Raw genomic sequence first — 55218 nt, 5'->3', positions numbered from 1 at the left:
CATAACTTAGTATATTATGTTCCCAAGCTAAAACTTGGGAACCAATGAAAAATTAAATTGATGCATCAAATAATTATGCAGAACTACCACTAGTAGCAAAGCTCACACCTTGTTCGTCCGCAAGCCCAACTAACTTAGCGCTCAGTTCCCATAATTTTTGAGCTTTATCATCATCAAGTGCTTCGTTAGAAACTTCTTGAACAAAGGACTTACGACCTTCTTTTTGGCGATTTCCCCAGCTCCAGTAGACACCAGATTTGTTGTATTCAGGATCGGCTACAACCATTGCAACTCTTTCGCCTGCTAATTCTTCAGATACATATCCACCAGTGATATTTTTCTGGAATAAGGGGAAGATGGTTCGGAACAGGGAATAGTGATTGCGGAATAAAGCAGTTTCTGCAACACAACCAGGATACAAAGAACTAAAAACAATCTTTGTTGAATTACTATAGCGTCGATGTAGTTCCCGCATTGTTAACACATTGCAGAGTTTACTATCTTTATAAGCTTTACCCGATTTAAATTTCTTACCATTAATCATGGAAATCGGTGCTTTGAATCCTTGCTCAAAACCTTGCAAGTCTCCTAAATCTGGAGGTGCTGGAATAGGAATCTTTCCTCCCAACTCTTTGGGATTAGCTGTCACAGTTCCCAAAATTACCAATCTTGGTTCAGAAGACGACGATTTCTTCAGATCTTCTAACATTAGATTGCATAAAAGAAAATGTCCGAGATGATTGGTCGCAACACTTAACTCATATCCATCTTCACTGCGCAATGGCTCTTTTAACAAAGGCATATATACCGCAGCATTGCATACCAAAGCATCTAAGGATCTACCAGTTTTCCTGAAGTCCTCAACAAACTGGCGCACGCTCTTCAATGACGCTAAATCGAGATGAATAATTGTATAGCTGTCACTCGACATCCCCACTTCTCTGGCGACTCTTTGAGTCTTCTCAAGATTACGACATGCCATAATCACATGCCATCCTTTTTTCGCCAGCGCCTTAGCTGCGTATAAACCTACCCCTGAAGAGGCACCCGTAATTACCACCGTTGACTTCTGATTTTGTGTCATTGTGTTAATATTTCATTACATTTTCCACATAACTCCATAAAGTTTAAGCTAACCTTACATATCTTCTGAAAGCAGCTTCAAAAATATTTAGACAAACTTGTACTTCACTTTTATTTAGTTGGGGAAAAAGTATAGTAATTGCAAACAAATGACCCTGAAGGAAGGTGACTATATCTTAGTTTTGTGCATGTCTCAGATAAGTTATTCCATTGTTCCGACCTAAATAACTTTGGCGTATAACACTTGATCTATGAACTTCCCTTCCTTAAAAACTCCTTTTTTGAAGTGACCTTCCTTATGGAAACCATTTTTTTCTAATGCTCTGATGGATCCAATATTTGTACTAAATACTTTTGCATAGACTCTAATTAATCCCAATGTGCTGAATGCATATTTAGTTAATGCATTAATCGCATTCGTTCCTATACCTTGACCCCAAAATTCTCTTCCAATCCAATAACTCAATACCCCAGAATGACACCTAATATCGTTATGAATTAATAAACTAATTACACCTACTGCTTCTTGTTCATTTGCAATTGCAACGACCAAAGTATTGGCTTCTTCTCTTGCTCGAGTAATTAAGATTTCTGCATCTGTACTTGTAAAAGGATATGGAAATTCGTTTCTCATATTGAGCCAAATTTCCTTATCATTCCCATTTTTTGCTAGTGACTCTGTATCATTTATCTGCAAATGTCTAATCGAATACCCGTCTTTTTGCAAACTAATTGGAAAATCGATATTATTTTTATTTTCCAACGATTTTGAGGACATAATTAGTAAAATATAGTAAATTCACTAATATTATCTTTTATTTTTATACTTTGCATTAGAATTCCTAACGAATAATAAAGAATGCGATCGCAATAAATATAATCATAATAATTACAACCAGGAGTAATATCCGATCTAACCTGAATTTACTACCTTGACTGCGAGCAAGCAGATCTTGAGTTCGAGAATTAAGTGCTATACGCTGTCTCAATAAATCCAACCTTTCAACAGATAAATCTTTGACCTCTGCATAAATTTTCTCTGCTCGTTCAAAATACTGTGTCGGAACACCAAGAACAATATTTCGATCTCTTTTTGTTGGTTGAGATGGAGTAAGGTGGAAGGTAATTTCTTCTTGTTCTAATTTCGCACAGAGAATTACAAAGTATGGATCCATTCGATCTGTAAATGTCTCTAAAACAGTATAATCCATAACTCTGTATTTCCTTTCAGGGAACTATGGCAAACAATCCTAGACGTATTTCCCATTTTTTTCTTAGTTATTTTTACATGAGTAAAATTTTGCCCAGGATGCTATTTTACAGACTTAGTATATTTATTCATCTATCTGTATATAGATTTTAAGTTTTTAGATTTGAATATAAAATTAGATTACGCCCAAGTTTTTTTATAGTGAAGTTCAACAATACCAGAAGGATAAGACTTCGTATCAACAAGATCGAGTTTTAGCTCTGTTACGGATTGATAAAGGGAAATACCCGATCCTAGAATTGTTGGGATGAGTGTAATAATGTATTCATTTACTAAACCTCTATTAATAAATGAGGATATAAGACTACCACCACCCATCAACCATATTCGCTTGTAATCTTTCTCTTTAACATTCTTGAGAACTTCTTCTACACCACCTTTGATGAACAATACATCAGTAGGTTTAGTGGATAGATTTCGATTCGTTACGACATAGGATATTTTACCTGGGTACGGCCAATCTCCAAATCCTAAAACTTGTTTGTAAGTTGTTGCACCCATGATCAAAGCATCGATAGAATCATAGAATTTGTTGTACCCAAAGTCTTCTTCATTGTCTTCGGGTGATGGTAACCAATCAATACTCCCATCTGAACGGGCAATATATCCATCAATACTCGTTGCAATATAAATAATAAACTCTACCATGCTTATAAATTATAGGTATCCAGTATTTATTTGAATAACCAAATAACAATTAAATTAAATAATGACATAAAAATTAATATTGTTTTGGCAATTTGTTAGTCAGTATAATGCTCTTCCATCACTCTGGAGAAGTAAAAATCTCAGACAATTTTTTAATCTCAAACAGGTACTGGGTTTGGAGCTTTATTTTCTAACACTATCAATAAAATAATCGCTTTTGGCTAATAGTCTTATACAGTAAGGATTTCATTTTTTACTCTGATGAGAGTGATGGAAGAGCGCTAGGCTGCTCTGCCTAGGCTGTTAACTAAATTAATGACAGATAACTAACCCGCTATGGTAGCATCGACTGGAATACAAGCATTTACCAGAGGTAAAAAGGGTCCAAGTTGGTCTTGTCCGTTTACAGCTAGATCGCTATGACACAAGTAAATTTTTTCCGAAACGCGAGCCAGTAAATCTCCTAAGATCATTTGTAGTCTGTTTTCTTCTGCTTCAGTTTCATCTAAAGCTGTCCAAGGCTGTCCCAATCGATGTTGTAGAAATAAGGGTGCGCCAAATAAGGTTGCAGAACCTCCCTTTGACCACAGAGGAGAACCTGCATCAAGCCAAAAATGCCAGCGATGAAAACTTCTACTTGCACGATATTGATAAATTGTTGCTAAGGTTACAGCATTAGCTGCAGGTCCCACGGGACGAACAGGAAAAGAATTTGCGGCGATCGTACCGCGTCGTAGCAGTTGAATAAATTGGGCGATATTATCTATTTCTAAATTACCTCGGTTAATGGTGGGCGAATTATTCTGATTCTGGGAAGCTTCTATTTGTTTAATACGGGTATTAATTTCCCAGTAATGTTGAGCGGTTTCTAGTAATTCCCGCAAAGCTGCTAATTGTTCGTAAGCAGTGTGTGCAATGTTAGAGAGAAATCTCTCAATGGTACTGTATAAAAGAGATACCGGACTGGGAATTAAATGTTGTTGGTAATTAGAGCGCTGTTGTTCCAACCATTGTAATATTTCATCATAAGCTTTGGTCGATCCATATCCCAGACGATCCCATCTGTTGTATGCATTAACTGGTAATAATTGAGGAACTTCAGGATGAGGTCTAAAACAGTAATCTGCAATTAAGCCAGCACGCACAGGATCTATTTCAGTGGTTAAGCCGGTATTTTCATTGTTAGCAAAAGAAGATGGGACATTTCCCTGTTTGCGACTTAAAACTACCAGCATTTGTGCGATATCATTTTTGTCTACTAAACGTCCTAGACCTGGATAAACTAAAGCTAAAATTGTCAGTAAAGAACGAACTAACGGCGAACTAATTAAAGGACGCTGATACTTGAGGGAATTAACACAGATTCCTTGCTTGTGAAGAATTTCAATTAAAGTATAACGAGCGATCGCATCTAACCCTGGAGCGATTATAGCAATATCCTGGGGTTGAACAGACCCTGAGTCAATGGCTTTAATTATAGTTTCAGCAGTTTTTCGTAATAATTGAGCCCGGGAAGTAGTTTCGATGGATTGGACTGTCTGGGGTAAGCTTGATAAGGTCATGGGTTCAAAGACCAAATCCAGCATTGGTTTAGTTAAACTGGGAGCTAATGAGGAAAAAAATTCTTGCTCTAAGGTTTCAACTTTGCAGCGTCTTGCTAATTGAGCCATATATTCGGGATCGGCTCCCAAACCCAAACGTACTAAACCTTCAGGATTATAACTGAAAGCTCCCACAGCCCCATTATCCAAAAGAAATTCAAATAAATTCCCCATACAAGCAGGATAATCTTGTATATCGTCTGCTAAAACAGCTTGATAACGCCTAAGTAACTGCTGTTGATAGATAGGATCGGATAATAAATACTGGTTGTACAGTTCAGTTATGATTCCATAAGTTAAAAAACCTCGTTCCAAACACCATTCACGCCAGTTTAATAATAATTCTGATGTCAGGTTTGGTTCCAATTGGATAGTATTTTCATCAGTTGCAGTAGATTTGCTGGTAATTTCTTCTATTTCGTTACAGGGTACTTGACTGTAAGCAGCTAATTGTAACAAGTCCAAAATTCGTCTCACTAAACGATATTCATTGAGACCTAATCTACGCAAAGTTGTATCATCTAAGTGGGGACGCCAAAGTTTTGTCGCAAATTCCTGTTCTGTCTCAGGACGTAATCTGACTGGGAACTGGGCTTTTAAATTCAATGTTTGAGTTAACAAAGGCCAAAATAAAATTACCTCATCTTGAAAGAAACCTAAGGGTGTTTTAATTCGTAATGGATATTTTCCTTGAGTCCTGTTCAGGATTTTATCTGTTAATTGCTGGCGATTATCATTATTTGCAGAAAATACTAAAATTCCCGGTTCTAACTGACCAATATCTAGCTCTGTTTCTTTGTTGTAATTACTTTTTGTCAATTTTTGACTTGCATCAAATGATCTATTGTAAATTGAATTGTATTGTAGCCAACTATAAAATTCTTCCACTAAGCGAGTGCTTTTTCCACTACGACTGGAGCCAAGTACCCAAAGAGAGTTAAAAGTCACAAATTATCTCCTTGTGAATTTGTTACTATACCTCGTACGTTAGTACGTAAAAAAATAGCGAGCAATGCTCTTCTAATTTACCTAAGATGAAAAATTCTGATTGGGGACGAGAAATTTACTCTTTTCTTTTGTCAGCTTACAAAAGGTACTTAACAACTCCAGAGCGTTCTCTGGAAGAAGCTTACAAAGCAGCTTTACAAATCAAGAATATCGAAGATAATTATTTTAATGGTAAAAGAATTGCCCTCGAATCCACACAGTATAGCCGCAGTATAGTTGATTTATTTGAGTCAGATTTAAGGAAATATCTCAAAACAGTAAAGATGCGGCTGACAGAATTTAAGGCTAGTCGCTTTTTTTTGAATGAATTTAGTCAAAATGCTTTGAAAAAACAAGAAATCAAAATTCTCGAACCTAATTTCATTTTAGAAAGGTTGAGATTTATTGATGAAGTTGTTGGCAAATACAATACTATTGACGATGATACCAGCCATGAGGATCTATTAAGACAATCTACACTCAATCAATCTAAACGCAAGCAATCTAAACTAGTCAAATTTGACTCCGCGACCGCCAAACAAAATGAACTTTCGGATTTAATAGAGCCGGAATCATCTAAAGTTGCAAGTAAAGCTGATGCGACAGGAATTTTACCCCGTTCTATTTTAAGTACGATTAATCGCTTGCAAGTGGAGTTAAATCCCAATTCTGAGCAAGATGTTGTCAAAGATTTTCGCAGATCTCAAAGAAGAACTTTGGTATCTGTCAGATTTTTATTATTACTAATTATTATTCCCCTCCTAACTCATCAGTTGTCAAAAGCTATTATTGTTGGACCAATTGTAGATGAATTTAGACCTTCAGAAAAAACTGAAGTTTTTCTCAATTATGAGATGGAGGAAAAAGCTTTAGTAGAATTGGGAGCTTATAGAGAAAAAATTATATTTGAGAATTTTATTAGAGATGAACCAATTTTATCTGTTGATGAAGTAAATGAAATAGTCAAAGGAAAAGCAAGAGAAATTGCTGAGGAGTATAAGAGCCAAAGTGGTAGCGCAATCAAAAATGTCTTTGCAGATATGTTTTCAGTTGCTGCTTTTGTTATATTCCTAGTCTTTAGTAAACCTTCAATTGCAGTACTAAAAGATTTCTTTGACCACATAGTTTACGGTCTGAGTGATAGTGCAAAGGCGTTTATTATCATTTTGTTTACAGATATCTTTGTTGGTTTTCACTCACCCCATGGATGGGAAGTAGTATTAGAAGGAATTTCTCGTCATTGGGGATTACCTGCTAGTCATGATTTTATATATCTGTTTATTGCAACTTTTCCAGTAATTTTGGATACCATATTTAAGTATTGGATCTTTCGTTATTTAAATCGAATTTCACCTTCTGCAGTTGCAACTTATCACAATATGAATGAATAAAAGGGAACAGGGAATAGGGAAAATGTAGCAGAATTAAGGAGTCAGAACAGCAGCAATTCTCATTTTGGAAGGAGAATTGCTGTAACGTAGGTATTGCGTACGTCAAAGACCTAAAATATGAAGTTTGATGAACTAGATCGCAAGAAGACTTGATTTATGGAAGCAATTATTTTTATTGGAATCCAAGGTGCAGGGAAATCTACTTTTTATCGCGATCACTTTTTAGATACTCATATCCGCATCAATCTTGATATGCTTAAGACCAGACATCGAGAACAAATCATCTTTCAGGCTTGTTTGGAAGCTAAGCAAAGTTTGGTCATAGATAACACAAATCCAACTGTAGAAGATAGAAGTCGTTATATTATTCCTGCAAAAGCAAAAAAAATTCAGGTTATAGCTTATTATTTTCAGTCAAAGTTAGAGGACTGCAAAAAGCGTAATAGTCAACGTCTGGGGAAAAAAGCAATTCCTTTACCCGGAATATTAGCAACTTATAAAAAATTAGTTGCACCAAGTATTGAAGAGGGATTTGATATAATTTACTCAGTGAAAACTAATCCCAACTATTCATTCACTGTTGAGAAAATTTAATCAATTTTATAAATAATAATTCATAAATAAAAACAGGAGGATCTGCTTAAACTTTATAGTTACAAGCATTTCCTCCTCATTTGACTCGTTTATACAATTAGAGACTAAACAAGTCAAATTAATACTAATTAGGCTTACAAGAGCCTTCAACAATTAGTTAAGGTACTTAGTTGGGTATCCAACAATAAGGCTTAGTGAAAATATTATTAGATACTATCACTTAGAAGTAACGATAACCACGGTAGGGATAATAGTAATTATTTTCAGTCACATTTAATTTGACCTTAATCCCTGTGAAGTCTTTTCCGTTGCTCTTATAGAAAACTTCATCGTTTGTTTCAACAAGCTCATCAAAATTAAATGAAAGACCACCAGAAATAGTTGCTTGTTCTTCTGAATTTAATTCTTCAGAAATTAAATTGTCAAATTGATTTAGATTAGACATTGAACTAAATCCTCACAACACTGAAATATTATTTACTGAATGACAAGAAGCTTTTCTTGCTTCCTGTCAACAATCAATAATGTAAATAATTAAGGTGACAAAAATGAAATAAAAAAGTTACATTTTTGGCACTTTTTCTTTGCGAAATAAATAATATATATTTTTCTATTCTTGATGAATATAAGTTTAATGAAGTGATATAATTTGAGACTTTATATATATAGAAAATTATTAGTGATTCAAGCATCTTGCATCAACGGGATTGATGCTTACGATAACTTAATACTAAACAAAATTTATTGATTTAGCAATAGATGAAATAATAATTGACGTGATAAATTTACATGACTCTCTACAACTATTGGATGCCAACAAAAAATAGGAATGATGCAATATTTTGGTAGTGGTATTAAGTGCTGCTACTTAAGAAATAAGAATAAGTGAATCATGTCAGCAACTTGCTGCACAGGACTTATAGAGTGTGGATACAAGAACTTAATTATTACTATTGATTTATTATTGTATCGATTTTTATCATTTATTGGGTGTGAGAATATTAGTAAATCAATTAAGTTTGAGATAAGATTAAGTGTACGCTTTTACATATGAATAAAAATATTCACTTAATTCAAAAGATATTATTTGCCAAAAAAACTTGATGAATGGAATCTTATGTATGGATAATTTAAATAGATTTACTACATCACTCATCCAATAAATAGAAATTAATACTAGCTGTAAGTTATCGTTAATTTTTACAAAAAAATATGCGTCATCTCTGATTTATAACTGCAGTAGGATGACGCAAGTGTGAAGTTTATGATTTGTGCCTCAATAATTTAAAGTTAGAGGCTTAGGCTTAAAGAATTAGATTTCAAGAATTAAATTTCAAGAATTAAATTTAAACCCAAGATTCAATCTCTCAGTTTCACACCCCTAATTGCACGATCTAATAATTCCATTGGATGCATAATCTTAATATCTTTTCCTTCGGACTTTAGATGTTTGCTAATCTGCAAACTACAACCAGGATTTGCAGAAGTGATTAAATCCGCACCGGTGTTGATTAAATTCTGTGCTTTTTGTTTACCTAATTCATCTGCCACTTCAGGCTGTAACATATTATAAACTCCTGCACTACCGCAACATAAAGCAGCGTCTATGGGTTCACGTAACTTGACTCCAGGAATTTTCCGCAATAGTTGACGGGGTTGAACGCTAATTTTTTGACCATGTAATAAATGACAAGCATCTTGATAAACCATGGTTAGCGGTTCATTTGTTAATGGGGATAATTTTGCTGTGACACCAACGTCAATTAAAAATTCATTAGCATCTTTGACCTTAGCAGCAAATTTTTCGGCTTTTTCCCGGTACTCAGGGTCGTCGGCTAAGATGTGACCGTATTCTTTTAAAGTATGACCGCAACCTGCTGCATTAATAACGATAAAATCTACTTCTGTATTTTCAAAGCTATCAATCATTTGTCTAGCTAAAATCTTAGCTTGTTCGGTTTGTCCCTGATGTTCGGGAAGCGCAGCACAGCAACCTTGGGTCTTAGGAATCACCACTTCGCAACCATTAGCTGTCAACACCCTAACAGTTGCTTCATTTACAGGAGAGAAAAATAATCTTTGTACGCACCCCAAAATCACTCCGACTCGATAACGTTTCTTCCCTTGTGCGGGAACAATTGTCGGAAAATTATCTTGAAACGATTTTAGGGTAATTTGAGGCAAAATCGATTCCATTGCAGCTATACGAGGAGATATGCGCTCTAATAAACCAGTAGCGCGTACCAGCTTTTGGAATCCTAACTTTTGATAAATAAAGAGTGGAATCAGTAAAAATCTTAAAATTTTGGGGTAAGGAAACAGAGAAAAAATTAATTTGCGGAATAGTCGCTCCGGTAAACTACGGGGATAATTACGCTCAACCTGATGACGAGTTGCAGAAATTAATTTGTCATATTCTACCCCTGAAGGACAAGTACTAACACAAGCTAAACATCCCAAACAACTATCGAAATGTTCTGTAGTAGCAGTATTTAAAGCAATTTCACCTTCATTAATTGCATCCATCAGATAAATTCTTCCCCTGGGGGAATCCATCTCTTTCCCAATCACTCGGTAACTGGGACAAGTTGAAAGACAAAAACCACAATGAACGCAACTATCAATTAGTTTTGGGTCAGGTGGACGATTATTATCAAATCCTTTTAAATTTTTTATACTAGCTGTTTCACTATTTTTTAGATGATTACTAGTATTATTCGTATTGTTATCTGAAACTTGCATGACTAATTACCAACCCCCTAAATTGCCTGTCCCTGTATGATTTATTATCTATAGTTTTGCAATCTCTATGTTTTAAATAAATCTACCAGGATTGAGAATATTTTTTGGGTCAAATTGATTTTTTATACCTTGCATCAATTCTAAAGCATTACCATTATATCCCCATACGTCAATTTTACTTTTAACCGATGCAGGTGCCATTAAAACTGACAAAAAACCACTGTTGCTTTGACAAAGATTTCGCATTTTTAGTATTTCCCCTTCATGCTCGAATCGGGCTACACCCAAACCACTGCTGTTATGAATTAAAACTCTACCCACACTATTTAATATTTTCATTGCTGCAGAGGGTAATATTCCTATTTTGCAAACAATTGGGACATCTGTGTTAGTAAAATAGATTTGTTCTTGCAATCTGTTCCATAAGTTGCTTTCTTCTGACTCAGAAAATTTGGTTCCTTCTAAACCTAATTTTTCCCCAACTTCTAATAGTCTATTTGATTGCTCCCTAACACTTTCAGGTATATTTTGAAAGCGAACAATTAACCCCAAATTACTACCTAAATTTAGATCTGATATCAGTTCAGCAGAAAGTAAATCAGCTTGAGTAGGGGTTAAAGCAGAACCTCGAAGTGTTGTTGCTGCGGTAGATATTCTATCTGCATCTCCAGTTAGAATTACTGTTTCTGATGTTTGCTGTGTGGGATACACTCGAAAGGTCACTTGGGTAATAACACCCAAACTTCCATAAGAACCAGTAAATAATTTCATTAGGTCGTATCCGGCAACATTTTTTACAACTCTACCACCAGCACGAGCAATTTCTCCATCAGCGCGCACAAGACTAATACCCAATAACTGATCGCGGACGCTACCATAACGTTGTCTGAAGGAACCAGTATTAGCTGTTGCAATAATTCCCCCAATGGTCGCATCTTGGGGTGCAGCAGGATCGAGAGCAAGGAACTGATTTGCTGTTGCTAATATGGATTGCAACTCGCAAAATTTCATTCCAGCTTGGACGGTAACGGTTAAATCTCCTACAGCATGGTCAATGAGTTTATTGATGCGTTCGGTACTAACTACAATATCTACAGCTTCAACTAAATCGCCCCAGCTAATTTTACTACTACTTCCACAAACTAAAACTCGCCAATCTTGACGATAAGCCTCAGCCACGACTTTAGCTAGTTGTTCTTGAGTATGGGGGTATACCATCCAATTGGGAGGAGTGGAAGATGCAATTCCTTTCTCTATCTTCTTTTGTTGCTCAATTTCCAATTTTTTCCATGGTTTTACGGTATCTTTCTCACCTATAATCTCCATTAAGTGGGAAGACACCGAGTCCACACATTTATCACTAGACATGTTCTTATTTGTTTAAATTTTACTCCCATATCTAATTTACTTGTTAAATAGGGGCGATTTGTAGATGAAAATTCTTTTTTCTCAAGGGTGTTTCTACATCTTCTCGCTTATCAACCTTTGTCCTGTTTAAGAAAATTGTTTTTCTTTAGCTTTAAAATCTGTCGGTAAATGTCTCTTGCTTGTAAATCATACGTTACAGGACGCTAATAACAATGAACAAAAAGTATATTCTCTTGTAGACCTAGGAAACCCTTATATATTAATTTTATTTTTTATTTACAAACGCTTTCTTAGAAAACTAGAAAAAGACATAAATATTGCGATCGCATCAAAATTTATGCAATAAATATAGTATGGAAAAGTTGTTGTTTATTTGTAGTCAAAATAGATTGCGCAGCCCAACAGCAGAAGCAGTATTCTCTGAATATGAAGGTCTAGAGGTGGAGTCAGCAGGGATAGATATGATTTTATGCGCTAAAGCGCGATTACAAACCTATCAAAATTAATGTGGTCGAGTAGTAGTAGCGATCGCAAATACAATAGCGATCACATTAATTATTCTGTGATGAAGAACATTTATGATATTTAAACAGCAAAACATTTATCAAATTCCATAAATGTACCTTTATTTTTACTAGAATCTAAGACTGAAAAAATAACCTTTTTAAATCTACCCCAAAATAGACCATTAACGAGTAACAGATCTGCAAACATCCGAGCAACTAAAGAAGGTTGATTTTTAAATACCCCACATCCCCAAGCACCTAAAATCAGAGCATCGCAATTATATTGAGCAGCTAAACTCAATAATTTTGTCGCTCGACCATAAAAAACTTCTGGAATTTTGTCTAAGTCCGTGGGTTTATTCCTCAAAATTGCTCCAGCATTGGGCGCGGGACTAGTAATAAAATCTACTAGATAAGGTTCTTCTAAAAGAGTTCCATCATCTGTTTTGAAAACTGGACAATCTGGGGAATAAATCATGCGATCGCTATATAACCGGGATCCATTACGACGATGAAATTCATAGTACTCGGGACACAATAAAAGGCTTTTATAAAGTGCGGAACTGCGTACTAAACTCTCTTCCTGGGCTTGTGCTCCTTTAAGAAAACCACCACCAGGATTTTTTGCAGAAGCAAAGTTGAGAACGCAGATTTTTTCAAATTCTTGGCTTGCACTAATTCTCTGGGCTCCCGTCAAACTAGTTTCATTTTTAACTTCAAAATTGGTACTCTCATACTGAGGTTCACGACCAAGAATCTTCTGTTGAATTTCGAGGAGCTTTTCAGGTTCGTAATGTTCAGTTGTACCTAAGCAGCAGCGTAAACTCTGACCCACGTTAACTTCCTTACCCGTAGGAGAAATGTAGCTACCAATGTCAAGAATTTTGACTGTATCTTGTGCAATCGAAATTCTCCTCATTTTCTTTACTCCTCATCAACCAACCAATTACAAGTTTGATAGTGTTTACAGAATATTGTCTGTAATATTTGGATTACATACATGCATGTTACATTTTAACTACAATGAATGCAATATTGCGTTACGGTTTTGATAATAAGAGAAAATATGAAAAATGTTATGCATGTAATGCAGGGTTGGTATTAAGGGGGTTTTGAATTGAAGAGGTTTTATTTAAAGACTACTGATATAGTAAATGTCCTAACGAGATTACGTTGTGGAATCATGAAAGTTATAGAGTGTCTCACCTTATTCAATATTCTGTCATGTTAATTATCTACATTGCCGATACCGGGATACCGATACTGTGAGTTGCTTTAAGCATGTGGTAGGTAATAAGTAACTGAGTTAAAGCCAGTGGATAACTTTGCAAAGTCTCACCTGTTGTACCAGCTACTTTACCCAATTCAGGATTGCTTTCGCGATCGCACACACTCTTAAGATTTGGCATATCTGAACAAATAATTTGCTCTAATTTATTCACTTGTCCTAAGTTTGCATGACGGTCAACTTCCAGTACATCAACAGGTTTACTCATATCCCTATCTAAACCTAACCGAATAGAGGACATGGAAGTACCATTAGTTGATTGGATAATCTCAGTAAAATCTGGATGGGGAATGGTAGGACGTAATACCAATCGGACATTTAGTTGTCCGTTATTTTGCACGGTGTCTTCCTCTGGAGGATAGAAGCTAATAACAATATCCGACCATTGACGTTGGGGACGAATATAAGCTTCGGAATCTGGCTCTCTTTTTCTTAATTGTTCAAGTACTTCTTCAGGAGAATAACCTCGCTTTTGGGTATCCCGTTTGATTTTCCACTGAGCGCGTAAAGATTCTGGTGGTGCAAGATAAACCTTGACATCATAGCAATCGCGAGCAGCACGAGTTGAATAACCTAGCAATCCTTCAATAATCACAAATTTACTAGGTTTGATATATTCTGGGGGATCGAAACAGCCCGTTTTGTGATTATAAATTGGCTTGAGAATTGGTTGTCCTGTCCTTAATAAGGATAGGTGTTGTTGCATGATATCGAGATGATTGCAGTTAGGATGAACGGCTGTAATACCGATTTCTGCTCGTTGTTGTCGGTCATACTTATGATAATCATCCGTACAAATTACTGTTACGTTTTCCGGACCGAGTACCTGAGCAATACCTTTAGTTAAAGTTGTTTTTCCTGCAGCGCTGTCACCAACAATACCAAGAATTATCGGACGGCTCATCTTACCCCCTGAACATGCATATAGTTGATTTTCAAATTGTATGTTAATTTACTTATTTTATTATATTTTCATAAACTTCTCAATGACTATAATTATTTTTTCTAATGCTTTATGACACAAAAATCAGTGACAAAAAAAACAGGAAATGCTTATCTAAAGCAATTTAGTGTTAACTGAGGCAATAGAAATGATTCGTCAAGGTTTGCGGACAATTTTAAGTTAGAGTTGCTGTAAATTATTATTCTGAAGTGTATGTACCAAGCAAATAACCTTTGGGTTCCTTTGATTTTATTGGTTTTAATCGTATGTGCGGCAATTTTCTTTTCTTATGAATAGTTAAATCAATTAATTTTTTCAGTTTTCTTATACCCACAATAAATCTTACACGTACAATAAGGCTTAAGAATAATAAATGACATATTGTATAAACACCACACTGTAGTGAACGAACTCCAATTCTAATAGAATTACAAACTGGTTGTTAAAAAAAGCAGTAACAATGTCAATTAGAACTTTGGGCTTGGGAGAAAATCTACGGGAATACTTGCTTTCGGTATCTCTGCGAGAACCGGAGATTTTGACTTTGTTACGTCAAGAAACAAGTTTGCATCAAATGGGGATTATGCAAATTTCCCCCGAGCAAGGACAATTCATGGCTTTGCTAGTACAATTGATGGGTGCAAAAAAAACTCTAGAGGTTGGTGTATTTACTGGTTATAGTGCTTTAGTTATTGCGTTAGCCCTACCTAGTGATGGTAAAGTTATTGCCTGTGATATTAGTGAGGAGTATACATCAGTAGCTTGTCGTTATTGGCAGAAAGCCGGTGTGAGCCATAAAATCGATTTGCATGTTGCTCCAGCAGTGGAAACATTAGACAAGTTACTCAAAGCAGGGGAAGCGGAAACATTTGATTTTGTGTTTATTGATGCTGATAAGAGTAACTATGATAATTATTATGAGAGAGCTTTGAAACTCGTACGTCCTGGTGGTTTAATAGCTATAGATAATGTATTATGGTCGGGAAAAGTTGCAGATCCAGCGATCAAAGATAACAGAACAAAAAAAATTAGAGCTTTAAATCAAAAATTACATCAGGACGAAAGAGTTAATTTGAGTATGGTACCCATCGGTGATGGTTTGACTTTGGCGATGAAAAACTAAGCTGGGGGTGAATAATTGGTAATGGGTAATTGGTAATGAGGAGATTAGTATTTTTTAACTGGTGAATGTAAGATCTATGAATAGATGTTCTGCAGCTTTAGTCAGTATTCTACTACTAGGTTTCAATCTCGTTTCTTGCTCAAATATTACTGATGAAACGGTAAAAAATCAAAATTCTCAAGTAGTTAAATTTAAAAAATCTAATCAACAACAAGATTTACCACAAAGAGTTATAACACTAACACCTTTAGCTGCAAATTTAATTTACAATTTAGATGCAAGTAAATTAGTTGCAATCCCAAATAGTAAAGATACTAACAAAAAACCACAATTTACTAATTATCCAAAGGTTTCTCTTTACAGTAACGTCAATTTGGAAAAAATTATTGCACTCAAGCCCGATCTAGCGATCGGTTCTGAGGTGATGCATTCAGAAGCTTTAGCAAAACTGAAAAAATTAGGAGTAGATATTATTTCCCAAGAGATAAGAAGTTGGGAAGATTTAACAAATTTTACTCAAAAATTAGCAGTCCGGATCGGTGCTAATCCTCAACCAATTTTAGACAAGTATCAATCCTGTGTTGATAATATCCCGAAAAACGGTAAATCAGTTTTAGTTTTAACCGGTAGAATACCCACATCTTCCCCTAACAAAAATAGTTGGACGGGAGATTTATTAAACAAATTTAATTATCAAAATTTAACTGCTGATTTTCAATCAAATAGACCATTTTCAGGCTATTTAAATCTTTCACAGGAAAAAATATTGACAGCAAACCCCGATCTAATTTTTTTAGTTGAGTCTGATAATCTTAATCCAAATGTATTAAAAAAACTTCCCTTTTGGAAGAATCTAAAAGCAACACAAAAAGATCAGGTATATATTTTTCACCATGATGGTTTAATTACTCCTACTAGTCTTGAAACCATCACAGAAGTTTGTAGAAAATTACGTCAACTAGCAAGGTAACGCAAGTCATTAGCAAAGCGTGTCTGTAGGACATAAGTCAAAAGTTAAAATTAAAAAGTTAAAAGTTAGCAGCTGTATTAATTACAATTACTTTTGAGATGAAACATAATTGCAGTAGAAAGTCCATCCCAAAGCGGTGTATTGACGTTTGCTTTTCTTAATGCTCTTCCTGTCCAAGAGTTACAATTATTTAAAACTGAGTAATTACCAATTGCAGCATAAAAACCTGCATTATTTGTATGACCATTCCCAACACGGATATTTTGACCTTTTGTGTTTTGTTTAAATGTTGATAGGATAAACTGAATTAGTTGTAAATAATCTGTTTGAGTAATTTTGATACATTTAACTTGCGCGTAAGCTGGTATTGATTTATATCCTTTCACATAAATAACGGAAGGTGTAGAAATAAATAAAGCTGCAAAAGTAGTAGAAAATCTCCAATCTGCAACGGAAGGAGTTGACATATAAAAGTCGCGATCGCCCCATCCAAAACTCAAATAATTGTAATCGCGAACATTATCAATGCCGATTTTATCTACAGATAAATAGCTATGCCAATCAAATATTTTATTTCTAGTCGGTACTATGATATTGGAGTGAATTCCTGTATCAGAAATACAAACTTTAGTATTGCAAGCACTTTTTGCAGAATAATTCCATTTTCTCGGTATTAATGAAGCGATGGTCAAGAAAGTCAAAGTAGTTAATATCGTAGCGAAGAGAAAAATACTAAATTTAGATCCGAGGTAAATCAATCTCTTACTGGGTTGCATAATTCACAGGCTAGATCGAGAATTAAACAACTTGTAGATTAGCACTAATAACTTATATATAAATCACGCCAAATATATAGTAACTAAATATGCGATCGCTCAATTTAAAATCCCTCTCGATATCGGGAGGGAGTAAATTTATTTTTTTATGAAAATACGCTATTTCTGACTCTAAAACATATTCATTATGACGATAATACTGGCACTTGTAATCACTAACATTGCTCCCATAACTACAATGATGCCTAACTCGCTAGGAACTTTTGAATCGTTCATTTTATTAACATTCCAGTCTATCAGAATTATTTTTAATATAGCAATTTAAGTATATTTATCTATGAAAACAATTTAAAACTTAAACTTATTTCATATTTCTTAGTGTTTGTAGTTGTATATACTAGCAGTAAATTTACTGTTTGCAATAGCACATAGTTATGGGGATTAACATTTGAATAGAGAAAAAAATAGTATAAAAAGCAATATTAATGTTTATCTACTTATAAGTGTCAAATCTGATTAATCGTTTTATTTCGTCTTGAATAGCCTTTATAGACATAAGTCTTATATTGAAGGGTTTAATATATGACTTTAATTTGTTAAGTAATTATTTTGAATGATTAAAGTAAATAATAATTTAATATTTATAGTGATACCATGTAACAAAAATTTGATGTATACGTAAATCATCTTGCAGTTCCACACAAACAAACGTATATACAGAAATGGCACTTAATTATGGGATTTTAAATCGCTTAACTTCAGATATGCGAATATTTGGGTAGATAGAAAAATAATGCTGAAATTTAGGTTAATCAACAGCAACAGTTAATTACTAAGCACTAAAAATTATGATTAAGGTTTTACATCTGTCGGATATTCATATGGGAAGTGGTTTCACCCACGGACGTATTAATCCGGAAACGGGTTTAAATAGTAGGTTAGAAGATTTTATGGGTACCCTTGCAAGGTGTATCGATCGCGCGATCGGTAAAGAAGCAAATGGTGAACCTGTGGATCTGGTAATTTTTGGTGGTGATGCTTTCCCTGATGCGACTCCTCCACCATACGTGCAACAGGCTTTTGCAAGACAGTTCCGCCGTTTAGTTGATGCTCAAATTCCTACAGTATTATTAGTGGGCAATCACGATCAACATTCCCAAGGTCAAGGTGGAGCAAGCCTATGTATTTACCGTACTTTGGGAGTACCAGGATTTGTGGTTGGTGATACATTAACAACTCATCACCTTCAAACTCGTAACGGTCCAGTACAAGTAATTACTTTACCTTGGTTAACCCGCTCGAGTTTAATGACTCGTAAAGAAACCCATGGTTTATCTTTAGCAGAAGTCAATCAACTTTTAACGGAACGCTTGCGAGTAGTTTTAGAAGCAGAAGTTCGGCGTTTAAATCCGGATGTTCCCACAATCCTTTTAGCACATCTAATGGCGGATAATGCAACTTTGGGTGCGGAAAGATTTTTGGCTGTAGGTAAAGGTTTTACTCTACCAATGTCATTGTTAACCCGTCCTTGTTTTGATTATGTAGCTTTAGGACACGTTCACCGTCATCAAAATTTGAACAAAACTAATGACCCCCCAGTAATTTATCCCGGAAGTATTGAAAGGGTTGATTTTAGCGAAGAAAAGGAAGATAAGGGCTATGTGATCGTAGAGATGGAAAGGGGTAAGGTGGAATGGGAATTTTGTTCTTTACCGGTACGTAAGTTTTCTACCATTGAAGTGGATACATCAAAAGCAAAAGACCCCCAAGTAGCTATAATTAAAGCGATCGCAAAACAGGAAATTGAAGATGCTGTGGTAAGGTTAATCTACAAAATTCGTTCCGAACAATTGGACTTAATCGATACATCTGCGCTACATGAAGCTTTAAGTTCAGCACATACCTATACTATTCATCCAGAATTGGTCAGTCAATTAGCCCGTCCCCGTGTTCCGGAATTAAGCGCTAGTAGTAGTATTGACCCCATGGATGCGTTGAAAACTTATTTAAATAATCGCGAAGATTTGCAAGATATTGCAGATCTGATGATGGATGCAGCTCAGAGATTGCTTGGGGATGATGAGGAAGAATTAGAAGAAGAGGAAGAAACCGAACAGAAAGAAACAGTTTCTGCTAGTACTGAAAATACACAGTTACGTTTACTTTAATGGGTAATGGGTAATGGGTAATGGGTAATGGGTAATGGGTGATGGGTAATGAGTGATGGGTAATGGGTAATAAAAACCAAAAGTTATTCTACATATAGGTTTATTTTACTACCTTACCCAAATTGCTCTACCCAAGAATTATTCAAAATCTTAAGAGGAAACTGAAACAATTGGTAACTTCAGTTTAGAAGCTTTTTCCCCACCACTATAGATTTTCACCGTAATTATCTTCGCGTCTTGCAAAGTTGCAGAACTCATCGGTAAATTTGAACCTGTATTCATAACATACGCAGGAAAACATGCTGCACTCAAACTAAGTCTTAAAGCATTACCCTTAGTAATTTTTGCACATGTCGCCTGTAATTTAATATGTTTGGGATTAGATGGTTGGGAATTAGATTCACGATCACAGTGAAAATAACCCTGAGTCAAGTTATATACTTTCCCATCAGGATATACTTGGGATAATACAGCGCAAAGGTCATAACTCGTACTCTCAGCTTCACTCCAAACTTCAACAATAGCTTCACCTGCAATATCTAATGCTGAATCTAAAGGAGCAGTAGTGTAGGTTAAAACATCATTACGACAATCAATGTGCGATCGCTCAAAAGAACCTCCAGGTAAACCAGCATGACCACCTAAAGAAGGAACCGGTCGCCAAGGGTCGTGCACCAAAGCATCAACCGCATCTAGGATATAATCATCGGGATTCGTTGTCAGTTGACCAGAATCTTCACGGATGCTAGCAAGTCCCGTACTTGAGAAATGGTATGATTTATGGGTTGGATTAGGGAATTCAGAAAAAGTCTGCCAACTGTTTGCACCCATTTGAAATAAACATACGGTGGGTTCTTCAAATATTCCTGTATTAATATCTTTGAGGAATCGGTCGAACCAACGGATTTGCATTTGATCTACTGGACTTGCAGCTTTTACCCCAAAGTCAACTTCACCAGCTTGACGACCCCAGGGTAAATGGGTCCAAGGACCAATCAACAATTCTTGACGTTGACTATTTCGCGCCACCATATCTCGATATAAATTTAAAGTACCTCGCAGGTAAGCATCAAACCAACCGCCAATATGGAACATAGGTAAATCTACATCTTGAAGATATGTTTTGGGTGAAAGTTTTTCCCAGTATTCATCTGAATGTGAATGTTCTAACCAATCATGATAAAACGAATCCGGTGCAAAATTCTTCAGAACTTCCGGACGTGCAGGATTATGGTCATACAAAGGTAAATTACGAGCAGCGGTGAATAATTCTTGATAAGCTTGTGTATTCCCTTTTATCCTGGCTGTTTCTGTCGCCAATTGGATCGCCCAAGCAAGATTAGTTTGTAAACAAAATGCTCCACCTTCATAAGCCCAATCAGTATATAGATCATAGCCAATCATTGCTGGACAAATAGTTTTTAAAGCAGCTGGTTTTGCAGCAGCAGCGTATAACTGGGTCATTCCTTGGTAGGAAAAGCCATACATTCCCAGCTTTCCATTACTACCAGGTAGATTTACAGCCCAATTAACACTGTCCTCACCATCTTCAATTTCACGAGCAAATAATTTAAATTCACCCTCGGAAGTTCCTCGTCCCCGGACATCCTGAATTACTACAATATAACCTTGAGAAGCATACCAAATTGGATGGGCGTAGACTACCGTTGATGCAATTTCTCTACCATAGGGTTGACGCATTAATAATACAGGAAATTCCCCTACCGCATCAGGGCGATACACATCTGCATCCAAACGTACTCCGTCGCGGGTATGCATGTATACAGTTTCTTTAGGGCAGACTTTCAACATAATAATACAACTTAAGTTTGAACTTTTATATTTACAGTAATGACCTGAGATAATATAACGGTTTTCATTTGAATCAAATACATTTTTAAATTCCCAAATGTAGAGACGTAAAATTATGACCTTACGGTCACGCAATACCTAGAGCCTGCGGCGACGGCGTTAAACCTAACGGTATGGCTGCGCTTACACCGTTAGGTGCGCCTTTCCTCTAGCTGCGACCTACGGATCCGTTAACGCCATAGGCGCGGTCTGTTTTTAATTTTTACTTGGGCGTAGCACTATGATTACCGTTTGACTATCAGTAGCCCAGGACAATTTACTGGTGCTGCTAACTTCTTGTCTTATTGCATACATCTATTTACTTCAGTGAATCGGTAAAACTAATTTATGGCACCACGTAAATAGGTTAGGGCATAGGTAAACTATGAAACCAAACAACAAACTTTTTACTTGCGCGTAGCGCTATATGATGACACCAAAATAATTGGCACATTTCCATAAATATCACATATTTATCTCATATATACTGACATTAAAGCGGTGGGATAACGACCTCCAACAATCATAGTTCCCAGTACACAGTTTTATTCAAACACAGCACAAGTTTATAATTTACCTTTTCCCAAATTACCTACATTTTTAATTCATAGTATTAGGTTTCATATAACTAGATTTTTGAATTAGGATATTTTTTGCTATCTGTTAACTGTTTCCTATTCTCTGTTGCTAGCCGAACAAATCTAGGATTTCCTAACGTTGACTCTTAATTAAATCGGAGAATTAGTCAAAATATAACATTTTGAATATCCAAAGATTAAATTTGAGTTTGTAGTACAAATTATCCTTTATTTCTCCTCTCAAAATCTGCTATTTACTAAGAAGTAGTTTTAAAGCCCTCCAGTTTGATTGCTTCTGTTTCATCAGTTTTCTAGCATTATCATCCACAGTCAATTTAATTAGTAGAGCTTGTATTCACGAGAAAAAATATCGTTTTCTAGTTCAGCTATGAAACAGAACTAGATGTTCATAGCATTTGATATTTTACTGTTCTACTTTTCTAAGATTTCCGAGCCCGCAAACTAGCACTTCAAGAATCTCATTAATCCTGTTAATAAAACGATGAAATTCACTATTAATCCATTACTTTCCGTTAGTTTCGCTGTTTCTGCATTACTTGCAACCTCCTTATCTACTTTCGCAGGAGAGCAAAAATTAGCTCAAACTTTTAACGGTAATCAAAAAACTTCCACAAAAGGTGAAAACTATATAGGTTTGGGAACTGTTATTGGTGGAGACAGTGATTTTATAGATGCAGCAATCATCAGTAAAGTCAAACTACTAAATCTAGGTCGCTCCAAAACCTTATCTATTCGACCTTCAGCCGTTTTCAGCAATGGTGACTTGGATTTGCGTATCCCTGCAACTATAGATATAACAAAGGTCGATCGAGACTTAGGAGAATTAAACGGTAAAATCAAACCCTATGCAGGTGGAGGAATTGCGATAAACGCCTAAGAGGCGTTCCGCGAAGCGTTCGACTCAGGTGGAGATGCAGACCTGATGCTAACCGGTGGAATGGATGTTAAACTTACACCTAAATTAACCGCTACAACCGCTGCAAATGTACTATTTTTGGGTGATACAGAATTCGATCTAACTGTTGGTTTAGGATATAACTTCTAACAGGAAAAAAATTACAGCAAAATAATTCCAATTATTCTGTAACTTTTGCAACGTATTTTATTTATTTTCTTCCTATCGTTGGGTTATAAAATATCCCAACGATATAACTTGATTCATACTAAGGATTATGAATAAAATTAAAATAATCGCGATAAGATAATATTGTTGTGCTAAATAATATATTAATTAATAAAAAATAATGTTTTAAATGACTTAATGATGTTTAAAATAAAGTCTTCATCACAATAAGCCGTTTAAAAATATAAATTGCTGCCGGTCAAATATAATGCATAAATCACTTGTAAAAACAGAGAAATTGCCGGATGTATTAGCGGAAAAAACTCAAGAGAAAGAACGTATGCACGACGTTTTTTTACTCTTACAAAATTTATCGAATAGAGAAGAAGTAACAATAAAACTTATAATAGATAGTCTTTATGATATAGCTTCAGTTAATCTAATCAATAAAAAATTTAGCTATGGTCCCTTAAGAAAAATCTTAAAACCAATTAGTAGAATGTCCAAGCCCGCATTCCGTTTCTTCGCTTGGCGATGGTTTCTGAAAAATTTTCCTCCGTTAATCACCAAATGGCTCTATAAGCAGGTTTCTTTTAATACAGCTTCTAAGAAAAAAGCACAGAAACCAGTAACAACCATTCCTCAACAAAATGCACAGCTAGAAGCTGCAACAACGGCAAACCCAACATTAGAATTAGAATTAGAATTAGAATTAGCGAACCAAGAAAAAAGTCAGCAAATCAAACATCTTCGTTCTCGAATCAAGTGGTTGACAGGTGTGTTGATTGGGGTAATTACGATTTTTAGTAGTGGATTTATTTGGTTAGGTTATGAATTAGAGAAATCACATTCAAAAACAGTAGAAGAGTTGAAAATGCAGGTAAAAACCTTGGAAGCTGCAGTGAATAAATAATTGGTGCTAAGAACTCTAAACAATTTGTCCAACAATTCAAAACTAGTAGTGCATTTCATTAGTTTTCACGGGTTGTAGAGACGCGACATGTCGCGTCTATACAGGGTTTTTTGGTAAAACTAACCTTATGACTAACGCAACAATGCGCTAACAAAACTAATAGGATAGATTACTAATTTGCGATAAAGATGGTACGCTACAAGTAAAATATTAAATCAAGCAAAATATCAAGCCGACACAACTCTTTGCTTTAACTCAACTTCAAAGCGTTCTCCTGCTGATGGATCGATTACTTCAGTTGCTAAATTGTTCTTTTCTAATAGCGATCTAAAATCTGCAACGGTACCTTCAGCTTTAAGAAATTTTACTAGTAGACCTTCAAATTCTACATCGCCACCAGCTGCTGTTGGTAGCATAACTTGCGGTTGTAGCCACTGTGCAACTTCTAAAGCCTTTTGCTGACCTTTAATAAAAGGTCCGATCAAAGGTAAAGCTAGGTTAATGAGGGGTGTAATAACCACATCTATCGGTGCAGATTCTTTTAAGGAAGGTGAATGATAACCGTGGGGTTCATAGTAAAGAGTAAAACCAGTTTCCACTTCTGTCAGAATATAGCCATTTTCTACTAAAGTTGGACCAATGGGAGAACCGGGAACTGCTTTAATTTCAACTGTTCCATCTAAAACAAATGTTTCGCTATGGTCTAAAGAATTAATTTGAGTGTAACCTAATTCCTTTACAACCTTAGCTGCATTGGGAGAACCAACAACAGGAATATCATGGTCAAGTTCCTTGAGGGTTGGTGTATGGGCATGGTCTTCCAAACCCTGGGATAATAAAATTAGATCGATATTTTCTGGTATTGGACGTTCCTTGAGCTTAGAACCTTTAAAAAACCAATCAGCACCATTAAAAGTCAAGTTACCGACCAACCATGGATCGAGTAGTATTTTTTTGCTACCGATTTCAATTAACCAACTATTACTATCTAAATAAGTTAGGTGCATATGTATTTTTGTTAAGATAAACCCTACATTTATTATGTACCTGATATTGATGTTTTTGTATCGGTTGACCTAAACGCTGCACTAACGCGATCGCACAATTATTGAATGTTGGGTAAGTACTAAATCTAATATCTCCTCGTTCTTTGGGTCCTCCCGACTAAACGATTTTGAACTTCCCTTACTGCAGCATCTGCATTAATTAAACCACTTCCAAAAAAATATTTTTCTGCTGAAACCGATCTGGGTATCCTTCCCCGCTTCATTAATACTTGGTGTAATGATTTTTCTGCGTTAGAGAGTTTTAGTCCCCTGTAAGATGAAGTTCTCTTCAAAATCCTCAGAATTTCTTTTCGACTTAGGATTCGTTGCGGATCTTCTCCTTTCATCAGCGCAACTACACCCGCGACCATGGGAGAAGCAAAAGAAGTACCCTCAACCCAAATATATTTTCCTCGAGATAGTGGGAGAGTATTCCAAGAATACCTCGGTTTGTCAATTCCTTCCCATAATCCATTGACCCACTGACCACCAGTCGTCAAAATTCCACCGTTAACCCCTACCGAACGAGTTGAAACATCTCCACCAGGAGCAACCAAAGTTAATTCGTTACCAAAATTACTGTAGGAAGCGCGATTTCCTTTAAAATTGACACCTCCTACCCCAATTACATCTTCGATCGCTGCGGGAAATCCGATTCTTCCAATACCCTCATTCCCAACAGCAGCTACAAATACTAGATCGGGATTTTCTTTCTGTGCTCGAACTATGGTGTCTGTTTCATCAGCAGTTGGTAAATAAGAACCATAACTCATGTTAATAATATCTGCACCTCTGGCGATCGCATAACCAATTCCCTCAACAATTTGGGATACTTGGTACATTGTTTCAAAGCCAGAACTGGGACTATAAACTGTTTTACTAACTTTTATGGGTAAAATTTTGGCGTTAGGTGCAACTCCAACTACTCCATTTTTACCTTGGGGACGTGCAGCAATAACTCCAGAAACCCAAGTTCCATGAAATAAACTACTTACCTCTTTACGTATATGATCCCGTAAAGCTTGGGCGATTTGTGCTTTAGTAAGATGTCTAATCAGTTCTTTCCTCACTGAGGATATTTCTTGTAAAAAAGGATCGTCTGCATATTTTTCTAGTAATTCATCATCAGATAACAAAAAACTATCTTGGAAGATGGGACGAAACGTAGATAATTCGCGAGGATTAATTCGAGTATCCGGATCGTTACCAACAAAATCCCAACCGTGTTTTTCACCTCTGAGTTTATCCCGAACGTTACCTACCCGGTAAAGACTACCGATTAAATCTGGATGGTTCCATTGAATAAAGTCATCGAGTACTGCAACTACAACACCTTTACCGGCTTTTGATTTAGACCAAGCCGGAATTACGCTAATATCAGTACTAGGTTTAAGAGATCTGGAACGATTAAATAAGTTATCACTCAAACACCTATTAATAAAACTAGGAAACTGATCTAAACAGTAACTGAAAGGAGCGCTATTAAGATGCCATTGTAACGGTAGCAAACTTGTTTGAAAAGGATTTTTGATTTCTCTTTGCTCTCTAATAGTACCAAGTCTAATTCTTTGTGTGATGTTTGGTATCCCGCCAAATTTTCTTGCAAATGGGGATAAAAGGGAGCCATCAAAGGGATTTTTACTGAAAAATGGTAGAGATGGATCTATTGGTTTTACGTTTGTGGATGTTTTTAGGTTATGAGATAAATTAAAGTTAGGTGTTGCAGATTTAATTCCATCAAGGCGATACAAGCGATTAGCAACATCTAATATTTGTACTCCTGAAGCAGACAAAGATTTAACTAGATAGCGATTAGAACTAAAACGTAAGGGACGAATGATACTTAAATTGTGTCTTTGCAGAATTTTTTGTTTCTGACTGTTAGATATTTGTTCGTCAAAATGAAGAATAATTTCATTAGGGAGAATAATTTTTTCCCTATATCCACCAGTTATTTGAGGAGAAGATTTCTGTCTGGAAAACACAGGTAAAGTGTTTTCAACATAAGCCTGTTTTTTGAGAATTCTTTGGATTGTGCTAGTATCTCTGCGATTTGTTGAGGGTATTCTCATCAAAGCATAACGCTTCCCAAATGGCTTAATTCTCAGGTTTGAGTTTTCCAAGCTAAGATTTTCGTAGTTGAAATTTGTTTTCCCAGTAGAACGATTTAGATCTAGTTGTAATTTCAAATGTAGAGGTAATGAAGTTCTACTTTGAGCCTTGGGTTTAAAACTGATAGCAACTAGATCCTCTTGCAAAATCAGAGGGATTTTTTTATTGTAATAGGTATAAAATAATTTTTGATCTGCCTGAGAATCTGTTAGCAATGATGTTTGTGCTTTTAAAGGCTGAGTCTCAAATACGGGTAATAAACAAGTCAATAAAAGGATGCCAGACAAAAAACTCTTCATAGTATAGCTGCCTCGCAAATAGATTCTAAAATACAACTAGCAACAAAGATGCATAAAAAAATATACATTGATTACTTAATGTATACTCTATCTTTATAAGTTGTCTGCTTTTAGAGATACAAGCTACCCTAATTTAAATATAATTACGTAATATATTTAACTTAACTTGAAGGATTCTAGAATTTTTCCTAGTAATTACTAGGTTTAATTGGGTTTAATAATGTAATGCAAAATTTGGACTCGCAGATTTGACTCCACGTTCCCGATCCAGTTGATTTGCGATATCCAGAATCCCAGTACCCAATGTAGATTTTGACGTTACGATGTAACGATTTTTGCTAAAACGCAGTTTGCGGACAATCTTCAGTTGATATTTCCGGAGAATAGATTTTTGACTACTTTGGGAAAGTCCCTCATCAAAACTGACAATAATCTCGTTCGATAATGTTACTTTATCTTGATTTCTATAGCGGTTTGGCAATGCGGGCAAATTTTCATTGATATAGTTTTTTTGTTCCAAATACTCTTCTTCAGAGGAAGTAGCGAGTCTTCGGGGAGCAAATATATCTCCTTGCAGAGCAAGGGGGATTTTTCTACCGTAATAACTGTAAAATAGTTTACTATCGGTCTGATTTGGCAAGCTATTAGGTACTTGCGCTTTTAAAGGTTCAATATCTGCCAGCATTAAACCACTAAATATGACAATACCAGAGAATAAAAGCTTCATATGACAGATGCCTCACCGATATGTTTTAAGAAGACTTATTCTGAGATTACAAAGTTAGAGATAAATCATGAGTTAATTATACATAGTATTACGCAAGGTGGAAGTTGATTGATATACAATTACCTCGTAATGACCGCTACTGAAATATGACAAATATATCTTAGAAATTTAACTGAGTCTAAAGGACTAGGTAATGATTAATAAGTAACGCTTATAAGCTATAAAGCATGCTCAGTAAGCAATAGAGATTAGAAAACGATTGAGTTAAAACATGTTGTTTGAATTACTTCTCAATAAAATATATATTTGTTATTGAACTACTCCCAAATGTTACCACAAAAGTAACAATAACAACTAAGTGTTTTAGCGATTACTTAATATTTTTACCAATCAAACAAGTAATCATAAATCCGAGAGGCGGGTAAAATTATCCTACATTCGAGCAACATCATCTGGGAAGGTAAAAACATACCTAAATTTACTGCAGACATAAAAATTAAATTTGCCATTACCTAAAATTTTAGAGACGCACATCAAAGCGATGTCCAATAATAATAGACATCTCCAGAAATGAGATATCACCCCTGACTACATAAGGCTTTTATATTCTTTTTCGGAGATGTCTAATGCGTCTCTAGTTTATTAATTATGGTTTTAAGCAGTAAAAACTATAAACAAATTAAAGCCAATTCTGTTAGGCAAAAATAAATTGACTATGATCGTTAGTATCTAAAAGACTTGCTTCCTGGTTATTTAATATAGCCAAACTTTTATAAAACATGGAAATATTAGCAGAATATCAAGCAGAAATATTCTACGTACAATGAAGATAATGCTTATTTTACTGAAAATATATCCAGAGAATGAATGTTTATATTTTATTAGTGAATAAAACTAAGAATATCTTTCATTGCAAATAATAAAGCAGAAATATAAATCTTTTATTCCCAAGTTGCAGCATCTCGCAATACTTCAGGAATTACTTGTGATGGGGGAAATTCTAATAAAGTTTCTCTAATTCCCAAATAACCGGATTCAGCAAAAGATAATAACATTCGTCTCAGCGCTAACCACACTTCAGGTTCATATTCCCAGTCACCATAACGCCCAGCTTTACCAGCAATAGAACGCAAAGCCCAGAAATAACTATTCCTGACTGTAGAGCCACCTTTTTTATACTCTGGTACATCTTCGCGATCTAACAAAAGAATATCATTTTCAATTCTTGCTTTCATGGGGAGTTGATAGGAAATTAGAGATTGGACCGTCACTAAATTGACGGTTAGAACTTCTGCAATATATTAAAAATTTATCGCGGATTGCAAATAACTGAGGTACAGGTCAAAATTTCAAATTCAGTTATAAAGAATATTTCACTCCTGTCTCCTGACTCCTATCTCCTGTCTCCTGATTCCTATTTTCTCCTAAAATTAAAAATTCAATTATTACTTTGTTGCTTTCATTATCTGTCGGACGACAGTTAACGCAGAATAGCTTACCCCTGCTGTCCCTTCTCCTGGATGGGTCGAATCACCAACCAACCATAAATTTTTAACTGGGGTACGGTTAGCAAAACCAAAGGGACCAAAAGTTGGTATGCGTTGACCAATACCACCCACAATTCCTTGATCGCGTGCAGTATATTTGGCAAAAGTTGTCGGTGTAGCAGCTTCTACATGAATAATAGTTTCTGGTTTTAAGTAAAAGTATGTGTTGAGACGAGAAATCGCTTCTTGGGTATATTGCTGTTTCAGTTTTTGATAATCTTGGGTTTCCCACCAGGGTGTGGGGTCGACAAATGAAGAAGCAATAATAGTAGCTTGACCTGCAGGTGCGCGACCATCACCAGAGCGACTAACTGAAACAAATAAGGAATTATTCTCACCAATGGGACCATTAGCATCATACATAAATTGCAGGTGAGGAGGACATCCAGGGGGAACAGTGCTTTCGTCTACACCCAAGTAAATTACAAATGCACCAGAAGCTGGGGGTAAATTCTCAACCCGTTTTTTATAACCGTGGGGTACTTGTTCGCCCAATAACTGGACAAAATTCTGGACTGTAACATTTGCAACTATATGCTCTGCATCTTCAGTCCACACATCTCCTGTTTTTTGGTTACGAATAATTACAGCGTTAGCTTTACCGTTTTTAACCTCGATACCTTCCACTGTATGACGCATCAATAGTTTGCCACCATATTTTTCTAGGGCTTCTACAAGTCTATCGCTTAGTACCTGCATGCTACCTTCGAGGTGATATAGACCCTGTGGTTCTTGAGAGACACTCAAAGCCGTTGCAGCATAAAGTAATGCTGTTTCTTCGGCATTTACCTGGGAATAAAGTTTTAATTGTAAATCCAAAAACTGTCGGAGGCGATGGTTATTTCCCTGTCGGCAGAAACGCAAAGCATCCCCGACTGTAAATAAAGTATAGGGTACAGTAATTAAAGTACTGGGGCGTACAGCCTTAGTCAATTGCCATAAATCCCAAAGGTTACGAGGGGGTAAAACCGGATTGCGTCCTTGAAATTTCCAACTAGCATCAAATAAATTTTTGAGCAATCGCCAAAAACCTTCGCTACCAGGAAATTGTTTTTGTCGTTCCTCTTGCCATTTTTTTGGATCGCGCCAAACATTAATTGGGCTTTCTTCACCTGGTAGGAATACAGCACAAGCTGGGTCGCATGGAGTTGCTTGTGGTAATTCAATTCCTAACTCAGAAAAAATTAGGTGATGAATCCCTCCTGGCTCTAAACCTGCTACCTGGGTTGCTCCAACGTCAAAAGTAAAACCTTTGCGCTTAAAAGTTGAAGCACAGCCACCAGGTACAATTGCTTGATCTAAAATCAGGATTTCATAACCTCTACGAGCCAGTAAAGCGCCAGCTGTTAGTCCGCCAATCCCAGCGCCAATAACTATTACACGTTTTTTTTGCTTGCCAACACTTTGATGCGGCATTGATTTATTTTACTTTTCTTCATATTTCTTATTCTATTGTATACCTTTGTTGCGATCGGTTTACTATTGGGTTGTAGTTTTTATTTTTTGATTTTTAAAAAGGAAAATTGTATTTAGATATTTCCTAATTTTACTTCTCCTTGTTTTTACTATGAAATTATTAAAATAAAAGTAAATAAAAAGACTATGTGTAAATTCGATATTCAGTTTAATTTTTTAATTAAATTTGAAATACCGATTGGTGACAATTGAGAAAAGATATTCGTATTCTACATTTTTCTCTATTTATTGCTAATTTATCTATGTTTATAGCCCCAATTCTGCATTCAGGAATGCTAATCTTTTTAATCGCATAAGCTCCGAAACACTCCTAAATCTAAGCCTAACGACTCTGTATAGAATTTTTTGTCTAATAATATTGCAAAAAATATTATTGCTTTATTTTCTGGTTGTATACTTTGAGCCTATTTTCTTTCTGTAGTTGTCAGTCATTTGGTGGGTCAAAATTTCTGTTTCACTTTCACCTGTAGTTGTACGAATGGGATATTCTTTTCTGCAAAACATGTATTCTATTTAACAAAATAAGACAATAAAAGTTTAAGGATAAGCAGAAATAATTACTTTCAGTGACAGTTTTTCAAAAAACCTAAATTGACCGAATATTCTCCAATAAGCGCTTATAAGTTGAATTTTTGCTGGTGATGTATCTTGCCTCATGGGATGTAGTGGAGATAATAGTTCCGAGAATCCCTTGACATTTCTAAAAATTAGTGTAAAAAACATGGTGTATTCTACCACTTCACTTCAGCTGCGGTTAATGGCAGTAAAGATGGAGCTATTCCTCTTGCAATTAAATGTAGGTCTAATATGTTATTGGCTCAAACGATCAAACCAAGTGGTCTCCTAAATATCTCTGATGTTTCAGCTAGATGGGATCTAAGTTCACTCTCTTTAGCTGACTGGATAGCTATAGCCAGAACTATCGGAAACGAACCTATTTGGGCATATAAAATGTTTTGTTCTGAGTCTGACCCCCAAAAATATAATCTTTCTGCGGTCTCACGTACAACATGGTCAAAGATTGCTCAAGTCTTCCAACAAAGTGAAACCTGGGCTGAAATTCAGTATTTAAAATGGAGTGCTTTGAAAAATTGATTTCTTGGCTCGTATTTGTGTCTTTGCAAGTCTTCTTGCTGAAACTTTAATTTACGAGTAGAGCGTCAAACTTTTTTCTTGTTATAAACTATGTTCTAAATAAAGCATGTAAGCATTGATATACACAGGATTGAGGTTATAAATATCCCTTAAAAATAGATTGTTTGTTGCCGAGACAATCCAACATATTTGTTTCTAAAGATTGTTCTTTGTCGTTAGTCGTTGGTCACTTAGATCGAGACAGGACTAATGACTAAAGACTATCTGAAGAAGCATTATTTATTGCCGAATTTAAGATTCAGGAGACAAGGTTCAGGAATGATATACTCTTTATACTTGTCTTGTAGCTTTCTAGATGTGGCTAATTGCTGAGCGATTGTTTTGCTTAATGGCTCGACATATTTCGCTGTGGGTTTATTACTGTTTCGAGTTGCAGAATATTAAACAAAGCGTCGAGGAATGCTAAGCGGATATTAATTGTAGGTGTTAATCAAGCGTTAATCAGCCTGATTCAAAGTCTTACTTTTACCAGGATTCATTAAGCCATGGGGATCAACCATTTGTTTAAATTTTAAATGTTCGGGGTCGATCGCTCTTTTCCAACCTTCTTCTATCAAATATGAGTGGGGATTAGCAATAAAGACTCCACGCTCTTCATGGTAGCGAATGATTTCCTTGAGGCGTTCTTCAGTAGTGTAACGCACCAGTTGCAAGCCAGGAGAAGCTAATACGCCGTTAGCACGAATAAATTCTAGATGTATCATCACTTCATCCCCGAAATGACCATACATGTGTTCGATGGTTTGTAAGTTATCATTAGGAAAGATACTTTGCAAATAGGTAATAGAAGAATCCGCTGTTCGGGCGTGTAGTGTGGTGTGATTCCATGTATATTCAGCTAAGTGTAAACCTTTGGTTGCTTCCTGTGCTGATTTTTTAAAAGTAATATCTCCTTGATATTGCTTTACTAAACCGGATAATAATTCTAAACTCGGTTCGGCAATCATTAGTAAAGCAGCATGTTTACCCTCAGGGATATATTTCCGTAGGGCTGTAAAATATTGAGGAATTGGAGATGCAAAGATACCCACTTCCTTTTTAATTAAACCATCGGCAGAAGCTAAATCTTTACCAAACCTGACTGCTGACATAAAGTCTGGAAAAGTAACGATTACTTCCGCCCAAGGGTAAGCTGCTCCTAAGGGAAGCTCCACCTCCGTAATGATTCCATTAATTCCCCAAGCATGGGTAACCTTTTGAACCTCATCTCCACGTAGTTCGAGAATGCGGGGCTCTTCTTCCATAGTTACGACCTTTAAAGCCAGAAGATTACCCCTATCTCCCAACAACCCATATCGGATCGAGCCAATCCCACCGCTACCACCAGCCACAAATCCTCCAATGCTAGCCGTACGATAGGTTGAAGGTGCCATTCGCATCTCCCAACCCAGCTTCTGGGCTTGTTTATCTAAAGCTGCTAATTTCACGCCTGCTTGCACCCTTGCAACACCAGGTTTGACCCAGATAATTTCCTGCATTTTACTAGTATCTAAAACAACTCCACCATACAAAGGTACGCATTGACCATAGTTGCCCGTACCTGCACCTCTAACGGTTACAGGTATTCTGTATTTAAAGCAAGCCGCTGCAACTTTTATTACTTCTCCTTCATTTGCTGGACGAACAACAATATCTGCAACCTTATCAGCTAACTGAGCAACCAGAATCGGGCTAAATGTATGATAATCTTGCGATAATTTACGTACTAGCTCTAAATCTGTAATAACTTCTATACCTTCAATGCTATTAATTAATGCATTTAAATTAGATGATTTAATCGCTGATTCGTTCATAAGATTCAGTCGTAAATACCTTTATTTTAAAGCAACTAAATACTTGGGTGACTAAATACTTGTGTAACTTTGTTAGCAACAAAAAAACAATTAAATTTCGCACCGACTTGATATATATTATACTCTCTCACACCAAAAATATTACGGAGTATTTAAAGTGAAAATAGATCGCTTTTTAATACTCAGTAAATGAAAACGAAGTAGAATGAAATTAAACAAACTTAAGTGGCTAGTAAAGTAAATAAATCTAATTTTTCTGATTTTAATTACTCAGTCGCAAGTTACATTCTAAAATTAATTTTTGATTAGCCAGGGAGTATGGCTGAATCTCTAGAGCGCGATGAAAAGCCTTAATAGCCTCAGTATACTGACCCATGGCAGCGTAGCATAAACCCATGCCATGAAGTGCGCCAAAATGCACTGGTATCAGGCGAAGAACCATTTGACAATCAGCCAAAGAGTTTTGATAATCACCCAGACTGTAGTAAAGAAAAGCTCGTCGGTTCCAAGCCTCAGCAAAGTCTGGTTGTTGACGTATTAGCTTAGCAAGTAGAGCTTTGGCTTCACTAATTTTGCCGGAGTCAAGTAACTGCTGAGAACGCTCAATCATTTCTAAGCCATAGGTTCCTTTTTGTTGAAACCAAATCCGCCACAGTTTTTTAGTTGCTCGTTCCCTGACTTTCTCGTCAGAATTCTTTAAATCTTTAAGTAAGGAATCAATAAGTAAAGAGTCCATAAATTTGAGTTTAACGATTGCTTATTTGAATTAAATTTCGCACAAAACTCATCGTTGGGTAAGATGTTCACTGACTTTTAATTTTTCGCTTTAAATTGCGCTTTAAGGACATAATATGCTATTTCTGTAGTCAAGAATGCTATTTTCACTAATGTCATTATTCCTAGACATAAGTTATAGGTTATTTCTTCAGGAAAACTTGATGAACAAAAATAAACCGAGGATACTTGACAAAGCTGAAAAAATTAATACTTCCTAAAAGAATAATAATAAATTATCATGCCAAAGCAAAGTCCCGTTTCTAGGCATATTGTTTTAACTTCACATCCCAGTCGCTTTGGTCCCAAGCCAATATCTATCAATTGGGGAGTTTCTGACCCAATGAAGAGGGGACCAGTTATTGCCACTTTGACCAAGCAAGCACATCGTAATGTAATTGGATCTCATTCTGGTAATTACTCAGTTTACCGAGCCTTAGCTGTAGCAAGCGGTGTGCTTCAATCAGATCATCGCGCCGATTTAACCAACACATCGCCGGTAGCAAAAATAGGCCCCCATCCCAGTTGGGCCGATCCTGATAAGATAGCATCCTTAGACCCCTTCGGAGCTGTAGTTGGAGAAGTCTTTGAATCTTACTACGAACAAGGATATGATATCCGCCCTACCATCGCGATTACTCAAGCACATATCAACATGCCAGAATTGCAAGATGCGATTGCAAAGGGTCGCTTGCGTATTGATGGCACGATCGTAAAATCCGGTGGAGATTTAGTTGTTACTAAAGCTGCGATTGAGCCAGTTTGGTATTTACCTGGAATCGCCAAAAGATTTAATATTAGTGAAGAAGATTTACGCCGCGCTTTATTCGAGGAAACTGGTGGGATGTTTCCCGAGCTTGTAACTCGACATGACCTCAAGGTATTTTTGCCCCCAATCGCAGGTATCACGGTATATATTGTGGGTGATGTTTCAGCAATAACCGATCCCAATAAACCCTTAGCAGTAAGAGTTCATGATGAGTGTAATGGCTCCGATGTCTTTGGTTCTGACATTTGTACTTGCCGTCCTTATCTAGTGCATGGGATTGAAGTCTGCGTAAAAACGGCACAGGAAGGTGGTGCGGGAATAATTGTTTATTTTCGTAAAGAAGGACGTGCTTTGGGAGAAGTAACAAAGTTCTTGGTTTATAACGCTCGCAAGCGTCAAGAAGGTGGTGATCGCGCCGATGCTTATTTTACTAGAACCGAGTGTGTTGCTGGCGTGCAAGATATGCGGTTCCAAGAATTAATGCCGGATGTCTTACATTGGTTGGGAGTGACGCGAATTGACCGCATGGTATCCATGAGTAATATGAAATATGAAGCCATTACTCAAGCAGGTATCGAGATTGTAGAGCGGATAGCGATTCCAGATGAGTTAGTTCCCCCGGATGCGAAGGTAGAAATTGAAGCGAAGAAAGCTGCTGGTTACTATGCAACCACAGATGTTCTGGATGAAAATGGTTTGGCTCGGGTAAAGGGACGTTCTTTGAGCGATTGAAAACTTTTTACTGGCTGGCAAATATTGTTTGTAAATTCATATATTAATTCGTAAAAACTTATTTCGAATTATTACGGTCTATTTCGTATATATAGAAATAGACCAAGGTAACATAGATTTTGCGTTTTACTATCGTTTCAGCACATCTAGATACAGCTTTATTTTCACTTGATGATTTATGCGATGCTTGCGCTTATCGCCAATAAAATATTATCAAGAAGAAATATTATCAAGAAGAAACCCTATTAAATTTCAGTATAATTACTTACTTGTTTTTACTTTGCCTCAACTAAATATCTAACAAAGAATATATTTCTGGAGTTAAGTAGGATATTTTAGATTAAAGGTGTATTATTACACAAAACATCTGTATTTTGAGTAGATTACTTATTTTTGGCAACTGCTAAAGATTTTAATAGTGTTGTATTAGGTTTTGGTGTATAAAAACAGGGGTAACTAAGATGAATCAAGAAATTATCAGTACACCAATAACTCAAAGGAATTTGGTTAGTTACTTGCGATCGCCAATTGCGATTCGGGAACGTTGTGAAGAATTGTTTGCAATGGTACTCGAAGGTAATTCATCCTACTTTACTTGCAATTTGGATCGGTTAGGACAAGTAGCAGATTACGTCATTGATGTGATGTATGCTGAGTATCCAGATTTACATATTCCTTTTCATAGCCGTTGGCGACATTTTGAAGCTGGAGGAATAGAACGTTTAAAGGATTTCGACCGAGCGTTAGCCCATTTAGAACCTACGGAAAAAGCAGTAGCTAAACTAGATTTAGCTATTCTCAGTATTTTATTGGATGCTGGGGCTGGTAGTAGTTGGGTTTATTACGAAGAAAGTACCGAATCGAGTTTTAAACGTTCTGAGGGGTTAGCGATCGCGAGTCTGCATATGTTCTCCCAAGGGAGTTTTTCTAGCGACCGCCATCAGATATATTGTGCGGATGCAAGAAAATTACAAGCGTTGGGAGAATCAGAATTAGCAACTGGTTTTCAGGTAAGTTCAGAAAATTATTTGGTAGGATTTAGCGGACGTTTAAAACTATTACAAAAGTTAGGTAGAGTTTTACTTTCCAAACCAGAGATGTTTGGAACAACAAATCCTCGTCCGGGAAATTTGGTACATTATTTGAGTTCTAAAGTTAAAAATAATAAGTTAGCTGCAGCAAGTATTTTAGAAGCTTTATTAGAAGGTTTTAGCGACATTTGGCCGGGACGATTACAATTTGATGGGGTTAACTTGGGTGATGTTTGGTCTCACCCCGGTATTAAGGATGATGGTTTTGTACCATTTCATAAGCTTTCCCAATGGTTAACCTATTCTTTGTTGGAACCTCTACAGGAGTTAGGTTGGGAAATTACTGGTTTAGGTGATTTAACAGGACTACCAGAATATCGTAATGGTGGTTTATGTATAGATTTAGGACTGATAGAAGTTAAACGTCCTAATGTTTTACGTTCTCCCCATCCTGTCTCATCGGAAGTTATAGTTGAATGGCGCGCTCTGACGGTTATTATGTTGGATCGTATTGCTGAGAAAATCCGCGAAAAATTAGACATGACTCCTAAAGAGTTACCATTAGTTAAAATTCTTCAAGGTGGAACTTGGCTTGCTGGTCGGAAAATAGCGGCAGAATTAAGAACGGATGGAATACCTCCGATACAGATAGAAAGTGATGGTACGGTGTTTTGAGTAATGAGTAATGAGTAATGAGTAATGAGTAATGAGTAATGAGTAATAAGTAATGAGTAATAAGTAATCAGTTATGTTAACGTCTCTGACTCCTGCTCGTCCGTTAGGACGCGGTCTGTCCTGACTCCTGCTCGTCCGTTAGGACGCGGTCTGTCCTGACTTCTGACTTCTGACTTCTTACTTCTTACTTCTTACTCCCTTGCGCAACGTTGTTTATTGAGAGAATTGACTAATTAGCTGTACATAGCTTATATACTTAGATTTTATGAGCGCGGCTGAATTCCTGAGCGCTCCTTAATATTTACTTAGATATGGAACAGCAAGTAACCTTAATCAAGCATCCTTTGATTCAGCATAAGCTGACAATAATGCGTAAAGTTGAAACTAGTACAGCTAAATTTCGTTCTCTCCTTAAAGAAATAAGTCTGCTGTTAGCATATGAGGTCACTCGCGATTTACCTTTGAGAAGCGAATTGATTAAAACCCCCATGGCTTCAATGCATGCTCCCACACTAGCACCAGAAAAGAAACTAGTTATTGTTTCGATCCAAAGGGCTGGACAGGGAATATTGGATGGTATGTTAGAGTTAATACCGTCTGCGAGGGTTGGACACATCGGACTATATCGCGACCCTAACACTTTTATTCCAATTGAATATTATTTTAAAGTTCCACAGGATATTGATAAGCGTAATGTAGTGGTAGTAGATCCGATGTTAGCGACAGGTAATTCCGCAGTCGCAGCAGTTGAGCGTTTGAAATCCACAAATCCTTTATCTATCAAATTTATTTGTTTACTTGCTGCTCCAGAGGGTCTGAAACATTTTTGTGATATACATCCAGATGTTCCAATTTTTACTGCTGCTGTTGATGAAAAATTAGATGAAAATGGTTATATTATCCCCGGTTTGGGAGATGCTGGAGATAGAATGTTTGGAACACTTTAATTGGAAAACTGAAGCGATAAAATATAGCGCTGCGCTACGCTACGCGCAAGTCAAAAGTCAAAAGTCAAAATATGTCCCTTCGGACACGCTCCGCTAACACAGGGATTTCAGGCTAGTTTACATTTTGTTATGTAGTTGGGTTTATTTGTGCCGACTCACTTAATCAACAAAAGAAGCAACGGTCGAAATCAGTATCTAACCCAAGCCTCAGGGCAATAGACCTTAAGTTTATCCGATTTAGGAGACCAACTGTAATAGTTCTTTTATTATCTTTAAATACTAGGGAATTAATAAAATTATTGGCAATATCTGATGTGAGTATTTGGAAAATTAAATCTGCTTCTTTTTCCAAGTCAAAACCCAACATATAACAAGTATCATCTAAAACTATAGGCTTATTTTGAAAAAGTCCAATTTTAGTAAATTTTATATTTTTATAAAGACTGGATATGGCAATTTTCCAAGGTTTAAAAGTGTAATCACCAACTCCAAAAATTGAAAAGCGGGGAGCCTGTTTGTAAATAGAACTTTTTCTTGCATCGAGATATTTAGAATTAGCGCTTAAATAATCCCAGGTTTTCTCAGACCACTTAATAATTTTTTGTGTGTCATCTCCGATATTTGCTTGGGTAATTAACATCTTCCTAGTAGGGGGTTGTAATTCTTGTTGAGCAATATCAGAACTCTTGTACATTGGGTACAAATAATCATCAGGTAGTTCTACTATTTCTCCCAATCCATTCAGCAAACCCTGGCTTGTAACTTGAAATTCCATAATTTTTGATGCATCATGCTTCACTCCAGAACGCCATTTAAATTCGCATCCCGAATCAATATCTGACAATTTTTTATATACTTTGATATCTGAAATTAATTTTCCTTTGGATATTCCAATAGTTGTATATGGGTTTGAAGCTTTTAAAGTATGATATACAGGACAAATATATTCATTAATAACACTTGTTGTCCCTTTCGCAAAAAACAAACAAGCATCTACATTTACACCAAAGTGTTTTTTTGCATTGATTTTACGAATAAACATAGATGAAATTAATAAATTATTTTGGCAAATATTTTGATAAACTTTTCTGGCGACCGATGTTTTGACTAAAAATGCCATAGCTGAGTTAGTATGGGAAATCTGTTCGCATATTTTCGTCAGTATCCATTCTGAAATATCAAAATTACTCTTTCCCGTAATTGCAGCAAAACCAGAAAGCTTTTGAAAATTACTTTTTTCTGGAAGATTTTTACTGAGTAGTTTACCCAATTCGGAATTTGTCACCCACGGAGGATTCCCAATAAATAATACTGGGTGTTGAAGTCGATGATTAATTTTAGACCAATTAACTTGAAAAAAGTCTTGTTCCTGTACTGATATCAAAAAATCTTTGCTATTGACAGATAAATTATTTTTAGCAATCTCGACATATTTGGGATTTATTTCCCACCCAATTATATTTTTAATTGATGTTTCTATTGGATTCTTGTTTGAAAATTCTGTTTCAATTTCTGTAAAAGCTTTAATAAATGAACCCAAGCCACAAGTTGGTTCTATAATCGTTCTAATATTATCCAGTGAATTTGCTGCAACTATAGCGACTTCTTTAGCCAAAATAAAAGGAGTTTGAAAATCGCCAAATTCTACAACTTCTCTTGTTTTTCTCACAGTTTATTTGTGATGAAATTTATTTGTATAGTTGAATTTGTACTGTCTTCATTTTTGTAAATATATTTATTATGACCAAGCTTAGTGTTAATATCAACAGGGTAGCTTTACTTAGAAATTCTCGGAATATTGGTATACCCAGCGTTATAAATGCAGCCAAAATAGTTATTAATGCAGGTGCGTACGGGGTTACAGTTCATCCCCGTCCAGACCAGCGACACATCAAACCTGTAGATGTATATGAACTAGCAGAAATGCTTGCTCTACCTGAATTCAAGAATATCGAATTTAATATCGAAGGTAATCCGTTTGAATCCAACTTTATGGATATGGTTTGTGAAGTTAAACCCACACAATGTACCTTAGTACCGGATGCTCCCGATGCTTTCACATCCGATAGTGGTTGGAATTTAACTAAAGATAGCGATCGCCTCAAACCAATTGTACAAAAGTTAAAATCTTTTGGGATTCGAGTAAGTCTGTTTATGGATGCAGATGTCACTCAAATACCGTTAGCGAAAGATGTTGGTGCTGACCGAATTGAATTATATACGGAACCCTACGCGACTGCATTTCGCAATGGTGATGTAGAAACAGTTTTTCCTAAATATTTTGAAGCAGCAAAAGTCGCTTTAGAAGCAGGTTTGGGTGTTAATGCTGGACACGACCTGAATTTAGAAAATCTAGGAAAATTCTGTTCTATCCCCAACATCCTGGAAGTATCCATCGGTCATGCATTAATTGCTGAAGCGTTGGAAATGGGATTGCATAATACAGTCCAAGCTTATCTGAAAATTCTTTCTTCAACCTAGGATGTATTTTCCTTAATGATCATAGATTGTAGAGACGCGCCATGGCGCGTCTCTACGAAAATTAGGAGAGTTATTTCACATTACAAACTACCCAAAATATCCCCAATCCCCTGATAAGCCATAGATAATTCCTCATCAGTAATACAATAAGGGGGCATCAAATAAAGTACATTACCCAAAGGACGCAACAAAAAACCTTTTTCAATCGCTTTTTCTCTAATTACCAAACTAATTTTATTTAAATATCCCGATTCCTGTGAATTGACAATATCCATTGCGGCGATCGTACCAGTAACCCGCAGTTTTTCAATTTTGGGTTCAAGTTTAGGATCTTCCCTCAATTTCGTCAGATGTTGTAAATGCTTTTCCTCCATACCTTTAAAAGCAGGTTCATTTTCCACCATCAATTCCAAAGATGCTAAAGCAGCTGCGCATCCTATAGGGTTTGCGGTATAACTATGACCGTGGTACAAGGTTTTAATTGGATCGTCACTGTAAAAACTTGCATAGATATCTTCAGAACATATGCTGACAGCTAAAGGTAAAAATCCACCAGTGATTCCCTTGGAAAGACAAATAATATCAGGTGTTACTTGAGCTTTCAGACAAGCAAACCAATCCCCTGTTCGACCAAACCCGGTCATCACTTCATCAAAGATCAGCAAAGTATCAAATTGCTGAGCTAATTGATGCAATTTCTGTAAAAACTCCACCCTACACATTTGCATTCCACCTGCACCTTGCACCAGGGGTTCAATAATTATCCCTGCATATGCTTTTGGGTTTCCTTCTAATTTTTCCTGAAGTTGGTTTAAAACCTCCTGTTCGCGCTTTACTATCTCTGGATCGTCGATGTAAGTTGCTGGGTAAGGTAAGAAATCCACCTCAAACAGCATATCGGAGAAAACTTGAGTAAATATGGAACGACTACCCACAGACATCGCGCCAAAGGTATCTCCGTGATATGCTCCTTCAAAAGCGATAAATTTTTGGCGTTGCTGATTTTGATTCACCCAATGCTGATAAGCCATTTTCAAAGCGACTTCCACAGCAGTCGAACCATTATCAGAGAAGAAAACTCGATTCAAACCATTTGGAAGTCTTTCGGTTAGTTGTTCGGCTAACCTTTCTGCTGGTTCGTGGGAAAAACCGGCAAAAATCACATGTTCTAATTCTGTAGCTTGGCGAAAAATCGCTTCTGCAATCTTGGGGTGGGTGTGTCCATGGATATTTACCCACCAGCTAGAAATGCAGTCAAGGATTTTCCGTCCATCTTTTAACTCTAACCAAACTCCTCGGGCTGATTTTACTTTTAAGGGAGGAGGAGAGGTTTTTGCTTGGGTAAAGGGGTACCAAATGTGGGGATGCATTTATTTAGAGATCGGTACAGATTATGAAATGAACTTATTTATTTAATTTGTTATTTAACAACTAAATTCTAGATCCCCCTAAATCCCCCTTGGAAAGGGGGACTTTGATTAGTTCCCCCCTTTTCAAGGGGGGTTAGGGGGGATCTCGCGAGGAATCTCATAGTTTGAACACAACCCCCATAAGCAGAAAATTGTAAAGTGAATTATTTTTGTAAATTCTTAATAGACCGAAACTGAATCATCAAATATTGTAGATGATTTTATTATTATAGTGTTGGTGGAATTATCTTTCTGATTATAAATGAGAATTACAAATCATATTTTACAATGATATCCTTTGCTCAAATTTATTCACACATAGCAATTATTATTGGGTTATTGTCGCCCTGTCAGTAGTGACTTATTTAATCATTAAAAGAAATACGTAATGCCTCTATCTAATTCCGAGCATAAAAAATTTTATGAAGCTTTACTTGATGCTTTTCCAGAATATACAGATTTGGAAATCATGGTCAAGTTTGAATTAGGTGAAAACCTACGTGTAATTGTTAACGAAAACAGACTTAAGAATGTTGTTTTTAAACTAATTCAATGGTCAGAAACTTACGGAAGATTGGAAGACCTAATTACAGGTGCTTACGAACAAAACGGAGGGAATCCAAAATTAAAAGCGTTTTATCAGAGTTATCAAAAAAAGGTATCCCCTCCTATTGCTAGCGATAACAAAACCACACCAACCCTGATTTTTCCAAAAAGTAATATTCCCGGTAATACTTCTAGCAATCCAATTCAACTAAAAACTGTCAAATTCCAAACCCCAACAGTGAATCGACGCGGTGAAATCATCAAGCGAGAACCCAAAACCGCCCAATACTTTACCGAAAACCTTCCCAACAAAACCTTTTTGGATATGGTTTACATCCCTGGTGGTAAATTCATGATGGGTTCACTAGAAGGGGAAGGATATGTCAATGAAGAACCTCAACATGAAGTTACAGTTCCAGCGTTCTTCATGGGTAAATATCTAGTAACACAAGCACAATGGGAAGCCGTAGCTAATTTACCTCAAGTAGAAAAAGAGTTAAAACTCGAACCATCTAGCTTCAAAGGTGATATGCTACCAGTAGAGCATGTTTCATGGCTCGACGCAGTTGAATTCTGTAAGCGATTATCAAATCACACTGGAAGAGAATATCGTCTTCCCTGTGAAGCAGAATGGGAATATGCTTGTCGTTCCGGAACAAAAACGCCCTTTCATGTTGGCGAAACTATTACCCATAAGCTAGCCAATTACGATGCCTCTTATACCTTTGCCGATGAACAGAAAGGAGAATATAGTTCAAGTGCTACTCCGGTAGGTAAATTTCCAGATAATTCATTTTACTTATGCGATGTGCATGGAAATATTTGGGAGTGGTGTATTGATGAATACAGTGAAAATTATGAAGTTGCTCCAATAGATGGAAGCCCTTTAATATCAAATTTAAATGTAAATAATTACCGTGTGCTGCGCGGTGGTTCCTGGTACTGTGATCCTCAGGACTGTCGTTGCGCTCGCCGCAGCTACGGCGTGCCCGACGACATCGATGACAGTGTGGGTTTTCGGGTTGTTTGCGTTGTTTCCCCGAGGGCTCTTACCTAGCCCTTTGCTTTTTAGTTTTTTGACCTTTGCTGTTCTTTCTTGCCTTTGCCCTTCTATTATTATAGCGGAGCGACCAAATTTTTTTTCAAAAAATGGGTTTTTTCACAAATTCACTTCTAAGGTCTCTTAATTTATTTATATTTATACTTGTGCTATATATATTCTACGGCAAAAGAATCACAGCATAAATGGAAGAATTGCCAATTATTCAGAAAACATATATCTATATTTCCTGCTGCAGTTATCTCTTCAAAGACAGCAGATTGAACTAAAATTTCAGCAAACAGCTGTGGTATTAATTGTGATTGTTGACTCTTGAAAAGAACAATTAAAGGTGACGAATTAGTAAATATTTTGATTAGTTTTCAAACATTAAATTGCAAAAAACCACCCAGCCTGTTCACTATGGAACAATGAAAACTAGGCGGTTTTTAACACTATCGAAATTGCATTTTTACAAAAATGTAAAATAAGTATATCACAAAACAATTTTAATGTGATACACTAACTTCAGTTCATAGACAAAGAGCCCTCGTTACTTGACGGGAACGGGGGTTTTTCTTGTAATGCTACACACTCAAGAAATCTGCACTAGAAATGTGAGCACAAGGGACACAAGAAAAGTTATGAGTCATGAATCCTTAGAATCATAACTATTTTTTTCACTGCAATACAGCTTAACTTTAATGTAGCACAATCACAATATAGATCCAAATAATCTTGGGCTTAATTAAATTGTTTGGGTTCAGATTGGTCTCAAAAATCTGTCACCACAAATGAAAAATAATATTGGTAAGCCTTAACTTAAATTTAAAGCTTTCACGTTCGCATCATAACGATAATAAATTAATCTTTCATTGGCGAATTGCAAAAGCAAAAAATTATTAAAAATTCAGGTCTAATATCCTGTGTTAGCGGAGCGTGTCCGAAGGGACATATGCTTTCTCCCAAAGGGAGACGCTACGCTAACGTTTCACTAGCCCGCAGCAAAGCTGTTAGCGGAAGCGTGACGTTAGTCATACGCAATGACATATCGTGACTAATTTAGCGGACATGATATAACAAGCTATTTCCACTTCTAGGTTTTCATTCCTGACTTCTGACTCCTCAACAGACGCGACATGTCGCGTCTCTACAATTTTGACTTTTGACTTTTAACTTATGTCCTGCGGACACGCTGCGCTAATGAATTTGAAATTTAAAATTTCAAAAACCCCTTCTCCAGTAAAGAAAAGGGGCTTTGTGTAAATTAAATTAAATGTGTAATTCAATTAAGCAGGGTAAATCCTTAATCGGCGATTTGGTTCATCCCCAAAACTGTCCGATCGCAGCCGATAGTGTTCTACTAATTCGTGCTGCATTTTACGCACTTGTGGCGAACGAGGCAGTAATTCTACTGGCTGTCCCTTAGGAATCACAATTTGTTCCACCGCAAGTCTAGCTTCTTCTAAAGCATCCATCTCATCATCGCTGGCGCTATGGAGAAAAAGTTGCAACTCGCGATCGTCAGTAACTTCCGGTTCGTCGATATTTAGTAACCGACGCAAAGCACGGGTAATTTGAGGAATAGTACCAGCTTTGAGCATCTGGATCGGTAGATGGCGCGCTTTCGCCATTTGCCTCAACTTCGCATGATTTTTCACGTGCGATCGCAAAGCCAAAATAGCATCAGCACTATCCAGTTCCTTTGTCAATACCACTGGCAAATTCAAAACCCCAATGACTTGATCCAATTGATGGCGACTAACACCATAGGGATAGATATGGAGTGGTAGATCTTCACCGTTTGGTCCCGATTCCGATCTGCCATTGCGACCGAAGTTATTGCCATTACTTAAAGATTCTTTACGTAATAAGCGTTCAAACTCACTTCGCCCAGAACCATTACCGTTTTCTGGTTCAGAAGATAATGGTAGCGGAATCATTTGTCCGCTAGCACGCCAACCAGTGGATTTCCTGCCAGAACCTACAGCAGCTAAAGATTCTTCTCTGCGGCTACCCTTCTTGTGACCGTCGATGGCAGTTAACTGACGGGTAATGTTGATATTACCTTCCTCATCAACGGTTCTAACTTGGGGAGTAGGTTGATGTCCTCGCAACAAACCGTCAACAGTATCTGCGAGATCTTCATGAACAACCCAACGCTTCCGCTCTTGCATTTCAACGGCAATTTCAAAGGTTGGAGGAGCTTTTCTTTCCAGTACAGTTTTTTGAGAACCCCTTCTTCTGGCTTCATCATCCCCCAGGGTTACAGCCTGGATACCACCAACCAAATCGGATAGTGTGGGATTTTTGATCAGGTTTTCAATTTGGTTACCGTGGGCGGTACCAACTAACTGTACTCCTCTCTCAGCGATGGTACGGGCTGCTAAGGCTTCCAACTCAGTACCGATTTCATCAATGACAATCACTTCTGGCATGTGGTTTTCCACCGCCTCGATCATCACCTGATGTTGTCGGTCTGGATGGGACACTTGCATCCTTCTTGCCTTTCCAATTGCTGGGTGGGGCACATCGCCATCCCCGGCAATTTCGTTGGAAGAGTCAATAATTACCACTCGCTTATCCAATTCATCTGCGAGAGTACGAGCGATTTCCCGTAGGGCAGTAGTTTTACCTACCCCAGGACGACCCAACATCAGAATAGATTTTCCAGTTTCGACTAAATCGCGGATCATACTAATGGTACCGAAAATCGCTCGACCAACACGACAGGTCAAGCCGATAACCTTCCCACTGCGATTGCGAATAGCACTGATGCGATGCAGGGTTTGCTCTATTCCGGCTCTGTTGTCTGCGCCAAAGCTTCCCACTCGCACAATGCAATCATCTATCTGTTCCTGGGTGACTGGTACGTCGCTCAAATACTCGGCTCCGGAAGGAAATCGAGCTTCTGGGCATCGACCCAAATCCAAGACTACTTCTACTAAGCTATCTCTTTGCGGATGGTTCTCTAAATTTTGCCTCAGATCTTGGGGCAAAATTTCTAATAGTTTTTGGAGATCGTCTGTAATCGTCATGCTTTAATATGGTGACGTTTTTAGAGATAGGGAACTATGAACTAGCGCTCCTGCTGTAACTTGAGCTGGGAAACGAGAGAATGGGCAAGCTCTACAGCTTGCCAAAGCAAGTCTGGCTCTTCTTCAAGACGGACAATAGCTCGATCGCTATGGTTATTCACCTCCTTATCTTCTAATTTTTGAAGAATTGGCGACAGTAAGACCCGGGCGTAGCTACCATAAGCTACACCAGCAATATATGGGGATTTCGGAAAATTCTCAGATAATTCAAAGAAATTTGAGGAATTGTTACTTGTAAAACCTTTCCTCCCATCCCACATAGACGTACGCAGCATTCCCATTGCCTTCATTTTGGCAACTGTATAGCTGTTTGTGCCACCTGCCAATTGCACGTATCCGGGTAACTTAGCTGTCAAAACTTTTTGCCCTAATTTCACCGTTGCTAAAGTGGTGCCACTTCCTATGTCTCCGCTCATCGGACGACCATCAGTTTGCCAAATCAATGCACCCGGCAAAGGAGACATCAAATCATATATCGATTTGAGGTATTCAATGAATCCTTTGTCGTCTGGACAACTGACCGCAACTAATTTCAAGCGATTCAGCCATGGCGCAATAGCTTGCCACAATCGCTTAAATTCCTGTTCCCGTCCTACACGAGTATGAATCTCTACAGCATCCACCCCCATTGAAAGTACCAATGGCGCAACCGCTCCCGGCGTCGACACATAGGATGATGTATAAATTTTATCATACGGACAAATAGGAATGCAACGACCGCAGCCATAGCATTTTTCGGCTAAAACACCAGAGTATTTATCTTGATGCCGTTCGAAAACAATTGCTTGTGTTGGACAAACTCTTTCACATGGTCTTGAACAATTGGGAGGACATTGGGTATAATTAAATGTTGCTTTCCGGAAGTGAGGATCATCGCCATCATTTATGCTAACCATAAGTAATGGTAAACTTTCTGATGCCAAAAAACCTTTCTCCCTAGCATGCTTGACAAATAGGGAGGCAACATGTAATCCTTCTTGAGCAGCTGCGATCACAGCGGGATCGGCAGCAACATCTATACAGTCAGCACCAGCCAATGTGTAGGCAATTGTTAAACTTCTAACTGCAGGCAGATCTTGGAAGCTGGCTCCGCATATGAGCTTAAACCAGTTACCTTCCTCAAGGGATTTTAAAGGAGCGTTTTGAAGAACAGTCACATTTCTATTATGCTAATTGGTGACTGAAAAGAGTAGTAGATAACAAATTAATTTGGCTGGTTTACTGGAATCTCAATTGCGAATTCGGCACCGCGATCGGTTAAAGGAGTACAGTCAAGCATTCCTTTATGCTTTTGCACCACAATTTGATAGCTAATTGACAAACCTAAACCACTACCCTCCCCAACCGGTTTGGTGGTGAAAAAGGGGTCGAACAAACGCGAACGCACTTCTTCATCAATACCCGCACCATTATCGACGATGGAAATTCTAATTCGGTTGGTATTCAAAGATTGAGTAGATATCCGAATTTGCGGCTGTGATGGCGGCATTTTAGCCTGGGAAGTGCTTCTATTTGCTATTTGTTTTTGTTTATCTAAAGCATCAATGGCATTATTGAGCAAATGCATAAAAACCTGATTGAGTTCGCTGGCATAGCAGGTCGCTAGTGGTAAACTACCATATTCTTTGACAATATGGATTGCTGGTCGATTTTCTGTTTCTCTAAGTCGATGTTGCAACATTACCAAAGTACTTTCAATCCCCTGATGAATATCAACCTGTTTCATTTGAGCTTCATCATGTCTGGAGAAATTTTGTAGCGCTAGCACCATAGAACGAATCCGATCTACACCCCTGTACATAGCCCCCATAAGATTTTGTAAGTCATTGATGACAAAATTTAAATCTATATCTTGAATGATTTTTTGAATTTTACTTGTGGGGCGGGGATATTCTGTTTGGTAAGCCTGTATTAAGTTCACCAAATTTTGTACATATTGACGAGCGTAGTCAAGATTACCGTAGATAAAACTAATTGGATTATTTACTTCATGGGCAATACCAGCTACCATCTGTCCCAATGCTACCATTTTTTCATTTTGAATTTGTTGAACTTGAGCGGCTTTTAAATCATCTAGCGCTTGTTGCAACAATATATTTTTTTCTTGCAGTTTAATTTGTAACCAACGAAGATTAATTTGATTTTCAATTCGCAGTAATACTTCTGTGCCATTGAAAGGTTTAGTAATATAATCAACTCCACCAACATCAAAGGCTTTAACTTTATCTAGTACGTCGTCAAGAGCACTAATAAAAATTACTGGTACATCACAAGTTTTATCATCATTTTTTAGCTGGCGACACACCTCATAACCATTCATCTGAGGCATATTAATATCTAGTAAAACCACATCTGGCAGTAACATTTGGCAAGCAGTTAACGCCATTTTTCCACTTAAGGCTTTACGAACTTCATAGCCTTGAGCTGTTAACATTGCTGACAAAAGCCTCAAATTATCGGGCGTGTCGTCTACTATAAGTATATTTCCTTTACATTTTCTATTTTTATTTAAACTCATTTTTTAGTAACTTTATCGATAATTTCATTCACTATCAAATTCAAAAACGGCAGCATTTTATATTATAGGTATATATCCAATCAAGAATAATAATAAAATACAACTCTAAGATGTTATTTCCAAGTAGAAACACATACTAAAATCTTCTATTTGCTAACTAGCTATCCGGTTTTATAGGTATAAGAGCTCTAGCTATATTTTTGCAGCATTCGTGAGAACCAAATTATACATTTAGGCAGGGCATAGGGATTCATCAGGATATAGGAGTGTAGTTATAATATCCCTTAGTAATCCTAATTTTCTTGCCGATGATAAGAGGCTTCTCAAAATATTATTTACTCAGAAAATGCGATATGGCGTACAAAAATTAACACTATATCTGAATTTAGAGGAAATTGGCGAATTTTTGTTATTCTTAGATTAAATGAATTCAAATAGGATTTTGCTTTTCTGAAGTAATAAATCTACTTATATTTTTTTTAATTTGTATCGTGGAAACTTGACTATAGGAATTATCGACAGATTTTTGTTGGCGTAAGCCTGCACTTTGCACTTGAAATACGTAGGGTGGGTTAGCCCCACTGGTAACGCAATATCCTTAAAAATTTTGGTGCGTTACGACTTCCGTCTAACGCACCCTGGAATACTAAATCTACTTATATTTTTTTAATTTGTATCTTGGGAACTTGACTATAGGAATTATAAAAGTCAACAGCCTAGGCTTCTCCTCCAGTATGGATCAGAGCCAGAGCCTCGAGCAATATAACGGTTTTCGGTTGAGTGTGGTACACCTCGTAGAGACGTAAAATTTTACGTCTCTACATTTGGGAATTAGAAAATGTATTTGATTCAAATGAAAACCGCTATATGTTACCAGTGGTAGACTGGTAGCAAAAACAGATACAAAAATTTTATTAATTTAACGCAGACAGCATAAAACACTCAAGGCTAACTTGAGAAGAATTTAAATCCTGAACCCGTAAAGGTAATTTAGGTATTTTTTATGGAACTATTGTTGTCTGGTTCGCGTATACCAAAAGCTTGCTAAAGTTTATGTTGTTCAATAATTAGTCTTATTTGCTAATTCCTTATGTTCTTCCCATGGGCTGAACACCTGGAATTTTGATTGGCAAATGCTCTGTAAAGCTCAAATAATAACTTGGCATAACAGGTACTAGAGGAGAATTTTATTGATTGACATTTAAATCAACACAGTAAATAAAATTCCGAGCGCATAATCATTTGTATCGCAGAACCAGAATATTTTTTATTTGTACAAAGGATGTTCTCGATCGATAGAGCCAAACTTTTGATTCAAAGGCCAAAACCTAATTATAGCTTTACCAATGATATTTTCTTTTGGTACAACACCCCAACAACGACTGTCATAACTACTGTTACGATTATCTCCTAATACTAAATATGAATTTTCTGGAATAGTTTCTTTCCGAGCTAAAAATGGGGGATTTTGAGAAGAATGACAAACACTAATTTCTGTTTTTTGTTCTTGAGCTAAATATTGCTTTTCAGTTAATGGTTTACCATCTATATGAACTTGGCCATTTTTTAGTTCAATTTTTTCTCCTGGCAAGCCAATAACCCGCTTAATAAAAGCATCCTGATATTGCTCTTTCTGTAAGTTTTCTGTGGGTGAAAAAACTACAATATCTCCTCTTTTAGGGTCGGAAAACTTATAGCTCACTTTATCTACAATGATCTTATCTGCTTCCCATTGGTTTGGCGAACCGTGCAGAGTTGGTTCCATCGAACCAGACGGTATCCAGCGTGCCTCAGCAACAAAAGTACGAATTCCTAAAGCTAGAAGAATGCTCAGTAAAATTGTTCTAACTAGTTCTGTAATCCAGGAATTATCTGGTTGTTGACTGGAATTTTGATCGGACACTTGATTTTGCATCTTTAATTAATTAATTACAGACAACAAGGAAGTAAGTAAACTGCCCAACAGGAAGGTCATAAAGAATATATTTATTCATTCTAACGATGAGATGCCGAAAAATGGCGATTAGAAGGTTTTGAGAAAAAATAAACAGTTAAAAGTTAAATTTTGGCATAATCTGCAAATATTTATAACTTATGGTAAATCGTGCATCTCAGTTTAACCCAAAAGCACGTTACTCTGTCATGATTTATTCATCGTTTTTACCCTGCTAACTCTATGACATCTTCACATAGTTTACTGATCCGCCGTGCAAACATTATTTTAGCCAATGGAGAATTGAGTATTGGGGATGTACTCATTGACGAAGGTCAGATATCAGATGTTGCACCATCAATTGACAATGTAACTGCAGCCCGAGAAATTGACGCCCAAGGGCTAACTTTGTTGCCAGGAGTTATCGATCCCCAAGTGCATTTTCGGGAACCCGGACTAGAGCACAAGGAAGATTTATTTACTGCAAGTTGTGCCTGTGTTAAGGGGGGAGTAACTTCTTTTTTGGAAATGCCTAATACTCGTCCTCCAACAATTTCCCAAGTAGAACTGGATGATAAGTTAGAACGGGCAGCCCAAAAATGTTTGGTTAACTATGGTTTTTTCATTGGAGCAACATTAGATAATGTTGCAGACTTGCTAGCCGTAGAGCCAGTATGCGGAATTAAAATTTTTATGGGTTCCATGGGGGGCAAGCTATTAGTTGATGAAGAAGCAACATTAGATGGGATATTTTCTCAGGGCAAACGCTTGATTGCTGTTCATGCCGAGGATCAGGCTCGGATAAAGCAAAGACGAGAGCAATTTGCCGGAATTCACGATCCAGCCATTCATTCTCAAATTCAAGACAATCAAACAGCACTACTTGCAACTAAACTGGCTTTAAAATTATCTAAAAAGTACCAACGGCGCTTACATATTTTGCACATGTCAACGGCGGATGAAGCCGATTTGCTGCGGGAATCAAAACCCGATTGGGTAACTGCCGAAGTCACGCCACAACATTTGCTTTTAAATGTTAGTGCCTATGAAAAAATTGGCACTCTAGCACAGATGAATCCCCCTTTGCGGACAACCCACGATAATGAAGTTTTATGGCAAGCTTTGCGCGATGGTGTGATTGATTTTATTGCCACAGATCATGCGCCCCATCTCCTGGAAGAAAAAGCTAAGGAGTACCCCAATACGCCTTCAGGTATGCCGGGAGTTGAAACTTCTCTTCCGTTAATGTTAACCGCCGCCGTTGAGGGTAAATGCACTGTTTCTCAAGTAGCTAACTGGATGTCAGCTGCTGTAGCAAAGGCGTATGGGATTCCTAATAAAGGTGTGATCGCTCCTGGATATGATGCCGATCTAGTATTAGTAGATTTGAAAAAATATAAACCCGTATTACGGGAAGAATTACTAAGTAAATCTGGTTGGAGTCCTTTTGAAGGTTGGAATCTGACAGGATGGCCGGTAATTACTATTGTGGGCGGTCAAATCGCTTATGAACAAGGTTGCCCGAATACTGAAGTTCGGGGTCAAGCTTTAAGGTTCATCGACACACCTTCATCGAGTTAACATTTTTCTGTTTCCAAAGTTTTATTTGGGGATTCAAGAATTTATCTGTGCATGTCTTGTAATTGCATATCTTGTACTTTTAGAGACTGTAATTGTAGAGACGTTCTCATAAAATGTCTCTACATATTTTGTATGCTGAAACACCTACAGATAGTTTTTACTGTTAGAAAAATTTTATTTTATAAAAATTCTTTAAAGTTTATGATGATTGTATTTTTTTTATCTTAACCCTAAGTCTTATGCCCTCTAAAATTATCCCGGAATATAACGAATAGCTGTTGATTCTTTTTTTATTCTTCTTCCGAGGATATACTCATGCATGTCTTTTATAAAGCTGCAATACTAAATACAAACATCTTAATAAAACCATGAAAAACTAGAGATAAATAAATAGTTTCTTCTTTTTCTGTTTGAGTTTTCAGGCAATCAAAATAGGTTTATTAACTAACTGCTTTACCACAAACAGTTAATGGATTTATTTGTGCATGTAAATACGTAATAGTAAGTGTTTTTGCTGCATCTATATCAATCTACTAACTAATTTTGTGGGCGTAATTAGTAGTAAATTATCTAATTGTCTGTAGAAAACGACAATAAATACCATAGTTGCGGAATAATATTTTAAATTTAGATTTGGGACATACATAATCATGAGAGAAATATTTGATTGCGAACGCGGTAGTGGTAGATTGACATTTGAATTGCAATGATACAATTTGCCCTTAAACATATCAGTAGAAATATCTGAATAAAAGAGGTTCTGGAAAAGTTTATTATATGGCAAGTAAACTTACTAATATCAAGTTCATAAATTTGAATATTTATTTAAAATTCATTTAAATCCCAGTAGTTTACTTGCATTTTATTAAACCTTTTTTCAAAAAATATACAATTTGATTATGCCAGCCGGTCTTGCTCAAAATACTCCTAGCAAGAATTGGTTGGTATATTTTTTGATTGAATCACTATTTACGTTAGTTACAATAATTAACATTGTCTAGATATTACAAAATATAGCGACATTAGGAAAAATTACGTAACACTTTAGGTGTAAGTATAATTAGATAAAAATTACTTTATTAATTCGATACTGGATATTTTGCCTGACGTGAAGTTGCAAAATACGGCTTTAAATTTACTAGATTAAAAAATTGCTCAAATACAAAAGCGCGATCGCAAATGTTGGGACGAGCGCATTAAATGATATTTAGAAGGAAGATGAAATGGGCAATAAAAAAATTGCGTTCTGAAGAAAAATCCAGACTGTGACTGTCAACAATTAGCAATACCCTTATTATTGCTTCAGCCTCCTCATAAAATTGCAGATATTGCTAGACAGTTAAATAGCAGCAATCAAACTGCTAGTTATCATTCAAAGAGAAAATGCTTGCCACTATTAAGAGAATTAAGTAAAAATTTGGAGATAGAGGGATGATTCATACCAAACATCATCATATAAATATTCCTTTGAGTAGATGTGTCCACAAATTAGCAGAGGAATTAGCTGCAGAATAATATTCGTATCCCCTCAAAATTTCGGGGTAAGGGTTATTGAGGCATCCATGACCAACCAAATGGGTTAGAAGAAGATTTTTCCCGAATAATTGTCCCTAAAGATGGAACATTTTCAACTTGAGAAATGCGGT

General features: G+C 36.7%; 40 protein-coding genes and 1 pseudogene. 16 read left to right on the top strand and 25 right to left on the bottom strand.

Annotation, left to right across the window (positions count from 1 at the left end; genetic code table 11):
• Positions 1 to 73: 73 nt before the first annotated feature.
• From QNJ50_RS11755 to QNJ50_RS11735, 5 genes are all read right to left on the bottom strand, one after another.
• Positions 74 to 1084, bottom strand: a complete 1011-nt coding sequence (locus QNJ50_RS11755) for a protochlorophyllide reductase (protein ID WP_300635473.1) — start codon at positions 1082 to 1084, stop codon at positions 74 to 76.
• A 219-nt stretch (positions 1085 to 1303) separates the two neighbouring features.
• A complete protein-coding gene (locus QNJ50_RS11750; RefSeq protein WP_300635472.1) occupies positions 1304 to 1846 on the bottom strand; it encodes a GNAT family protein in 543 nt (180 codons plus the stop codon).
• Between the two features lie 79 nt (positions 1847 to 1925).
• Positions 1926 to 2294 (bottom strand): hypothetical protein, encoded by a 369-nt coding sequence (locus QNJ50_RS11745; protein WP_300635470.1) that lies wholly within the window; start codon positions 2292 to 2294, stop codon positions 1926 to 1928.
• A 179-nt stretch (positions 2295 to 2473) separates the two neighbouring features.
• Complete coding sequence (locus QNJ50_RS11740; protein WP_300635469.1) at positions 2474 to 3001, bottom strand: dihydrofolate reductase family protein; 528 nt, start codon at positions 2999 to 3001, stop codon at positions 2474 to 2476.
• Between the two features lie 326 nt (positions 3002 to 3327).
• Positions 3328 to 5550, bottom strand: coding sequence for a recombinase family protein (locus tag QNJ50_RS11735; protein WP_300635468.1), 2223 nt, complete (start codon positions 5548 to 5550; stop codon positions 3328 to 3330).
• Between the two features lie 86 nt (positions 5551 to 5636).
• On the opposite strand from QNJ50_RS11735, the gene QNJ50_RS11730 reads away from it, so the two are divergent.
• Both QNJ50_RS11730 and QNJ50_RS11725 read left to right on the top strand, forming a co-directional pair.
• Positions 5637 to 6980 (top strand): proton extrusion protein PcxA, encoded by a 1344-nt coding sequence (locus tag QNJ50_RS11730; RefSeq protein WP_300635467.1) that lies wholly within the window; start codon positions 5637 to 5639, stop codon positions 6978 to 6980.
• Positions 6981 to 7136: 156 nt separating this feature from the next.
• Positions 7137 to 7574 (top strand): AAA family ATPase, encoded by a 438-nt coding sequence (locus QNJ50_RS11725; protein ID WP_300635466.1) that lies wholly within the window; start codon positions 7137 to 7139, stop codon positions 7572 to 7574.
• A 220-nt stretch (positions 7575 to 7794) separates the two neighbouring features.
• On the opposite strand, the gene QNJ50_RS11720 is transcribed toward QNJ50_RS11725, so the two are convergent.
• The 3 genes from QNJ50_RS11720 to QNJ50_RS11710 all read right to left on the bottom strand — a co-directional run bounded on the left by QNJ50_RS11720 (position 7795) and on the right by QNJ50_RS11710 (position 11684).
• Positions 7795 to 8019: a hypothetical protein gene (locus QNJ50_RS11720; RefSeq protein ID WP_300635465.1), complete on the bottom strand. Its 225-nt coding sequence runs from the start codon at positions 8017 to 8019 to the stop codon at positions 7795 to 7797.
• Between the two features lie 914 nt (positions 8020 to 8933).
• Positions 8934 to 10316: a heterodisulfide reductase-related iron-sulfur binding cluster gene (locus QNJ50_RS11715; RefSeq protein ID WP_300635464.1), complete on the bottom strand. Its 1383-nt coding sequence runs from the start codon at positions 10314 to 10316 to the stop codon at positions 8934 to 8936.
• Between the two features lie 72 nt (positions 10317 to 10388).
• Positions 10389 to 11684 (bottom strand): FAD-binding oxidoreductase, encoded by a 1296-nt coding sequence (locus tag QNJ50_RS11710; protein WP_300635463.1) that lies wholly within the window; start codon positions 11682 to 11684, stop codon positions 10389 to 10391.
• 353 nt (positions 11685 to 12037) lie between these two features.
• On the opposite strand from QNJ50_RS11710, the pseudogene QNJ50_RS11705 reads away from it, so the two are divergent.
• Positions 12038 to 12145: pseudogene (locus QNJ50_RS11705) on the top strand (phosphotyrosine protein phosphatase); the annotation flags it as partial.
• Between the two features lie 124 nt (positions 12146 to 12269).
• Here the strand turns inward: QNJ50_RS11705 and QNJ50_RS11700 are convergent.
• Together QNJ50_RS11700 and QNJ50_RS11695 are read right to left on the bottom strand one after the other, a co-directional pair.
• A complete protein-coding gene (locus tag QNJ50_RS11700) occupies positions 12270 to 13109 on the bottom strand; it encodes a TIGR02452 family protein (RefSeq protein WP_300635461.1) in 840 nt (279 codons plus the stop codon).
• Positions 13110 to 13425: 316 nt separating this feature from the next.
• Positions 13426 to 14382 (bottom strand): phosphoribulokinase, encoded by a 957-nt coding sequence (locus tag QNJ50_RS11695; protein WP_300635459.1) that lies wholly within the window; start codon positions 14380 to 14382, stop codon positions 13426 to 13428.
• A 499-nt stretch (positions 14383 to 14881) separates the two neighbouring features.
• Here QNJ50_RS11695 and QNJ50_RS11690 point away from each other — a divergent pair, with 499 nt between their 5' ends.
• Together QNJ50_RS11690 and QNJ50_RS11685 are read left to right on the top strand one after the other, a co-directional pair.
• Positions 14882 to 15544, top strand: coding sequence for a class I SAM-dependent methyltransferase (locus QNJ50_RS11690; protein ID WP_300635457.1), 663 nt, complete (start codon positions 14882 to 14884; stop codon positions 15542 to 15544).
• Positions 15545 to 15620: 76 nt separating this feature from the next.
• Positions 15621 to 16514, top strand: coding sequence for an ABC transporter substrate-binding protein (locus QNJ50_RS11685; RefSeq protein WP_300635455.1), 894 nt, complete (start codon positions 15621 to 15623; stop codon positions 16512 to 16514).
• Positions 16515 to 16591: 77 nt separating this feature from the next.
• Here QNJ50_RS11685 and QNJ50_RS11680 read toward each other — a convergent pair whose 3' ends face one another.
• Positions 16592 to 17290: a DUF2459 domain-containing protein gene (locus QNJ50_RS11680; protein ID WP_300635453.1), complete on the bottom strand. Its 699-nt coding sequence runs from the start codon at positions 17288 to 17290 to the stop codon at positions 16592 to 16594.
• 848 nt (positions 17291 to 18138) lie between these two features.
• Here QNJ50_RS11680 and QNJ50_RS11675 point away from each other — a divergent pair.
• Positions 18139 to 19458, top strand: coding sequence for an exonuclease SbcCD subunit D (locus QNJ50_RS11675; protein WP_300635451.1), 1320 nt, complete (start codon positions 18139 to 18141; stop codon positions 19456 to 19458).
• A 150-nt stretch (positions 19459 to 19608) separates the two neighbouring features.
• On the opposite strand, the gene QNJ50_RS11670 is transcribed toward QNJ50_RS11675, so the two are convergent.
• Positions 19609 to 21237, bottom strand: coding sequence for a CocE/NonD family hydrolase (locus tag QNJ50_RS11670; RefSeq protein ID WP_300635449.1), 1629 nt, complete (start codon positions 21235 to 21237; stop codon positions 19609 to 19611).
• Positions 21238 to 22389: 1152 nt separating this feature from the next.
• Between QNJ50_RS11670 and QNJ50_RS11665 the strand changes: the two genes are divergently transcribed.
• From QNJ50_RS11665 to QNJ50_RS11655, 3 genes are all read left to right on the top strand, one after another.
• Positions 22390 to 22785: a hypothetical protein gene (locus tag QNJ50_RS11665; protein WP_300635447.1), complete on the top strand. Its 396-nt coding sequence runs from the start codon at positions 22390 to 22392 to the stop codon at positions 22783 to 22785.
• 45 nt (positions 22786 to 22830) lie between these two features.
• Positions 22831 to 22953: a hypothetical protein gene (locus tag QNJ50_RS11660; RefSeq protein ID WP_300635445.1), complete on the top strand. Its 123-nt coding sequence runs from the start codon at positions 22831 to 22833 to the stop codon at positions 22951 to 22953.
• 286 nt (positions 22954 to 23239) lie between these two features.
• Positions 23240 to 23884 carry a hypothetical protein gene (locus tag QNJ50_RS11655; RefSeq protein ID WP_300635444.1) on the top strand — a complete coding sequence of 215 codons (645 nt, stop codon included), beginning with the start codon at positions 23240 to 23242 and terminating at the stop codon, positions 23882 to 23884.
• 227 nt (positions 23885 to 24111) lie between these two features.
• On the opposite strand, the gene QNJ50_RS11650 is transcribed toward QNJ50_RS11655, so the two are convergent.
• The 5 genes from QNJ50_RS11650 to crtD form a co-directional block, all read right to left on the bottom strand.
• Positions 24112 to 24891 (bottom strand): MBL fold metallo-hydrolase, encoded by a 780-nt coding sequence (locus QNJ50_RS11650; RefSeq protein WP_300635443.1) that lies wholly within the window; start codon positions 24889 to 24891, stop codon positions 24112 to 24114.
• A gap of 125 nt (positions 24892 to 25016) precedes the next feature.
• On the bottom strand, positions 25017 to 27341 hold the full coding sequence (locus tag QNJ50_RS11645; RefSeq protein ID WP_300635441.1) for a S8 family serine peptidase: 2325 nt from the start codon (positions 27339 to 27341) through the stop codon (positions 25017 to 25019).
• A 214-nt stretch (positions 27342 to 27555) separates the two neighbouring features.
• A complete protein-coding gene (locus tag QNJ50_RS11640) occupies positions 27556 to 28068 on the bottom strand; it encodes a hypothetical protein (protein ID WP_300635439.1) in 513 nt (170 codons plus the stop codon).
• Positions 28069 to 29009: 941 nt separating this feature from the next.
• On the bottom strand, positions 29010 to 29303 hold the full coding sequence (locus QNJ50_RS11635) for a hypothetical protein (protein ID WP_300635437.1): 294 nt from the start codon (positions 29301 to 29303) through the stop codon (positions 29010 to 29012).
• A gap of 210 nt (positions 29304 to 29513) precedes the next feature.
• Positions 29514 to 31031 carry a C-3',4' desaturase CrtD gene (crtD, locus tag QNJ50_RS11630; RefSeq protein ID WP_300635435.1) on the bottom strand — a complete coding sequence of 506 codons (1518 nt, stop codon included), beginning with the start codon at positions 31029 to 31031 and terminating at the stop codon, positions 29514 to 29516.
• 867 nt (positions 31032 to 31898) lie between these two features.
• Between crtD and QNJ50_RS11625 the strand changes: the two genes are divergently transcribed.
• A complete protein-coding gene (locus tag QNJ50_RS11625) occupies positions 31899 to 32186 on the top strand; it encodes a hypothetical protein (RefSeq protein ID WP_300635433.1) in 288 nt (95 codons plus the stop codon).
• A 497-nt stretch (positions 32187 to 32683) separates the two neighbouring features.
• Here QNJ50_RS11625 and QNJ50_RS11620 read toward each other — a convergent pair whose 3' ends face one another.
• Entirely contained in the window at positions 32684 to 34039 is a 1356-nt protein-coding gene (locus QNJ50_RS11620; protein ID WP_300635431.1) for an FAD-binding oxidoreductase, read from the bottom strand.
• 262 nt (positions 34040 to 34301) lie between these two features.
• Positions 34302 to 34775, bottom strand: a complete 474-nt coding sequence (locus QNJ50_RS11615; RefSeq protein WP_300635429.1) for a tetratricopeptide repeat protein — start codon at positions 34773 to 34775, stop codon at positions 34302 to 34304.
• Positions 34776 to 35054: 279 nt separating this feature from the next.
• Between QNJ50_RS11615 and QNJ50_RS11610 the strand changes: the two genes are divergently transcribed.
• From QNJ50_RS11610 to upp, 3 genes are all read left to right on the top strand, one after another.
• Positions 35055 to 36314: a GTP cyclohydrolase II gene (locus QNJ50_RS11610; RefSeq protein ID WP_300635428.1), complete on the top strand. Its 1260-nt coding sequence runs from the start codon at positions 35055 to 35057 to the stop codon at positions 36312 to 36314.
• 461 nt (positions 36315 to 36775) lie between these two features.
• Entirely contained in the window at positions 36776 to 38020 is a 1245-nt protein-coding gene (locus QNJ50_RS11605) for a URC4/urg3 family protein (protein WP_300635427.1), read from the top strand.
• A 311-nt stretch (positions 38021 to 38331) separates the two neighbouring features.
• Positions 38332 to 38967 carry a uracil phosphoribosyltransferase gene (gene upp / locus QNJ50_RS11600; RefSeq protein ID WP_300635426.1) on the top strand — a complete coding sequence of 212 codons (636 nt, stop codon included), beginning with the start codon at positions 38332 to 38334 and terminating at the stop codon, positions 38965 to 38967.
• A gap of 163 nt (positions 38968 to 39130) precedes the next feature.
• Here the strand turns inward: upp and QNJ50_RS11595 are convergent, their stop codons facing one another.
• Complete coding sequence (locus tag QNJ50_RS11595) at positions 39131 to 40636, bottom strand: SAM-dependent methyltransferase (protein WP_300635424.1); 1506 nt, start codon at positions 40634 to 40636, stop codon at positions 39131 to 39133.
• Between the two features lie 71 nt (positions 40637 to 40707).
• On the opposite strand from QNJ50_RS11595, the gene QNJ50_RS11590 reads away from it, so the two are divergent.
• On the top strand, positions 40708 to 41448 hold the full coding sequence (locus tag QNJ50_RS11590; RefSeq protein WP_300635423.1) for a pyridoxine 5'-phosphate synthase: 741 nt from the start codon (positions 40708 to 40710) through the stop codon (positions 41446 to 41448).
• Positions 41449 to 41528: 80 nt separating this feature from the next.
• Here QNJ50_RS11590 and bioA read toward each other — a convergent pair whose 3' ends face one another.
• Positions 41529 to 42818, bottom strand: a complete 1290-nt coding sequence (gene bioA / locus QNJ50_RS11585; RefSeq protein WP_300635421.1) for an adenosylmethionine--8-amino-7-oxononanoate transaminase — start codon at positions 42816 to 42818, stop codon at positions 41529 to 41531.
• 427 nt (positions 42819 to 43245) lie between these two features.
• Here bioA and QNJ50_RS11580 point away from each other — a divergent pair, with 427 nt between their 5' ends.
• On the top strand, positions 43246 to 44460 hold the full coding sequence (locus QNJ50_RS11580) for an SUMF1/EgtB/PvdO family nonheme iron enzyme (protein WP_300635419.1): 1215 nt from the start codon (positions 43246 to 43248) through the stop codon (positions 44458 to 44460).
• A gap of 1271 nt (positions 44461 to 45731) precedes the next feature.
• On the opposite strand, the gene QNJ50_RS11575 is transcribed toward QNJ50_RS11580, so the two are convergent.
• The 4 genes from QNJ50_RS11575 to lepB all read right to left on the bottom strand — a co-directional run bounded on the left by QNJ50_RS11575 (position 45732) and on the right by lepB (position 51973).
• Positions 45732 to 47480, bottom strand: coding sequence for a R3H domain-containing nucleic acid-binding protein (locus QNJ50_RS11575; protein WP_300635418.1), 1749 nt, complete (start codon positions 47478 to 47480; stop codon positions 45732 to 45734).
• Positions 47481 to 47521: 41 nt separating this feature from the next.
• Positions 47522 to 48697: a circadian clock protein LdpA gene (gene ldpA / locus QNJ50_RS11570; protein ID WP_300635416.1), complete on the bottom strand. Its 1176-nt coding sequence runs from the start codon at positions 48695 to 48697 to the stop codon at positions 47522 to 47524.
• A gap of 47 nt (positions 48698 to 48744) precedes the next feature.
• Entirely contained in the window at positions 48745 to 50058 is a 1314-nt protein-coding gene (locus QNJ50_RS11565; RefSeq protein WP_300635414.1) for a response regulator, read from the bottom strand.
• 1267 nt (positions 50059 to 51325) lie between these two features.
• The gene (gene lepB / locus QNJ50_RS11560) at positions 51326 to 51973 is read right to left on the bottom strand and encodes a signal peptidase I (protein WP_300635413.1); all 648 of its coding nucleotides are present in this window, start codon (positions 51971 to 51973) and stop codon (positions 51326 to 51328) included.
• A 261-nt stretch (positions 51974 to 52234) separates the two neighbouring features.
• On the opposite strand from lepB, the gene QNJ50_RS11555 reads away from it, so the two are divergent.
• The gene (locus tag QNJ50_RS11555) at positions 52235 to 53572 is read left to right on the top strand and encodes a dihydroorotase (protein WP_300635411.1); all 1338 of its coding nucleotides are present in this window, start codon (positions 52235 to 52237) and stop codon (positions 53570 to 53572) included.
• The last annotated feature ends 1646 nt before the right edge of the window (positions 53573 to 55218 follow it).

Source organism: Mastigocoleus sp. MO_188.B34, from assembly GCF_030065675.1.
Lineage (GTDB): Bacteria > Cyanobacteriota > Cyanobacteriia > Cyanobacteriales > Nostocaceae > Mastigocoleus.
This window is presented reverse-complemented; position numbering and strand designations above follow the sequence as displayed.

Bases quoted from the DNA above. Each gene is read 5' to 3' on its own strand.
- QNJ50_RS11710 (WP_300635463.1), bottom strand. From the start codon at position 11,684: ATGTCTAGTGATAAATGTGTGGACTCGGTGTCTTCCCACTTAATGGAG.
- QNJ50_RS11625 (WP_300635433.1), top strand. From the start codon at position 31,899: ATGTTATTGGCTCAAACGATCAAACCAAGTGGTCTCCTAAATATCTCT.
- QNJ50_RS11605 (WP_300635427.1), top strand. From the start codon at position 36,776: ATGAATCAAGAAATTATCAGTACACCAATAACTCAAAGGAATTTGGTT.
- QNJ50_RS11725 (WP_300635466.1), top strand. From the start codon at position 7,137: ATGGAAGCAATTATTTTTATTGGAATCCAAGGTGCAGGGAAATCTACT.
- QNJ50_RS11610 (WP_300635428.1), top strand. From the start codon at position 35,055: ATGCCAAAGCAAAGTCCCGTTTCTAGGCATATTGTTTTAACTTCACAT.
- QNJ50_RS11665 (WP_300635447.1), top strand. From the start codon at position 22,390: ATGAAATTCACTATTAATCCATTACTTTCCGTTAGTTTCGCTGTTTCT.
- QNJ50_RS11695 (WP_300635459.1), bottom strand. From the start codon at position 14,382: ATGAGCCGTCCGATAATTCTTGGTATTGTTGGTGACAGCGCTGCAGGA.
- QNJ50_RS11650 (WP_300635443.1), bottom strand. From the start codon at position 24,891: ATGCACCTAACTTATTTAGATAGTAATAGTTGGTTAATTGAAATCGGT.
- QNJ50_RS11615 (WP_300635429.1), bottom strand. From the start codon at position 34,775: ATGGACTCTTTACTTATTGATTCCTTACTTAAAGATTTAAAGAATTCT.
- QNJ50_RS11635 (WP_300635437.1), bottom strand. From the start codon at position 29,303: ATGAAAGCAAGAATTGAAAATGATATTCTTTTGTTAGATCGCGAAGAT.
- bioA (WP_300635421.1), bottom strand. From the start codon at position 42,818: ATGCATCCCCACATTTGGTACCCCTTTACCCAAGCAAAAACCTCTCCT.
- QNJ50_RS11670 (WP_300635449.1), bottom strand. From the start codon at position 21,237: ATGCATACCCGCGACGGAGTACGTTTGGATGCAGATGTGTATCGCCCT.
- QNJ50_RS11555 (WP_300635411.1), top strand. From the start codon at position 52,235: ATGACATCTTCACATAGTTTACTGATCCGCCGTGCAAACATTATTTTA.
- QNJ50_RS11730 (WP_300635467.1), top strand. From the start codon at position 5,637: ATGAAAAATTCTGATTGGGGACGAGAAATTTACTCTTTTCTTTTGTCA.
- QNJ50_RS11745 (WP_300635470.1), bottom strand. From the start codon at position 2,294: ATGGATTATACTGTTTTAGAGACATTTACAGATCGAATGGATCCATAC.
- QNJ50_RS11655 (WP_300635444.1), top strand. From the start codon at position 23,240: ATGCATAAATCACTTGTAAAAACAGAGAAATTGCCGGATGTATTAGCG.
- QNJ50_RS11755 (WP_300635473.1), bottom strand. From the start codon at position 1,084: ATGACACAAAATCAGAAGTCAACGGTGGTAATTACGGGTGCCTCTTCA.
- QNJ50_RS11690 (WP_300635457.1), top strand. From the start codon at position 14,882: ATGTCAATTAGAACTTTGGGCTTGGGAGAAAATCTACGGGAATACTTG.
- QNJ50_RS11645 (WP_300635441.1), bottom strand. From the start codon at position 27,341: ATGAAGAGTTTTTTGTCTGGCATCCTTTTATTGACTTGTTTATTACCC.
- QNJ50_RS11675 (WP_300635451.1), top strand. From the start codon at position 18,139: ATGATTAAGGTTTTACATCTGTCGGATATTCATATGGGAAGTGGTTTC.
- QNJ50_RS11720 (WP_300635465.1), bottom strand. From the start codon at position 8,019: ATGTCTAATCTAAATCAATTTGACAATTTAATTTCTGAAGAATTAAAT.
- QNJ50_RS11685 (WP_300635455.1), top strand. From the start codon at position 15,621: ATGAATAGATGTTCTGCAGCTTTAGTCAGTATTCTACTACTAGGTTTC.
- QNJ50_RS11740 (WP_300635469.1), bottom strand. From the start codon at position 3,001: ATGGTAGAGTTTATTATTTATATTGCAACGAGTATTGATGGATATATT.
- QNJ50_RS11640 (WP_300635439.1), bottom strand. From the start codon at position 28,068: ATGAAGCTTTTATTCTCTGGTATTGTCATATTTAGTGGTTTAATGCTG.
- QNJ50_RS11700 (WP_300635461.1), bottom strand. From the start codon at position 13,109: ATGAGGAGAATTTCGATTGCACAAGATACAGTCAAAATTCTTGACATT.
- QNJ50_RS11680 (WP_300635453.1), bottom strand. From the start codon at position 17,290: ATGCAACCCAGTAAGAGATTGATTTACCTCGGATCTAAATTTAGTATT.
- QNJ50_RS11660 (WP_300635445.1), top strand. From the start codon at position 22,831: ATGCTAACCGGTGGAATGGATGTTAAACTTACACCTAAATTAACCGCT.
- QNJ50_RS11580 (WP_300635419.1), top strand. From the start codon at position 43,246: ATGCCTCTATCTAATTCCGAGCATAAAAAATTTTATGAAGCTTTACTT.
- QNJ50_RS11565 (WP_300635414.1), bottom strand. From the start codon at position 50,058: ATGAGTTTAAATAAAAATAGAAAATGTAAAGGAAATATACTTATAGTA.
- QNJ50_RS11590 (WP_300635423.1), top strand. From the start codon at position 40,708: ATGACCAAGCTTAGTGTTAATATCAACAGGGTAGCTTTACTTAGAAAT.
- crtD (WP_300635435.1), bottom strand. From the start codon at position 31,031: ATGCCGCATCAAAGTGTTGGCAAGCAAAAAAAACGTGTAATAGTTATT.
- lepB (WP_300635413.1), bottom strand. From the start codon at position 51,973: ATGCAAAATCAAGTGTCCGATCAAAATTCCAGTCAACAACCAGATAAT.
- QNJ50_RS11715 (WP_300635464.1), bottom strand. From the start codon at position 10,316: ATGCAAGTTTCAGATAACAATACGAATAATACTAGTAATCATCTAAAA.
- QNJ50_RS11620 (WP_300635431.1), bottom strand. From the start codon at position 34,039: ATGAACGAATCAGCGATTAAATCATCTAATTTAAATGCATTAATTAAT.
- QNJ50_RS11575 (WP_300635418.1), bottom strand. From the start codon at position 47,480: ATGACGATTACAGACGATCTCCAAAAACTATTAGAAATTTTGCCCCAA.
- upp (WP_300635426.1), top strand. From the start codon at position 38,332: ATGGAACAGCAAGTAACCTTAATCAAGCATCCTTTGATTCAGCATAAG.